The following is a 56,711-nucleotide window of genomic DNA, read 5'->3' as shown; positions in this document are numbered from 1 at the left end:
TGCAGCGCTAGCGCTGCACAAACATCCGGGTTGTCTGAAGAACCTGCAATCGGGGAATGAAAATTATGTTCGTTGCTTTGTGCAGGAAGTGCGGCGCTTTTATCCGTTCTTCCCAGCGGTCAGCGCTCGCGTGAGAGAAGATTTTCTATGGGAAGGATATGCCTTCGGAAAGGACACTCTGGTTCTATTGGATTTATACGGAACCAATCATGATTCCCGCCTCTGGGAGGACGCAGATGACTTCAAGCCTGAGCGTTTTCGGTCCGACTTTCCGTCGCTATACTGCTTCATCCCGCAAGGACCAGGCGACCCGCATGTTAACCATCGCTGTCCAGGAGAAGGCGTTGCCGTCGCATTGATGAGCGTTGCGGCCCGCTTTCTGGCTCGCTCGCTCCAATACGAGATTCCCGAACAAGATTTATCGATTACCTGGGACAGAATGCCGGCACTTCCCCGAAGCCACTTCGTCATGCGGAATGTGCAAATTACAACATAAGTTTGCCGTTTAACGAAGCGAGTCTCGCCCATCCCCAGATATGAATGGTGGGGCATGGCGTTAAGCTGCACAGAGCAACCTCGGCAATCGGGATACTCAGAATAAACTGTTCACAGTCACTCCCCCAGTTGCGTCACTTCCGAAGGGCGTTATGACTTATTGTCGGCTGGTATCGTCCAGATTCAGCGCAACAGGCAGGTCAGTCGGCGCCAGGCAAACGCCCTCGTCACTGCAGGCTTGCACCCGTACAATCATTTCGAGCCTGCCTACCTTTTCCAGCACGGCGGTCTGTTTTTCGTCGGGCCGCAGCCGAATACTTGCACCGTCGTCATACACCTCAAGGGCGGTGTCACCCAGCACAATGTCGCTGAGCCGGCCGCGCGGGTACTGCGTCGGGATTTCAAGCGCCTGGCCGTTGACTGAAGAACTGACGACGGTGGGAATCAGGAACTCTATGGAGGCCGGGTTTGCATTCACGTGCCAGCCCGGTTCAATGTTCAGTGTTAAAACGAAATCACCCGTCTTTCCCGCCATTGCTGCGTCGCCGTTCGAAAGAGTGAGGCGGACCTTATCAGCTGAATTTGCCAACCCTGTTCGGGCCGGAACCGGGGCTTCAAGACCGGCACGTTCAGTCTGGGCAGCGTCGAGGTTGTTTCCGTTGGTGTCGATAAACATGAACGCAGCGATCGCGATCAGAAAAACCACTACTCCAGCCAGCAATCCTTTGTGTCGAATCACCATAATTGGTCTCCAGTATCTAAGGTTGTGGGTTTCCGGTGCGATTGATAGCTTCGACCAAGCTGTCGGTGTCAAAAAGCCCCGTGAAACGGGCGATAACGGTGCCGTCACGGTCAACGACCACTGCGAAGGGTAAGGCCTGCCCGCCGATCGCAGTTAATAGCGCATCTTTTTCAGGATTGCTCGCTGTCACGTCAACTTGTATAGGCACCATCTGGGTGCGCCGCACGGCTTTGGCCACGGTGGGCTCCTGGTAGACCGTGCGCTCAAGTATCTTGCAGTTGATGCACCAGTCGGCGGTGAACTCCAGCAAATAGGGTGTGCCCCGGGCTTTTGTCTCCGTCAGTAGTTTTGCGGAGTAGGGTTGCCAGACGAATTTATCTTCGCTGCTGCCCAGCGGGGATGCGAATTCCACAGTCATCGCAAGGGCAAGGCCTGCCGCCGTTGTGGTAATCACACGCACGGTACCATTACCCTGGACGAAACGGCGGGCTCCCCACGCCAGCACCAGTGCCAGCCAAGACCACCATAGCCAGGGATAAACCGCTTTGGGCACCAGGCTCGCGCTGAAGAAGACGGCTGCGGCCAGCAAGACCAACGCGAGCACTTCTCGAATGGCCAGGGTCCAGGGCCCCGCCTTGGGCAACCGGCTCAGCCACTCGGGTTTGAGCATCAATGCTGCGTAGGGCAGCGACAACCCCAGCCCGATACTGCCGAATATCCCCATAATTACCGGCGCCGGCTGGGTGACGGCAAAGGCTAGGACTCCGCCTAGGAAAGGACCCGCGCAGGGAGCGGCCAAAATTGCACTCAATAACCCCGACACGAATGCCTCAAAGTAACGCCGGCCATGGGCCGAGGCGGCGAACGCTGGGATCGGGATGGGCAGATCCAGCCAGGTGACCACCGCAAACCCGACCAACAAGGCAACAAGGACACCAACGAACACTGCGGACTGAAACAAAGTGCCCCAGCTCCACTGCAGAAGTGCGGTTAGTCCGCCCAGCGTCAAGAAAAATGCGAGTGTTCCTGCAGTGAACGCCAATGCGGCCAGCACGCGGTGCGATCGTTGGCTGCCCGCCTCTCGTAAGATTGTCCGGACCTTAATAGGAATCGCGGGCAAAACGCAGGGCGTCAGGTTGAGCAGCAAACCTGCCACGGTCGCCATTAATAGCTGGCCGGCGATGAGTAGAGAGGACATTTGATCCATCACTCAGCTATTCCCAGCCCCTTCCCACGCCTCCTGACTGGAAACTCCGGTCTGCCCCCGCCATTGGCCGCTTGCATCCTTAAACAGCAGATTTTTTGAGTGCTCATATCTCATCTCCATATAGACGCCGCCCTCTGAGTTGCTGGCAAACGTCAGCTATCGGAACCATTATCGCATCGGCTTCAGGCTTCAGGCATCACGCAGAGCTAAAATGACATTAAAGAATTTACACAGGCGAGGCAGAAGCTTGGTTAGCCACTCTGGGTACGCTAAAAATCTAACGGTTTCCCGTTTTCATACGACGAGGCAATAATTAAATGTAAGTCCGTTCACGTTGAGGCCCACAGTCGCTCAACGAGCAGCTGCACGCACCGAGATAGAGTGGCGAGCTTCATGTACCCAACCGATGATATTGGCGAATTCGACGAAGCAGGAGCAAGCCGAGTCCGAGAGAGATCACGCCAAGGACAGGCCAATCCCGCCAGCGCACATAAGGGGTCGCGCCAGTTCTGGGGGTCACTTCGGCACTGAGGGTGGCTACGCGGAATTGAGGAGCACGCGTAAGGACCTTTCCTTCGTAGCTGACAGCTGCTGTGATGCCGGTGTTCGTGGCTCGCAGTAGGTCACGTCCGGTTTCGATGGCACGCATGCGAACCATCTGGAAGTGCTGGAAAGGGCCCATCGAGCTGCCGAACCAGGCATCATTGCTGACATTCACCAGCAATTGCGCTTCGGGCAGAAGTTCCGTGACTTCAGCACCAAAGACCGCCTCGTAGCAGATGAGTGCCCCGACGGGCACACCCGCTGCGTTAAGGACGTGCGCTTCCCGTCCTGGTGTGAAATCGGACATGGGCGCCCCAAGCACATCGAGGGCCGAACCCAAGAAGTCCCGGAGCGGAACATATTCACCGAATGGCACCAGGTGGCGTTTGTAGTAGGGCCTTGCGGGATCTGAGAGGCTTATCACCGCATTGTAGGTGCGACCGTCCGCCTCGCGTATCGGGACGCCAATCATTAACGAGGTGCCGGCCTGATCGGCTAACGCCTCGAGCTCAGCAAGATATTCTCTAGCCTGGTCATGCCACATAGGGATTGCCGCTTCTGGCCAAATCACAATGTCGGCCCCGAGATGCTGCTTCGTAAGCGCCTGATAACGGTCAAGCGTGATTCCGCGGGAATCCGGGTCCCATTTTCTGTCTTGCGCGATGTTTCCTTGCAAGAGGGCAATATTGATAGGGTCAGCGACTGGCTGCGTCCACTCACGATCCAGGAACTGCAAGCTGGCGAGAGTAGCGGTTAACACGGCACCGGCTACCGCTGCACGGCGCAGGCTTGGACCTAAAATAACCCACGCCAGCCCGCCAGCGAGCAAGGCCACCAGAAAACTCACGCCAAGCACACCAAAGACAGGCGCGATAGTTGCGAGTGTGGTGTCTGTCTGGCTGTAGCCGATAAAGAGCCAGGGAAAGCCGGTTAAGAACCAAGTGCGCATCCATTCACTCAAAACCCATGCCGCTGGTAGCCCTAGCCAGAGCGCCGTCGCACCCATCTCAGGGTGCAGGCGGCGTACGAGATACGCGACGCCCCATGGAAAGAGGGCGAGCAGCGAGACAAAGGCTGCTGTAGCTAACATCCCCACCACGGGGCCATTGCCGTACTGGCTAATGCTGACGAAGACCCAGGAGACACCTACGCCGAAGTAACCAATGCCAAAGAGGTAGGCCGACCATAGCGCCTGACGCCTTGAAGGTTGCGCGGTCAGGGCAAACAATGCGGCCAGAGCGACCACCGCAAGCCATGCCCAGCCCACAGGGGCAAAGGCAAGCGGCATGGTGCCTCCGGCAAGCAAAGCCATCACCCTCGTTAGAAGAGTCTTGTAGCGCATTCCCGTGGATAGGTCGAAGGGTAGCGCGCACTTATCACCCAATGCTCTCGCCTCCGAAATCAAGATCAACCCTGTGGCTCATGCTTTCTTGCTCCGCTCAATTCAATTCCATCACTCCATTCCGCGGGCTGACCAGGGTGGCAAACTGAATGCTTCTGGACTCGACTCGGTGCGCCGTAAGCTGGGAGCTGCTGCTTCGTATTCAGCAGCAAGACAATGATTATGAGAAACAGCCTTGCAATACCGCCCTCCAAGCTCGCTGATACCAAATGAACAGGACGAAGCTGCCATGAAAACCAAAGGCGCGACGTGCCAGCGCCGCACCGATAGCGGTTAGCGTGTTAGCGGTAGGGCATGATGCCACGCTCTAAAACCGAGCGGCTACAGGCGATGGCAGGATTAGTTGACCACTACACCCCCAGCGAAAACATGAAGGCGCGCTGGAACCAGCACAACACCACTAGATGCCTCGCTATTACCTCGCCGATGAACAGCACCGAGAGGGCCGAAACCAGTGGCACAAGCCAGGCACCCATCATTTTCGCTCGCCTATCCGCCTCAGCTCCCTGAGACAGTTTTCAACAGCGCATTGGTGGGTCGCGGGGATAGGCGCAATACTCACGCTGGCACGTTTCAGCGAGGCATTTCTTGTATTGCGCGCGCAACAATTAGGATTCTCCGCCACCTGGGTGCCCTTGGTTATGGTCGTAATGGCGGGGTTCTACATGCTGTCTGTCTATCCAGTAGGAAAATGGTCCGATCGCGTCAGTCGCACCGCATTGCTGAGTGTCGGTCTGCTGCTGTTGATTCTGGCCGATTTGGTGTTGGCTTGAAATCGAAGATGGGATCATTAAAAGCCTTATAGACACTATAAGGTCAATAACGCAGAGCCGATGAGGATTCACACGATGCGCATTGGTCAGTTAGCAAGGCTAATAGAGATTGATACACAGACGATCCGCTTCTATGAGCAGCAGGGCTTGCTGCCACCGCCTGATCGCCAGGCGAACGGCTATCGTGTCTACACCGAGAAGCATGGCGAGCGGCTAGCCTTCATCCGGCGCTGCCGCATCCTGAATCTGTAACTCCCAGAGATTCACGCACTCCAAAGCTACCAGGATGACCCTCGCCAGCCTTGTACGGCCGTTAAGGATGGTCTGAAGTAGCCATGCATTTCTGGCTGAATTCAGCGCCTACCGATTTTGAAAGTGGCCACTCGATCCAAAACACTCAAGTCAGTCGCACTTTTCTATCTTTTTCGCTACCGCGAGCGCTTCGCAGCAGTCATTTTCCGCATTACAGGCGTACCTCTCCTGCGCTGGCCAGCAAATGTCGGCGGGCCATCCACAGATTCGACAGGGCAAACAGCGTCACCATCTGCGCAGTATTCTTGGCCAATCCGCGGAAGCGCACCTTGGTGTAGCCGAACTGCCGCTTGATCACGCGGAATGGATGCTCAACCTTCGCCCGCACCTGAGCCTTGGCTTTCTCAATCTTGCGGATCGCTTTGTACAAGGCACTGCGCTTGCCATGCTTCTTACTAGGTGCTGCGTCGGGCCGCGACCTGCCAGATGACTCGGCGGCCTTCATGTTCAGGGCGTTTTTCGACTCCGGTATAACCAGCGTCGGCACACACTACGTTTTCCTCGCCGTGCAGCAGTTTGTCGACCTGGGTGATGTCCGCGACATTGGCGGCGGTCACCACCACGCTGTGCACCAAGCCCGATTCTTCGTCGGCACCGATGTGCGCTTTAGCGCCGAAGTAATACTGGTTGCCCTTCTTCGTTTGATGCATCTCCGGGTCACGCTTACCGTCCTTGTTCTTGGTCGAACTGGGTGCGTGGATCAGCGTGGCATCGACGATGGTGCCCTGGCGCAGCGACAGACCCCGGTCACCCAGGTAGCCATTGATCACCGCCAGAATCCCAGCCGCCAACTCGTGTTTCTCCAGCAGGCGGCGGAAGTTGAGGGTGGTGGTTTCGTCGGGAATGCGCTCCAGGCTCAGGCCGGCGAACTGGCGCAGGATGGTGGTCTCGTACAACGCTTCCTCCATCGCTGGATCGCTGTAGCCGAACCAGTTCTGCATCAGGTGCACACGCAGCATCGCCAGCAGCGGGTAGGCCGGACGACCACCTTCGCCCTTCGGGTAGTGCGGCTCGATCAAGGCAATCAAGCCCTTCCACGGCACCACCTGGTCCATCTCGATCAGGAACAATTCCTTGCGGGTCTGCTTGCGCTTGCCGGCGTACTCGGCGTCGGCGAAGGTCATCTGCTTCATCGGGAAACTCGGGCAACGGGATCGGCGTATTTCACCAGATTCAGGAAGTCTTCTTCAGGGTTTCCTTAATGCCTTGCTCGATGAACACATTTCTCAAGTCAGGTCGCAGATAACCGCCCGGCAGTCACTCGAACGACACTCGTTTCACTGCGGGCTAATTGCAACGATGGGCGGGAAGTTGAGGCTTGCGGCATTCTCGCCGGCATTAGCGAGAACGCATGCACTAAATGAATGGTGTTGGGAACTTACTGGCCCGTTAGCCGTTGTTTACACCAACCGGGGCGCTCAAAAACTCGACCGTATGGATATTCCCATCAGGAGACTTAATCTTCATCTCGTACGTTTGAACTTTTCCGTTAGCTCCATAGTTCTGAATCATTCCGGTCGTACCGGTCATTCCTGCGGGTGCTATACTCAGCACTTTACCTTCTTTTAAAAGCATTTTTAGAGTGGGCTTTGTTACTGACGCACTGTCAACGCGCTGCATTGTTAGTTCCCCCCCGCCTTCTGCCACTGCGAGCGAAGAAGCAAAAGCGAAAAAGAACGGTAGAATTACTTTAGCAGGGCGGCTCATTATTACACCTCTTGGTTAGTTGATAATTTATATTATAGGTTTGACCCTTACCAGAAGATGATCTTTGCATTACAAAGGCGTAATTAACCCTCGCTTTTTGCTGATCCGACCCTATTTGAAAACTCATCATTATTGTAGACCACCCTACGCTTCGATTAGGCCTGACCGTGAGCAGGTGACGGTCGCGCTTATAATCATACTTGACCATGCTGGTGGCATTAACGGTCTGGCCCGCCAACTTCTGGTCCATGGCCATGTTCACCTTTTGCGACCCAGTCGGGATGCCGTTCATAGTCTGTGCATCGACGACATGTCGGTCAGCGCAACTCCCCCGTCGGCAACTTGCACGATAGGCGGAAGTTGAGGCTGTGAATTCTCGCCAGACGCATGCATTACATGTATGGCGTTGGGCTCGTGGGAGTGGATACCAAGCCGAGATCCACTTTAGATAGTCGCTCGTCGCGTAGTTTGACAGTACCTTTCGCAGTGACGTTTGTCTCCATGCCGTATCACTTTGAATCAGGCATGCCGAGGAAAGGTGAGTTCGAACGTGGTCCGACCGTCTTTGCTGGCGACGGCCACGTGGCCTTTGTGGAGGTTCATCACTGAACGGACAATCGCTAGCCCCAAGCCTGCTCCACGAGGTTGTATGCCGTTCACGCGGTAAAAGCGGTCGAACAGGTGTGGGAGATGATCCGATTCGATAGTCGCGCCATGATTGGTGACAGCCAGCGAGACGATGTCTACGTTCTCCTCAAGGATCTTAAATTCGACCGTGCTGCCATTATTCGAATGCCGCAACGCGTTGGATAACAGGTTGGAAATGGCCCGTTGGACCATAAGCCGATTTCCTAAAACCACGGCATCGCCCGTTACTGTCGTTGCGACTCCCGCTTCTTCGGCGAGGACTTCGAAGTATTCACATACGCGCCTCGCCTCACTTCCTAAGGATAATTGTTCGAGCTTCAGTGCCGGGCTGGAGTGGCTGGCCTGGGCGAGAAACAGCATGTCTGACACGATTCGATCCATGCGTTCGAGCTCTTCGACCGACGATTCGAGCACTTCGCGATACTGCTCTTTGCTTCGCTCTCGTACCAAAGTCACCTGCGCCTTGCCTATTAGGTTGTTCAACGGAGTTTTCAACTCATGGGCCACATCGTCCGAGAACTGTGTCAGTTGCTGAACGCCGTCATCGAGTCGATGAAGCATTACGTTGAGGCTGTGCGCCAATGTCTGGAGCTCTTGTGGGAGCCGATCGCTACAGATTCGGGGTGATAGGTCCTGTGTCGATACCTTAGTCGCCAACGCCCGGAACTTGCGCAGCGGTCGCAAACCATTTTGAGCGATTAGCCACCCAGCCAATCCGATTAATATCAGTAGCATCGGCACGGTCACTAAGGCCGAGCGCAGGAAAGCAGCCACCAGCCGTTGATCGGCACTGCGGTCTTGCGAAAGTAAAAGCGTCATTGGAGCCAGTCCCGGGACTTGGATTTGCTTGCGCCCGCTTAGCATCTGCACCCCATCTTTCGTTGTCCAGCCAAGATAGTCGCCGTCCCTGCTCACAAGATCCAGCTGCTGCAGCTCTTTGGCGAAGCGGCCGATACTGAAAATGTGTGATTTCGCTGTATCGCCGATGACTGTAATCGAAAGGTTGTCATGGCCGAGTACCGTATCGCTCAGTACGTGTTGCCAGGAACGGCCCATACGGGGTTTGGTGTCTTCGAGGAGTCCATGATCGATCTGCGAGAGCTTGGCCGTCACTTCCTCCTGGGCGCGCAGTTCCAGTTGGCGCACCAGTACCCAGTAGCTCAGTGCAATCAGCAGCGCGACCAAAGCGGCGCCGGTAAGTGTGATTTGAAGCGCGAGACGCGATGCGAGGCTGAGTGGCTTCAAGGCCGCGCCTCCAGCACGTAGCCCACACCCCGGATGGTGTGTATCAGGCGATCGCCGAAGGGTTCGTCCACTTTCATCCGCAGGCGACGAATCGCAACATCCACCACATTGGTGTCGCAGTCGAAGTTGATGTCCCACACCAGGGCAGTTATTTCGGTACGCGTGAGGACTTCGCCAGTCCGGCGCATGAGCAGATGCAGTAACGCAAATTCTTTGCTGGTGAGATCAATACGCTGACCATTCCGGTAGGCCCGATGCCGGCTTGGGTCCAGTTCGAGGTCGGCTACACGCAGGTTGCTTGGAAGTGCGACTGCCTCGCCTCGCCGCAACAGTGACCGGATACGAGCGAGCAGCTCAGGGAACTGAAACGGCTTGACCAGATAGTCATCAGCACCCAGCTCCAAACCGCGGACTTTTTGCTCTAAGCGACCATTGGCGGTCAGCATGATGACGCGTGTCTGCTTACGCCGCCTGATGAGTTCGAGCACCTCCCACCCATCCATGGTTGGCAGATTCACATCCAGTAGCACGATGTCATAGTCGTTCTGCAGTGCCAGGTGAAATCCATCGAGCCCATCACTTACGCAATCGACGATGTACCCACATTCGATAAGACCCTGCTGCAGATATTCCGCAGCTTTGATCTCGTCTTCTACAACCAGAATGCGCATGTTTTCAGGTAACTCGGCAAGGGGGTGCGTGGTAAGCGGAACCAAAAATAATCCATGTAGTAACTATAAGGTCAAGACGAAAGAGGTTTGGCTCTAGCGTGAAAGGCAGAGGCGAAATGATCTGCACAGGGAAGCGGGAAGCACTTTAACGCGGTAAAAGTCCTGCGGGGCTGTCTTGCAAATTTGTAATCTACCGGTCATTTGGTTGACCCGCAGCCCAAGGAGGTGCACTTAAGCAAAAAAAGGCGCCCTACGGGCGCCTGAAACACATCTTCAAACCAAGGGAGCACAAAAAGAAGATGTGGTGTTGCTCGTAGTGCTTCACAGGATCGAGAGCGGGTACTCGGCGATGAATCGAACCTCATTGAGGTCGGACTCGAAAGCAGTCGCCCGTGTTGTAGCCTGGCGCACCCGCAGAGAGAGGTCCTTGAACGAGCCTGTCTGTACAACGTAGCGTGCTTCGACGTCGCGTTCCCAGCGCTTCTGTCCGGTCAGAGGCGCGCCGTTATCGTCTTGGCGCATGTATACCTCATTTGCGTTGCTGTAATCGGCGCCCCAGCCGCGGGCGTAGCGAGTCATGAACGTAAGCCCAGGTATGCCGTAACCCGCCATGTTTAGGTCATAACGCAGCATCCAGGACTGCTCTTTAGGTGAGTTGAAATCACTGTACTGGATGGAGTTGTTCAGGTAGATCGAGTCAGCCTGGCGCAAGTAGTCAAAGTCGTTGTTACCGTTGTTTCGCTGATACGACGCCGTGACGGTGTGCGCGCCGAAGGCGACACCCAGGCTGGAACTCCAGATGCTGTTATTAAACTCGCCCAGCAGTTTCCGACCTTCGTCGGTTGCCTTGTAGTAGTTGAAGCTGCCCAGCAGCACGACGGCATCGGAAAGCGGATAGGTGGCCGATAGACCGAAGTAATGTTGGTTCCAGGCTTCCTTGAGGCGGCTGGTATACAAGCTGAAACTGAGATTTTCGTTCACGCTATAGTCACCGCCCGCGTAGCCGAGCCAAGGGGCGTCGACGCCGCCGCCATAAAACGTGACGAAGTCATCGTTCGTGTTGCTGGTATTGGGCTGGCTCATCGCGTGCAGGCGGCCGCCCTGGAGGGTGAGGTCGTCCAGCGAGTTGTTCACAACGGTGACACCCTTGAAAGACTCCGGCAGCAGCCGTGCGTCACCAAAGTGCACGACGGGAGTAGCGGGAAATACATCGCCTGCCTTGATCTCGGTGTCCAAGAACCGTGCTTTCACGGCCCCCCCCACTCGAGAAAAGTCATCCTCGGCATCGCCGGCGCTATTGTAGGGGAGAAGATCGACGGTTCCGCCAGCACCGGAACGTCCTGATCCAGAATCGAGCTTGAGGCCGAGCATGGCGAAGGCGTCGACGCCGATCCCCACCGAGCCTTGGGTATATCCGGACTCGAAGAAGGCCATCAGCCCGTGAGCCCATTCCTCAGAGTAGCCATTGCCGGTTGCGCTCTCACCGTCGCGGAAATCTCGATTGAAATAGAAGTTGCGATTGATCAGCGATAGCGTGCTGCCTTCGATGAAGCCCTCCGCTGCTGTTTCCGATTGGGCAAAAACCGGGGCGCTGCCCAGTGCCAGTGAAAGGGCTGTCAGTGAAAGGGCGGCCTTTTTGCTCATGATGATGCTCCTGATATACCGCATGTCAGCGTTCGAACGACGCCTCTTGCCTTTTTGTTTTTAGCGCTTGGCCATGATCTCCCCCTACAAATGACCGCAGGATTAGCGGCAAATGACGATCTCGTAATCTGCAGCGGCGCAACCGCAAGCATTTCGTGGATTACAAATTTGTAATGTTGCGGTCACCCGGTCGATATCCGCCCTTATATAAAGTCACCGCCGTTTAGCCATCAGCTATCTGGCCGGTTTAGCGCGGCTGGAGAAACGCGATCGACAATAAGGGGGCACTGCCCGGCAGTGTTGCGTATGTACCAAAAGAAACGCTTGTATCTGCTTGCCAGCGGCCTGCTTGGGCTGGCACTGATGTCGCTTGAGGTGGGCGCGCAAGACGGCCTGACACTGGAGCGAGCCGTGTCCCTTGCGTATGAACGCAACCCAGAATTCTCCGCCGCGCGGGCGGAGATCGGTATCGCGAGCGGCCTCCGCCGCCAGGCTGCGGCCATTCCAAATCCGGAATTAGGATTCGAGGTGGAAGACACTCAGTCCGATCGCCAGACTCGCTCAATCACGATCACACAGCCAATCGAGTTAGGTGGCAAGCGCGGCGCTCGAATCGGTGTGGCGGACGCAAATCGATCGATGGTGGATGCCGACCTCGACGTTCGGCGTCAGGGGTTGCGTGCAGATGTGATCCAGGCATTCTTCGCGGCCTTGCGTGCGCAAGAAGGCATGCGACTGGCCGAGGCCTCTCTGTCATTGGCCGAACGGGCTGCTAAGGTCGCCGACGCACAGGTCGATGCCGGAAAAGTTTCGCCAGTGGAGGCGACGCGCGCCGACATGCAGCTGGCGACCGTACAACTGGACCTGCGGCGAGCACGACAAGAATGGGACAACGCTCGCCAGATGTTAGCGCGCATGCTCGGGACCGACGCACCGGATTTTGGCGATTTGATGGGCAGTTTCGAACACCTGCCAGAGGTGCCTAGCGAATCTGCACTCCTGGCGCGCGTGCGTGAGAGTGCCGATATGCGTAGAGCTCTGCGCCAAGTGGCCTTGAGTGAAGCCGAGCTGGGGCTTGAACGCAGCCAGCGCTACCCGAACATAAGCGTCAGTATCGGTAGCCAGTACGACGAAATCGAGCGTGAACGCATCAACCTCGTCGGCCTCTCTGTTCCGCTGCCTTTGTTTGATCGTAACCAAGGCAATGTTCTGGCGGCCGCACGGCGGGCGGAACAGGCGCGTGATCTTCGCAATGCGGCCGAGCTGCGTGTGCGTGCGGAGATCCAACAGGCCCTGCGCGACTGGCGCACCGCACTTGGGGACGTCGAGGAGATACGCAACCGGATTCTGCCGGCAGGACAGCGAACCGTGGAAGCGGCTACACGTGGCTTCAGCCTGGGCCGCTTCGCGTTCCTCGACGTGCTCGATGCACAGCGTGCGCTGATCGATGCACGCACGCGCTATCTGCAGTCATTGCAAGCCGTGGTCGACGCCTGGGCGCGTATCGAGCGGCTGTACGGACCTACTACTACCTTCGAATGACCGAAACGCCGCCATTACGTATTGGCGGTGGGGGAGCTTGCATGAAAAAACAGACGGGAATCGCTCTGGCGGTCACTTTGATACTGCTGACAGGCATTGGCGTAAGACAAGGCTTCGTTCTTGACGCACAGGCCAGCGATAACAAGGCTGAGCACGCCGAGGATGGCCATGCGCATGAGGATGGAGAAAGCGGTCAAGAGAAATCCAAGGACGACCATGGGGACGAAGATGGTCATGGCGCTGAAGGCGATGACCACGGCCATGGTGACGAAAGCGGTCATGGCGGTGAGGAGGACAAGCACGGCAACGAAGAGCACGCCGAAGGTGAGATTGAGCTATCTGAGGAGCAAATACGTGCCGCAGGCATTCAGCTAAGCAAGGTCGGACCAGCCGAGATCGGCTCGTCCGTTTCCCTGCCGGGCGAGCTGCGTTTCGACGAAGACCGCACGGCGCATGTCGTGCCCCGTGTGGCAGGCGTTGTCGAATCTGTTTCGGTCAACCTGGGTGACCAGGTGAAGAAGGGCCAGTTGCTGGCGGTTATCGCCAGCCAGCAGCTGTCCGAACAGCGTAGTGAGCTGGCTGCCGCCGAGCAGCGCCTCCGACTGGCTCGCATCTTGTTCGAGCGTGAGCGCACTCTGTGGCAGGAGCGTATCTCTGCAGAACAGGACTATTTGCAGGCCCAGCAGAGCCTGCGCGTAGCAGAAATCGACTTGCGTAATGCCCAGGAAAAAACACGGGCGCTGGGCGGCGGAAGTGACTCCGGTGTGGGCAATCGCTACGAGCTCCGTGCACCTTTCGATGCAGTCGTCGTCGAGAAGCATATTGTGCTGGGCGAACGTGCAGATGAAACGACCAGCGTCTTCACGCTGACTGATTTGTCGCGGGTTTGGGCTACGTTCAGCGTACCTGCCCGTGATTTGATGCGCGTAACCGTCGGCCGAGAAGTCGAAGTTGTTGCCGGCGAGCTAGGGGTGCGAACAATGGGTAAGGTCGCCCATGTGGGCAGCCTGCTGGGCGAGCAGACGCGTGCCGCAACAGCCCGCGTGACCCTGGCCAACCCCGATGGGGCTTGGCGTCCCGGTCTTTTCGTGACGGTCCGAGTTAGCGCCGACGGACGTAGTGTTCCGGTCACGGTTCCAGTCGAGGCGGTCCAGACCGTCGAAAACGCGCCGACGGTTTTCGTTCGCACGCCGCACGGCTTCCAGGCGCACTCGGTCTCGCTGGGCCAGCGCGACGAAAATCGCGTGGAAATTCGTGACGGATTGCAGGCCGGCCAACAGATCGCGACCGCTGGCAGCTTCATCCTGAAATCCGAACTCGGCAAAGGCTCCGCCGAGCACGTTCACTGATCCTCCGGATACCTAACTCATGTTCGAACGTATTCTTCGCTTCGCCATCGAGCAGCGCTGGCTAGTGCTGCTCGCGGTCTTGGGCATGGCCGGCGTCGGGGTTTATAGCTACCAGCACTTGCCCATCGACGCTGTGCCCGACATCACCAATGTACAGGTTCAAATTAACGTCGCAGTCCCAGGCGCGTCGCCGCTTGAAACCGAGCAACGCGTTACCTTCCCCATCGAGACGGCGATGGCCGGCTTGCCCCACCTGCGCCAGACACGTTCATTGTCGCGCTCCGGGTTCGCTCAGATCACCGTGATCTTTGACGATGGCACCGATCTCTATTTCGCTCGGCAACTTGTGAGTGAACGGCTGCAGGCCGCGAGTAATGAGCTTCCGCAGGGCGTGGAGGTCACCCTCGGTCCCATCTCCACGGGCCTGGGGGAAATTTTCCTCTGGACGGTCGAGGCAGAGCCCGAGGCGCGCCGTGCTGATGGTCAGCCCTACACGCCGACGGACCTGCGCGAAATCCAGGACTGGATCATCAAGCCGCAGCTGCGAAACGTTCGAGGGGTTGCCGAGATCAACACAATCGGTGGCTTCGCCAAAGAGTATCAGGTCGCGCCCGACCCGAAGCTCATGGCCGCTTACCGAATCACTCTGGAACAGCTCGTCGTTGCGCTTGAGCGCAACAATGCCAACGTCGGCGCCGGCTTCATTGAGCGTAACGGCGAACAGTTGTCGATCCGCACACCTGGCCAGCTCGACTCCCCCGCGGACATTGGCAATATCGTCCTGAGCAACGCAGGCGGCGCGCCCGTGCGGGTTCGCGATATTGCCGAAGTGGGGATCGGCCGTGAGCTGCGTTCAGGGGCGGCCACCGACAATGGACGCGAGGTGGTCCTTGGGACCGCCTTCATGCTGGTAGGAGAAAATAGCCGTAGCGTGTCGCAGGCCGTCGCGCAGCGCTTGGAGAGTATCAACCAGAACCTGCCAAAAGGCGTAAGCGCGATAACGGTCTATGACCGGACCGACCTCGTGGACAAGGCCATCGCCACGGTTCGCAAGAACCTGATCGAAGGCGCGATCCTGGTTATCGCCGTGCTGTTTCTCTTCCTCGGCAACCTGCGTGCAGCCCTGATCACAGCAATGGTCATCCCGTTGTCCATGCTGTTCACCTTCACCGGCATGGCCACCAACAAAGTCAGTGCCAACCTCATGAGCCTAGGGGCTCTCGACTTCGGCATCATCGTCGACGGTGCGGTGGTCATCGTCGAAAACGCCATCCGCCGGCTTGCCCACGCCCAGGAAAAACATGGCAGGATTCTGACCCGTAGCGAGCGTTTCCACGAAGTATTCGCGGCGGCCAAGGAGGCACGGCGTCCGCTCATCTACGGCCAGCTGATCATCATGGTGGTCTACCTGCCCATCTTTGCGCTCACCGGTGTCGAGGGGAAGATGTTCCACCCCATGGCATTCACCGTGGTAATCGCACTGTTGGGTGCCATGATTCTATCGGTCACCTTCGTGCCCGCTGCTGTTGCGCTTTTTGTCACTGGTAAGGTGCAAGAGAAGGACAACCGCCTGATGCGCGCAGCGCGCAATGGCTATGCGCCCGTGCTCGACTGGGTCATGCGTCACCGCACATTGGTATTCAGTGGCGCCGTCGCTAGCGTGCTGCTGTCTGCCCTGCTGGTGATGCGAATGGGTAGCGAGTTCATTCCGAGCCTTAGCGAGGGTGATTTTGCGCTTCAAGCTCTGCGCGTTCCAGGGACCAGCCTCTCCCAATCCGTGGATATGCAGCAGCGGCTGGAAAAGGCAATTGCCGAGCAGGTCCCGGAGGTCAAGCGTACATTTGCCCGAACCGGCACCGCCGAGATCGCGGCTGACCCGATGCCGCCGAATATTTCGGACAGCTATGTGATGCTCAAGCCCAAGGAAGAATGGCCAGATCCGGACAAATCCCGCGAGCAGCTCATTGAGGACATCCAAAAGGCGGCCGCATCTGTGCCGGGCAGCAACTATGAGATGTCTCAGCCGATCCAGTTACGCTTTAACGAGCTAATTTCCGGAGTTCGCAGCGATGTGGCCGTTAAGGTGTTCGGGGACGATATGGATGTTCTCAACAAAACAGCTGATGACATCGCGGCGATATTGCAAGACGTACCAGGCGCTTCCGAAGTTAAAGTGGAGCAGACGACGGGCCTCCCATTGCTGAGCGTCAATGTGGATCGTGACAAGGCGGCACGCTTCGGGCTCAACATCGGCGATGTGCAGGATACCGTCGCCGCCGCGATTGGCGGACGGGAAGCCGGAACCTTTTTTGAGGGTGACCGTCGTTTCGACATCGTTGTTCGTCTTTCCGATACGCTGCGTGCCGATCCGGATGTGCTGGCTCGCCTGCCGATTCCGGTGCCAGCGGTAGCGGGTGCTGCCAACGACCGAATCGACTTTATCCCGCTGGCTGAGGTTGCCACGCTGGAATTCGTGCTGGGCCCGAATCAGATCAGCCGTGAGGATGGCAAGCGTCTGGTGGTGGTAAGCGCCAACGTTCGAGGGCGTGACATTGGCAGTTTCGTCCAAGATGCGTCTGCAGCAATCGCTGAACGAAACCCGGTACCGCCCGGTTACTGGACGACGTGGGGTGGGCAGTTCGAGCAGCTGCAGGCTGCCGCCAAGCGCCTGCAGCTGGTCGTCCCAGTCGCCTTACTGCTGGTCTTCGTGCTGCTGTTCATGATGTTCAACACACTGCGCGATGGGCTGGTCGTCTTCACTGGCATTCCGTTCGCGCTTACTGGGGGAATTCTTGCACTCTGGCTCCGGGACATTCCCCTCTCAATTTCCGCTGGCGTCGGGTTCATCGCGTTGTCGGGTGTGGCAGTACTCAACGGACTGGTGATGATTGCTTTCATTAAAGGATTGCTAGAGGAAGGCCGGCCTTTATCCGAGGCTGTGCGTGAGGGCGCACTGGTGCGATTGCGCCCAGTCCTGATGACAGCGCTGGTGGCGTCGCTCGGCTTCGTCCCAATGGCGTTGGCCACCGGGACCGGTGCGGAAGTCCAGCGGCCCCTGGCAACCGTAGTCATTGGCGGCATCCTCTCCTCGACGGCACTGACGCTGCTGGTATTGCCAGCGCTCTATTACACGGTCCTGCAGGGCCGCAGGAGACGCAACGAAGAGAATGAGGACGCGACCTGATATTGGTTTTCGCACAAAAAGGCCAGGCTCGATGCCTGGCCTTTTTTATGAACATCAAAATCGAAGCTTTAAAGGGTTCACTGAGCGATTTGTGGGCCCCCAATGCGCTGGTAACGATGACGGGCACGTTATTGGAAGAAAAAAAAGCGCCTCGAAAGGCGCTTAATACAGCTTTACCAACGGGACTCGGAAGCTATCGGAGGCGGAGATTGTTCGGGATGAAGCGGTTAGTCAGTTTTGGTTTCTTTCTTGATTAGCATATTGCTCTGATCTGGTCGCGTATTCTTAGCTTCTAGGACGTCTAATTTTTTTCCAGCTGACTCGGATCCGTGAATTCGTTTTTGATCTGCACGGAATTTTTCATTAAATTTCATTGAACGGTCATAGCCATCTCCTGCATAAGACAATGCGGAGCCGAAGATGACCGATCCAACAACAATAGCTTTCAACAGGTTCATAATGCAGTCCTCGCGAAATTCAAGTGGCTTATTGAGCTTTCCCGGTGAGCTCTACAGGTGCGAATGAATTTTGCGCGACCGAAGATAACGGCAGTGTGAGCCAAGCATTACATTATTGAAATGTAATATTTCGCAGTGCAGCTTGAGCCCCCGGAAAATTATCGAAAGATTACAGGTCTGTCATGTTCAGACCATGACAAGGGTCGGCCAGTTATCGGCATATTGTAGGCAATGACGCACGAACGCGGGCGGTGGTGGTCAGATTTCTGTCAATGGTTTGGAAGCTGTTTCCGTGCAAGACGATATAAATGGCTATTATTGTCTATTTGCCGTTATGGGCGGCTGTTTGGCTTCTTGGCCTTAGTCTAATGGTGGTTTTTTAATAGGCGGTTATAAACCAATGGTCCACGAACATAACCATAACACCGAAGCCATAGGCGATAAGCGTCTAATGGTTGCTATTGGCGTTAATACAGCATTAACACTGGGGCAAATAGTCGGCGGAATACTTTCTGGTAGCTTATCGCTCATAGCTGACGCGCTACATAATTTGAGCGATGCCGCATCACTGGTTATTGCGCTGATCGCACGTAAGATCGGTCGCAGGCCGCCAGATGCTTTTAAAACCTTTGGCTACCGGCGCAGTGAAACCATAGCGGCTTTGATCAACTTGGTCACGCTGATTATCGTCGGCCTCTATCTTATCTATGAGGCTGTAGGCCGGTTGTTTTCCCCGCAGCCCATTGAAGGTTGGACGGTGGTCGTGGTCGCGGGAGTAGCCTTGATTGTAGATATCGTCACTGCCTTGCTCACATACACGATGTCTAAGGACAGCATGAACATAAAGGCGGCATTCTTGCACAATGTGTCGGATGCACTGGCGTCCGTCGGCGTGATTATCGCCGGGACATTGATACTTCTATATGGCTGGTACTGGACGGATACTGTACTGACACTGATGATTGCTGGTTACGTGCTCTGGCAAGGCTTTAGCATGCTACCTAAAACCATTCACTTGTTGATGGAGGGCGCGCCAGAAGGAGTTTCCATCGCCGACATAATCAATATCATGGAACATGTAAACGACGTTGTGAGTGTTCACCACGTACACGTATGGGAAATCGCTGAGCATACAATCGCACTGGAAGCACATGTTGTCATCAAGAAGGCTAGCCTGCCCGATATTGAACGAGTAAAGACTGATTTAAAACGAGTACTTCATGAGCAATTCAAAGTCAGCCACTCGACACTTGAAATGGAGCTAGACGGCAGTGTTTGTATCGACACCAGGCAGGCCGACAGTCATCGCAGCGAAGCATAAGCCTGCTTTGCGCTCAACGCTGTTGCTAGACAGTTAGCTCGATATCAACGGAGTGAACTTGTGACATCACTCGTTGCCGCTATGTCATCGACCAGAGACATGCTAGCGGCATGTGGCCAAAGCAGTTCTTCACAAGGAGATCAGGCTAGGTCGTGGGCATCTTCGGCATGCTGATGTGACGAGTAAGCCCCGGCAGACGCTAACGCCGCCGAGGCTCAGAGCCAGCGGCGGACTTGTGCGCGGTAGCGGACGAATGATTCGCCGAACAGTGCTTCCAGCGCCCACTCTTCGGGTGCTACTTGGAAACGGTTCATGTACAGCACGAAAGCAACCACGCCCAGCAGGGTCAGAGGCGAGGCCAAGGCCAGCGCCCAAGCCGCAAGGATAATGGCGAAGCCTAAGTACATGGGATTGCGGCTGTATTGCTAGATGCCAGCCTCCACTAATGCCGAAGCCTGCTGCGGCATTAGTGGATTGACCGTAGTGCGAGCGCGGCGAAACGACAGTACGCCGGCGAGGCACACGCCGAGCCCCAGGAGCAGTACCGGCAAAGCGAAGGTCAGGCGCGCGGTCCATGCCAGTTCGAAGCCCGGCAATTTGGTTCCCGACAAACCCATCAGCACAGCCATCAGGCCCGCCACGAGCAGCGGTGGCACGCGGTTTTCCAGCGCGCTCATAGTGTTATTCCCGTGCCTTGGCCACTTCGCTGTTCACCAACTGGCGCAGCGGCTCCGGGCCAAACTCGCTGAGCGCACGACCATTGACAAAAAAGGTCGGCGTGCCACGAACCCCAACGGCCTTAACGTCCTGCATGTCCGTTTCCAGCACGGCGTTGACGCCAGGCGTATGCATCTCCTGGCGGGCCTGCTCCAAGTTCAAACCGACGCGCTCTGCGGCAGCCCATGCCTGCGTTACCTTGGGATCATCGTGCCAACCGGGTTGGGCCTCCAGCACAGCCTCCAACACTTGTTCATGGAGATTTTGCTTACGCGCCGCCTCCAGCATTCGCGCCACCTCTTCGGAGCCTTGATGGAACAGTACATAGCGCAGCACCAAACGCACGTCTTCCGGGTTCTCGGCGAGGATCTGCTTCACATAGGGGTGAAAGGCGCGACATGCCTCGCAGGAAGGATCAAAGAATTCGACGATGGTTACTGGAGCCTGCGCCGGGCCGAGCACCGGTGAGTGGAAGCGAACCAACTGGCCGCCGCCTTGTTTGGTTTGTGTCGCGGCCTCTTGGGCGGTCGAACCGGGAGCCTGGGCCTGTTGAGGCGACTGGGAGGGGGAATAGAAGAATGCAGCGGCAGCAAAGACGGCCAGGATCACGACACTGACGATCAGGACCACGGAACGGCGATTCATGGAGTTGTTCTCCGACGGATGAGAATGAGCAGGATGGCGATCAGGATAAAGCTGAACAAGGCGAGTGCCGGCAGGGGCACCACGCCGAAGAGGGTCATTCCGGCGCCTGAGCAGGATGGACCAGTGGCCGTGCAGGGCTGGATCGGCTGCGGAATCAGCCCTGCATAGAGCAGCGTGTGAACAAATGCCAGCGCCGCACCGATAACGGTCAGCGGTAGGGCATAACGCCAGACTGTAAAATCCGAGCGGTAGCAGGCTATGGCCAGGATCACCGCCAGCGGAAACATGAAGGCACGCTGGAACCAGCACAACACGCAGGGTGCCTGGCCCATCACCTCACCAATGAACAGCGCGGACAGCGTCGATACCAGTGCGACCAGCCAGGTTAGCAGCAGCAGATTCCAGGTCATGCTTGGAGGTTGAGGATTCATTTCGGTTAACTCGTGGGGATGTAAGCACTTGCGGTAGAACGGCCATCCAGTTGATTCGGAACATCATACTTCCTTTTATCGGCAAGGCTTGGTTCTGTACGAAAAGTACTGTCATAGGCATCGCAGCGTGCGAGCCAACGTGACCATGGCGGCAAAACTGCCAGCTTGTCATAGCGAGTCCCGATCCTGCGGCTTTCCTTCAGCCAGCTGAACATCCGCTCGATGATGTTACGTTGCCGGTATGTCGGGCGATCAAACAGCCGGGGTAAGCCCGGCTTGGTCTTGTGCTTCATGCTCCGCAGCGGAATCACAGGTTGCATCCGTAACGGTCACAGTAGTGGCGCAGGTGTTCAGCATCGTAGCCCTTGTCCGCCAGCAATCAGCGACAGCGCTTTCGAGGCCGGCCTTGCTTGCCGGGAATCCGGACCTGATCCAGGAGTAGTGCCTGAGCATGTGAGATGTCGCTGGCTTGACACGGCGACAGCAAAAAGCGCAGAGGCACACCGTTGGCATCGCAGAGCATGTGGATCTTGGTGGTCAGGCCGCCTCGGCTACGCCCCAATGTATGGTCTACCGGTTCTTCTGGCCCCCCTTTTTCCCGGCGCCAGAAGAAGCTCGGGTTGCTCGCACTGCTGTTGAGTCAATCATCCAGGTATAGGTAGATCAGGCCTTCTTGACTCAGGCGAATGTGCAAGCGTTCAAGCACCCGGTCGAACGTGCCGTCGTCACTCCTGTCGCGAAAGCGCTGATATAACGTCGACCATGGGCCGAGCCGCTCTGGCAAGTCGCGCCATCAGCCGGTCGTCACTGCGAGGCCGCCCCATCTTCTGTTTGGGGGAAACCAGATCTGCGATCAGCTCCCAGGCGGCATCCGGGAGTTCGTAGCGCTTTGCCATGCGGGCCTGCAGCCTGTCATGGCGCCGATTCTACCCGTTCAGACTTTTCGTACAGAACCTAGGAGCGCTGCAGGCTTTGGCGCCTTGTTAGCCTTCCCGTACGAGGATACGCCTTACTTAACCCCCTCCGACGATTACAAGAAGCCAAGCACTGCCTGGCTTCTTTATATCTTCCGTGATCCGCTGTCTTAAGCTTGACGATGCCGGTCGCACTGGCAGAGAACGGCCCAGGCTGTGTAAAAACGCACACCCCGTTTTGAAGTCTGGGTCCCTACGTAAAATCTGACGGAGCTTGGCTGTTCAGCAGACCTGGATTTTTCGTAGCGACGCGATTTTGGGGTCAGTTCAGCTGGCCGCTTCTAGGCAAAAACGTTTTTACACAACCTGGGCCAATTGCTGCCTGTCGCGAAGGGCAACAGTCGACCCAAGGCTGACACTCATAGTGTCTATATTAGTGACCAGACAGAGCATCGATTATTCGGCATTGCTCGATCACTCCGCCTTGGCAGCAGGCGATCAGTTTTTCCAGCTCGATCTCCAGAGCCATGAGGTCACGGATGCGGGCGCGTACTTGATGCAATTGCTCGCCTACTTTGGCATCTACCGCAGCGCAGGAAGCATCGCGCTGATCGGCAAATCCCAGCAGTTCGCGCACATCATCCAGGGTGAATCCCAGTGAACGAGCTCGACGGATAAACAGCAGGCGGTCGCGCTCGCTATGCGTATAAACGCGATAGCCCGAAGGCGTGCGCCCTGCCGAGGGCGGTAGGCCCAGTTGCTCGTAGTAGCGAACCGTCACCGCTTTGGTGTCTGTCGCCTTGGCCAGCTGACCAATGGTGTAATTCGCCGTGCTCATCGTTGCTTGACCTTATAGCCGCTATAACCTTCATCCTAACCGTATTCAGCCCAACTGAGGATCGGTCATGGACAGCTGCTGCGAAGACAAGGCAAGCGAACTAGCACAGCTGCGTGACCAGCAAAGCCGTGTGCTTTATATCGTTCTGGCGATCAACGGCCTGATGTTTTTGGTCGAGTTTGTCGCCGGCTGGATCATCGGTTCGACAGCGGTGCTGGCGGACTCACTGGATATGTTCGGCGATGCATCGGTGTATGCGCTGACCCTGTATGTGCTGCACCGCAGCGCGCGTACTCGCGCTGGCGCGGCGCTATTCAAGGGCAGCCTGATGTTACTGTTTGGCCTGCTGGTAATCGTCGACGCCATACGCAAGCTGGTGACGGGTGGCGTTCCCGAGGCACAGTGGATGGGGCTGGTGGGTAGTGCGGCGCTGATCGCCAACACGCTCTGTTTCACGCTGCTGTACCGTCATCGCAGCGACGACCTGAACATGAAATCCACCTGGCTGTGCTCACGCAACGACTTGATTGCCAATGTCAGCGTGATCATCGCCGCCATTCTGGTTGCGATTACCGGAACCCTCTGGCCAGACGTGATCGTTGGGCTGGCCATCGCGGCGCTGTTTCTGCATTCCGCGCGGCAGGTGCTTGCCGAGTCCTGGGCGGAGTGGCGTCGGCATGCAGTGGTTTTGCCAAGTGCAGCGCCAGCAGTGAACATACTCAGCACCTGTTGCAACCCACCGCTCAACGCTCAGGCAGAGCGCTGTTGCGCGACTGAGAGTCCGGCGCAAACCGAGACGAACGGCAGTGCTTGTTGCCAGCCAGCAGCGGTAGAGGCTTCATGCTACGACACAGCAGCAATCGACAGCTGTTGCGGGCCATCCCCAACCAAGGAAAAGGACGAGTAGATGAGCCTGAAAGTACCGGTGCATTCCACCATAAGCACCTGGGTGCTATTAGCCACCGCATGGCTGCTGGCGGTGGCCGCAACCCTGGCCGCCTTGTTTATCGGCGAAGTCATGGGCAGAACCCCGTGTGTGCTGTGCTGGTTCCAGCGAATTTTCATGTTTCCGCTGGCGGTGATATTAACTATCGCCTTCTACCGCGCCGACTTCACCGTTTGGCGGTACGCCTTACCTCTGGCCGTTATCGGCTGGGTGATGGCCCTGTATCACTGCCTGCTGTTCGTCGGCGTGATCCCCGAGGATCAAAAACCCTGTAGCGCCGGAACCTCCTGTTCCGGGGCCGACATGCTGATTTTCGGCAGCGTACCGTTGCCGCTTTTGTCCCTGGCGGTTTTCACTGCCATTGTCCTGCTTCTTGTCCTGATTCGTCGGCGAACCCTTGTATGAATAGACGTGCCGTCGTGCTGACCATCAGCGCGGTAACCATTGCCGGATTCGTCGTGGCGGCAATGCTCTACCAGCGGTTTTCCACCCCCCAGGAGGCTCAGGTCGTCACCCAGGCGAGCAGCTCGCTGGTGCGTTTCCACTCACCAATCATTGGGCCGATCAACGCTCCGGTCACCATCGTCGAGTTCTTCGACCCTTCGTGCGAAAGCTGCCGAGCGTTTTTCCCCTACGTGAAGCAAATCATGGCGCAGTACCCGCAGGACGTACGCCTGGTCGTGCGCTATGTGCTGTTCCACCGGGGCTCGGAAGAGGCCGTGCGCTTACTGGAGACGGCGCGCATGCAGGGGCTTTACGAGCCGGTGCTGGCCGCCGTGCTGGAAGCACAGCCGCTGTGGCATGACGACGCGCAAGCACAGAAAGCCTGGGAAGCGGCCGCCGCAGTGGGTCTGGATGTCGAGAAGGCCCGCGCCACAATGAACTCGCCGGCCATCGACGAGATACTGGCCAAAGATGCTGCGGACGTGAAGAAAGTCGGCATTCAAGGTACGCCCACCTTTTTCGTCAACGGAAAGCTTCTGACTAAGTTCGGCCCAGAGCCTCTGTTGGAGTTGGTGCAAAGCGAATTGCAGAAAGTGCGCTAAAACACCAAGACTGGCGCAAACGCCGTGACTGCTTTAATCGGGAGTTTTTATGCGAGCACTGGAAAACAAGATACCTCCGCCGATTGTGACTGCTCTGTTCGGGCTGCTGATGTGGCTGGTCGCCCGATATGTGCCGAGCCTCGACCTGGCGCTCTCTGTGCGTGTGCTGTTGGCGCTGCTCGTGTCGGCCATTGGCGTTTGCTTCAGTGTGGCCGGAGTGCTGTCGTTTCGGCAGGCGCAGACCACCGTCAATCCGCTTAAACCTGAAACTGCATCAGCGCTGGTGCGCTCGGGTATCTATCGGTACTCACGCAACCCGATGTACGTCGGCTTTGCTCTGTTATTACTGGCCTGGGCCTGCTACCTGGCCTCACCGTTGGCATTGCTCGGGGTGCTGGGGTTCGTCCTGTATATGAATCGCTTCCAGATCAACCCTGAGGAGCGCGCCCTGACAACCCTGTTCGGCAGCGAATTCCAGGTCTATCAGGCGCAGGTGCGTCGCTGGCTCTAAGTTGGCTAGTCCACCGTGTTAGAACGGCCATCTGGAAGCCAGCGGTCTTCCAAAGCAATAATTTGTGGCAACGACCTAGAGGTTGAATGCCCGCTTTTGCCGATTTCTGCCAGTTGATGCCCCAGGTAGTACCGTCCTAGCTCGTCTGCCTGTTTGATGATCCAAGCTGTATCGAACCTCTGTGGTCGAGACAGGCATCAGAGATGCCAGCCTTTTTTTATCCACAAAACCTGTGGATAACCCTTTCGATAACTCCTGAAATGCTCACAACCGAGGGCCTCTCATTCACCTGACGTTTTTTGACCACTCCTGAGATTGGCTCAGCGTAGGAGCTCATGAAAACCGGCAGACAGCAGTTCCCTTTGTTTGCTGATGCGGCTTCGCAGAATGGCGATGGTCTCGGCTCGACCTTGCCGAGAGCCGCACCATGCACGCCGCCATTTCCTACCGCAGTTGCCTGCTGCTGGCCGTCCTGACGGCTGGCTGTGCAACGCCGCCCTCTCCCACTCCCGTTCAGGAAGAAGTGGCGGTTCCAGCACCGGAATACGTCCCGGCAGTCCGCTATGGCCGTTACACCCTTGTCGAGCTGACCCCGACGACCGCCCAGCAGGATCTGCTGTTGCAGGTCGTCGACGTCTCCATTCCCGACACTCTCAACGCCAACGTCGCTGACGCGCTACGCCATGTGTTGCAACGCTCCGGCTACCAGCTCTGCAGCGGACGTGAAACTGATGCGCTGGGCAGCCTCCCGCTGCCGGCGGCGCACTACCACCTTGGCCCGCTGCAGCTACGCGATGCCCTGCTGATCCTGGCCGGGACAGCGCGGACGCTGCACGTCGATCACACCGCACGCCGCGTCTGCTTCACTCAGCCCCTCAACACGCCAGCCGAAGCCCCACCCGCCACTGCGGATACCGCTCCCGGTGCCGCTAGGGAGCCACAGCCATGACGACGATACCGAGCAGTGGGCACCACCGGCACGGCACGCTGCTACGCGCCGCCGCCATCATCTGGCTGCTGCTCATCAGCTCTGCCGTTGTGATCGATCATGTCGCTCTTTCAGGGCTGGCAACACAGGTCGAAACCAGCGCCCCCGGCCTGCAGGTCGCCGTGCTGAAAAAGCGCTTGGCCGACCTGGTCCAGCAGGTCGAGCAAGCCCAACAGCAACCGGACGCCCTTCCACAGGCGCGCTATGAAGCCGAGCGCCAGGCGCTGGAGCAGCGACTAAATACCATCGACCAGGCTCTGGTTAGCCTCCCAACAGCGGACAATCTGGTGCCGTTGCAAGCCCGCATCGAGCAGTTAGAAATACGGCACAGCGCACCTCGCCCAGCATCATCGACTGCGCCCCACCCGCGAGCTGCCGCCCCCGCCAAACCAAAGACCATCGAGCCGCCATTCCGTGTGATCGGTGCCGAGCGGCGCGCCGGCGAGCGCTTCCTTTCGATTCTGTCAGCCGCCTCGAACACGCTCTCGCAGGTTCGCCTGCTGCGTCCCGGCGAGGCGGAAGCCGGTTGGCATCTCGAAACCATCGAAGGGAGCGCTGCCGTGTTCCGACACGGCGACGACACTCGTCGCCTGCCCATTCCCGCGCAGTAGTACAAGCAGATGAAGCAGCGCCATATCGTCCCCGTACTGATCGTCCTGCTGACCGGCAACCTTGTCCACGGAGCAGAAACCCTCACAGCCGACAACCTGCACACCCGCGAGCGACCGATGACCACCGAGCGCACCGACGAGCAGCACGCCCGAGGCTGGGGGCTGAGCGCCGAGGAATGGGCGCGCTACCGGACGCTGATGCGAGGGCCGCTGGGTATCTATTCTCCCAACCTCGACCCACTTACCGCGCTAGGAATCGAGGCGCGCTCCGACCAAGAACGGCGACGCTATGCAGAGTTGCAGGTCGAAGCAGAAGCCCACCGCGTCGAAAAGCTGCTGGCGTACCAACGGGCTTACGACGACTCCTGGCAGCGGCTCAACACAGATATGCCGCGCGTCATCCTGCCCGATGCCGGCCTGGCATTCTCGCCGGTTGTGCCAACGGCGAACGGACGGCTCGCCGTATTCGTCCAGGACGCTTGCCCCGCATGCGATCGGGCAGCGCAGCGGCTGCAAGCTGCTGGTATGGAATTCGACATTTACGTCGTCGACAGCCACGCCGACGACGCACGTATTCGCGCCTGGGCACAACGTATTGGCATCGACCCGGCCAAGGCGCGCAGCGGCCAGATCACGCTCAACCACGATTCGGGACGCTGGCAATCGCTGAATCTGCAGGGTGACCTGCCGGCAGTCGTACACAAGGTCGGCAACCAGTGGCAGCGGCAGCGGTAATGTCGCGCCGCCACGCGCTCGTGCTGCTGGCCTGCGCACTGGCAAGCCCCATCCAGGCGCGGGAAATCCCGCCGCCGGCCTATCAAGTCGCTGCGAAGCGCGCCGGTATTCCCTCGACCGTGTTGTACGCCATCGCGTTGCAAGAGAGCGGTATCCGCTTGCGTGGCCGCCTGGTGCCGTGGCCATGGACGCTCAACGTCGCTGGCAAGGCGCAGCGCTACGCCACCCGTGCCGAGGCTTGCAGCGAGCTGCGCCAGGCTCTCAAGCGCACACCCGCCACGCGCATCGACGCGGGTCTCGGCCAGATCAATCTCGGCTACCACCCGCAGCGTTACGCACAGCCCTGCGACCTGCTCGACCCTTACCGCAACCTGGCCATCGCCGCCGAGATCCTGCGCGAGCAGCACCTCGAAGGAGAGGACTGGCTGCTCGCCATCGGTCGTTACCACCGCCCGGCTGGTGGTGCGCCGGCTGCGCGCTACCGCCACAGCGTCGGCCAGCACCTGGCCCGCGTACTGGGTACCTCCCAGCTGGAAATCACTTCGCGAGGGAATCTGCCATGAAATCCCTGACCATCCTCGTCGCGTATCTTTCGCTGCCGTGGCTGTCGCTGGCCACCCAGGCTGACGCGCTGATCATCGTCGCAGACCATGGCGGTACGTCGGCCTTGCCGTACTACGAAGCCTTGAACTTGCAACCGCGCGCCGAGGTGAGCGCATCACCCATCGAGATTCCGCGTCCGCCAGCCAAACCGTTCAACGAAGCCGACATGCTGCCGGTGCGCTCGATGCAGCTGTCACCGGGCGATGTAGCGCGTAGGTTGATCGAAGCGCCGGGAATGCCGCCGTTCTTTCTCGTCGGCGACGACAATCGCTCGCGCGCCTGGCTGCGTCAGCGCGCACTGCGCATACACGAGCTCAATGCCGTGGGCCTAGTGGTCAACGTCAAGTCGGCCGAGGCCCTGGCTGCGCTGCGTGCGCTGGTGCCGGGGCTGTTACTGTCACCGGTTGCGGGGGATGATCTCGCCGAGCGCCTTGGCTTGCGCCACTACCCGGTGCTGATCACGGCAACCGGCGTCGAGCAGTGAAGCGCCGGCCATGGCCCAGAGCCACGCGATAGAAGTGCTGTTGCGGCCAGCCGTGGAGCTGTACAGCGTGGCGGTCTGCGCCGCCGCCGCGTTTCTGTCCCTGATGGCACCGTGGTCACTGGCGCTGAGCCCATCGATTGGCCTGGGCAGCGCCCTTGCCTTTCTCACCTTCGGCACGATTCGCCTGCGTGATGCGCTGGTCATCCTGCGCTACCGGCGCAATATCCGCCGCCTGCCGCGCTATGTGATGACCAGCCGTAATGTGCCTGTCGGCCAGCAACGGCTGTTCATAGGCAGAGGCTTTCGCTGGGAACAACGGCACACGCACCGCCTGACGCAGACTTTCAGGCCCGAGTTCCGCCGCTATGTGGAACCTACGCCCGCTTACCAGTTGGCACGCCGCTTGGAAGAGCGGCTGGAGTTCGCACCGTTTCCACTATCGAAGCTGGCCAAGCTCACCACTTGGGACGTTCCCATCAATCCGGTGCGCCCGTTGCCACCGGTCGGCGGCCTGCCGCGGCTGCACGGCATCGAGCCAAACGAAGTCGATGTCAGCCTGCCACTCGGAGAACGAGCCGGACACTCACTTGTGCTGGGCGCGACACGGGTCGGCAAGACCCGATTGGCCGAGCTGTTCGTGACTCAGGACATTCGACGGCGCAACGCCGCCGGAGAGCACGAGGTGGTGATCGTATTCGACCCCAAAGGGGATGCAGACCTACTCAAGCGGATGTACGTGGAGGCCAAACGCGCCGGGCGCGAACGTGAGTTCTATGTTTTCCACTTGGGCTGGCATGATTTCAGCGCACGCTACAACGCAGTGGGCCGGTTCGGGCGGATCAGCGAAGTGGCCACGCGTATCGCCGGACAGCTCTCAGGTGAAGGCAATAGCGCCGCTTTCAGGGAGTTCGCCTGGCGGTTCGTCAACATCATCGCCCGTGCCCTCGTCGAGCTGGGCCAGCGCCCCGACTACCTGCTGATTCAGCGGCATGTCGTCAACATCGACGCGCTCTTTATCGAGTACGCGCAGCACTACTTCGCCAAGCACGAACCGAAGGCCTGGGAAATCATCGTCCAGCTCGAAAGCCGGCTGAACGACAAAAATATCCCGCGCAATATGATCGGGCGAGAGAAGCGGGTCGTAGCCTTGGAGCAATACCTCTCACAGGTACGCACCTACGACCCGGTACTCGACGGTCTGCGCAGTGCCGTGCGCTATGACCGGACGTATTTCGACAAGATCGTCGCCAGCCTTTTACCGTTGCTGGAGAAACTCACCACCGGCAAAACCGCGCAGCTACTCGCACCGAACTATTCCGACCTCAACGATCCCAGGCCAATCTTCGACTGGATGCAGGTCGTCCGCAAACGCGCGGTGGTCTATGTCGGCCTTGATGCCCTGTCGGATGCGGAAGTTGCCGCTGCAGTCGGCAACTCGATGTTCGCTGACCTGGTATCGGTCGCCGGCCATATCTACAAATTTGGCATCGACGACGGGCTGCCCGGCGCAACAGCGGGAGCACGAGTCCCTATCAACGTCCATGCGGACGAGTTCAATGAGCTGATGGGTGATGAATTCGTGCCTCTGGTCAACAAGGGCGGCGGCGCAGGGTTACAGATCACCGCCTATACGCAGACGCTCTCTGACATCGAAGCCCGTCTTGGCAACCGCGCAAAAGCGGGCCAAGTTATCGGCAACTTCAACAATCTGTTCATGCTGAGAGTGCGCGAAACCGCGACCGCCGAGCTACTCACCCGGCAGCTTCCAAAAGTGGACGTCTACACCACGACGCTGGTCAGCGGGGCTACTGACAGCTCCGACGTTCGAGGGCCAACAGATTTCACCTCCAATGCTCAGGATCGCATCAGCACCGCCAGCGTGCCGATGATTGAACCCGCACACGTGGTTGGCTTGCCAAAAGGCCAGGCCTTTGCCCTGTTGCAAGGTGGCCAGCTCTGGAAAATCCGCATGCCGTTGCCGGTACCCGACCCTGACGAAATGATGCCCGAGGACTTACAGCAGCTTGCGAGCCACATGCGCCAGCACTATGTCGAAGCCAGCGACTGGTGGGAAAACCGTGGCACTCCCGGCCTACAGGATCAATCACTGCCCGACGACCTGCTCGATGGCTTCCGCCACCTCACCACCACTGAGACAAGCAACGCCGAGGCACGGCCATGAAGGACCCGGCCAGCACCACGCAACGCGAACAAACCCACCAGCGAGGCTTGCTCGCCAGCATCATCACCCTGCCGCTGCGTATGCTCGGCGTGCTGATCGGCTCGCTGCTGCTGTCGATCATCATCGAATGCGCCGGCATGCACCTGTTCTGGCCCGAGCAGGGCTGGCGTCACGCCCAGGGCATGCTCGACTACGAACTGAACCACCTATCCACGCACTTCACCCGCAGCGCGGTGGTGCAGGAGCCAGGCCGCACCGCGCACCAGCTGGTCGAGGGCGCCCACCAATGGATCTTCGTGAAGACCGGCCTGCTCGACTGGGTGAGCCAGGCCTCGGCGCGCTCCCACGCACCCAGCCATGGCGATGGCCGAGACATCCGTTTCTACATCAGTCAAGTCTACGTCTGGAGCGAGAGATACCTGATCGCCGCCGCATTCACAGCATTGACGTTCATGGTTCGAGTGCTGGTCCTGGTACTGACGCTGCCACTATTTCTGCTGGCTGCCTTCGTCGGCATGATTGATGGTCTGGTGCGGCGTGACATCCGCAAGTTCGGCGCGGGCAGAGAGTCAGGCTTCGTCTACCACCGCGCCAAGGCGAGCCTGATGCCATTGGCGGTCCTGCCATGGATCATCTACCTCACCCTACCCGTCAGCGTACATCCGTTGCTGGTGCTGCTGCCGAGCGCGGCGCTGCTCGGCCTGGCGGTGAACATCACCGCAGCCAGCTTCAAGAAATACTTGTGATTCGCTAGCCAGTGGGTAGTGACGCTTGAGTCTGCCTGTAATAGGGACACACCCAGGTTCCCATTGTTTAAGGCAGCTCCTCAGGCATACCGAGAGCATTTAGCCACTTCTCGCAAATTGCGGATTGGCCAATGTCGAAGCGACTTCCCTCACCAGCCGACAGGCATCACGCGCCCGGTCTGACCTTGGCGCTGCTGCTCGGCCTATGCGTTTCCGGCCACGCCAGCGCGGACGATGCCACGCCCGAACACGCCAGGCTCGCCGCCGCGCTGCGCCAGCTCGACAGCATCGAACGGCTCGTCGCACAACAAGCCGCGCAGCAACAGGACGAACGCGCCCGCTACCACTTCGACTACGCCCGTCTCACCGCTGACCTTGAGCGCGTGCGCGCCGGCATCCACGACTACCTCACCCCAACGCGTGCGCAACCGCGCGACCCCGCCCTGCTGCTTGGCGACTACCGTCAGCCTACCGCCGCCCTCGAGCCGCAGGTCGCGCCATGAACGCCGCGCAGACCGCCGCGTTCCAGGCCAACAGCGGCATCACCCCTTCCGACATGGCGACCGTGCTGCTCGGTGCGGTGTTCGCCGTCCTGCTCGTGTGGGGTGCCTGGGCGATGCGCAGCGCCTACGTCGGTTGGGCAGAAGAACAGCTTTCCCAACGTCAGTTCCTGGTCGTCGTGGTGCGCTTTGCCGTGCTGTACCTGGTGCTGACCTTTTTCCTGCTCTCGTAAGAGGTAGCCATGATGAAGCCGCTCACCCGCATTTCCCGCCCCCTCCACTTCGCCAGCCTGGCTGCACTGCCGATGTTCAGCGTGCTGCCCCCTCTCGCCCACGCCGATCTGCCCACCCTGGAAAACCCTTCGCGCGGCACGGGCGGCGGCATCATGGAAACGCTGCAGAATTACGGTTACGACATCGTGATGCTTATTGCACTGCTCGTGGTCGCTTCAATGTTCGTCGGCGTCTGCTATCACGCATACACCCGCTATGCGGAAATCCACATTGGCCGCTCAACCTGGGGCCAGTTCGGTCTGACCGTGGCGGTCGGTGCGATCCTGCTCGTGGTTGGCATCTGGCTGCTGACCGAAGCCATCGGCGTTCTCTGACCAAGGAATGCCGACATGGCTGAAGACATTCATCCGGACGGGACGGTGGCGTTCCTACCCCACCGTCTCAATCGTCACCCCGTGGTGGTGCGAGGGCTGACGGCGAATGAACTGTGGGTCTGCGCTGGGTCATCAGGCGTGATCGGTCTTGCGAGTGGCATCCCACTGGCCTTCATGTTCGCGACGATTGCCATCGTCCCCACAGCCATGCTGCTGGCGGTCACCGCTGGTATTTTCATCGGTGGCGGTATGCTGCGCCGGCTCAAACGCGGCCGCCCCGAAACCTGGTTGTACCGGCAGTTGCAGTGGTGGATCGCTGTCAATCTGCCGCAGCTCACGCCCTTCACCGACGGTCACGCTCTGGTAATACGCTCCGGTTACTGGACGACACGCCGGAGCAAGGCGCTGTGAGCCGGTTCAAGAACGAAGTGCTGCGGCTCGAAGCCCACATCAAGACCCTGCGTATCGGGGCCAGCGCACTGGTCGTGCTCGCGCTGGTCATGGGCGTTGGCTGGTGGAACGCGCCACGCGACCTGACCATCCATGTGCCACCAGACCTGCGTTCAGGCAGTACGCGCCAATGGTGGGACGTGCCGCCTGAGAGCGTTTACGCCTTCACCTTCTACGTCTGGCAGCAACTCCAGCGCTGGCCCACCAATGGCGACGAAGACTACCCGCGCAACCTGCACGCGCTTTCGCCCTACCTAACGCCCGCCTGCCAAGCGTTTCTGCAACAGGATTACGAGTACCGCCGCAATGCTGGAGAGCTGCGGCGGCGCGTACGCGGCATCTACGAGATTCCGGGCCGCGGCTACGGCGACAACCCAACGCTGCGCGTGCGCACAATCTCCACCCGCGAGTGGGTCGTAAACCTCGACGTCACGGCAGATGAATACTACGCCTCGGAGCAAGTAAAACGCGCCCTGGTGCGGTACCCGCTCAAGGTCCTGCGGATCGACGTTGACCCTCAGCGCAACCCTTTCGGGCTTGCCATCGACTGCTACGAGGGTGCGCCGCAGCGCATTGCCGCTCCTGTCGATCCGGCGGCAGCGCCCGCCCCTTCACAGGAAAAAATGCCATGAACCGCTTATTGCCACTGCCTCTTGCGGCGCTCGCACTGCTCCTGTGCAGCGCCGCCCATGCCACCGAGCTCATGCGTTGGGAGCGGCTGCCGCTGGCCGTACCGCTCGTGGTCGGCCAGGAGCGCATCGTCTTTGTCGAGCGCAATGTCCGCGTCGGGGTGCCCGCATCGATCGGCAGCCGCCTGCGGGTGCAGAGCGCCGCCGGGGCCATCTACCTGCTGGCGAGCGAGCCCATCGAACCGACCCGGCTGCAACTGCAGGACGCCGATACCGGTACCGTCATTCTGCTCGACATCGCCGCCGAACCCGAGCGGGAGGGCCAGCCACCCTTGGAGCCGGTGCGCATCATCGAGACTGCACCATCCGCTGCTCAGACGGATGCAGATGACAGTGCTACAGCTGCCCCACCCGTGCGAGCGACACCGCAGCCCGTCATCCTTACCCGTTACGCGGCACAAAACCTCTACGCACCGCTGCGAACCATCGAACCCGTGCCGGGCGTTACACGCGCAGCCTTACGCCGCGACCTGGCGCTGGACAGCCTGCTACCGACGTTGCCCATACATGCCCAGGCGCTCGCGGCGTGGCGTTTGGAAAACCTGTGGGTGAGTGCTGTGCGCCTGCGCAACAGCGCCTCGCACTGGCTTGATCTGGACCCGCGCGCGCTGCAGGGCCACTTCCTCACCGCGACCTTCCAGCATTCGACGCTGGGGCCTAGCGGCACGCCGGACGACACCACTGTCGTTTACCTGATCACCCGTGGACACGGGCTGGCGCAGGCCCTGCTGCCAACCATCGCGCCTGTCGATGCCTCCCTCAACCTGACTGTTCCGCAAGATGAAGGAGGCCGCTGATGCACAGCAATGGCCTGCTCAAATGGCTGATGATTCCCCTGGCGCTGCTGCTAGTGTTCGTCGGCATCAAGCTGTTCTCCAGCGGCAACGACATTCCCGGAACACTGGAAGAAGCTACCCGGCTCACGCCCGATGAAGCCAAAGCGCTCGGTATTGAGGGCGACACCCCACGTGACACCGTTGCAACGTTAGTCGCCCAGGTTCGTCAACTACGCACCGAGCTGCAGACCGCACTGGGCGACAACAAGGTTCAGCGCGAAGAGAACCTACGGCTGCGGCAACGCGAAAGCACCATCGACCGTCGCATCCAAAGCGCGCTCGACAGCGAACGCAATCAGCTGCATCAGGACCGGCAGCAGGTCAGCAGCGAACGGCAGAAAACCCAGGGCCTGCTGCAACAGCTGCAGCAGCGGCTAGATGGCATTGGCAAGGATAACCGCGCCGACCTACCGGTCGGCCTAGGCCTTGAGCCAGACGACAGCCTAGCTGGCGATACCCTGCTCTGGATCGAACCGGAGGACCGGCGCGACGATGGCAAGCAGCGCAACACCGACAATGCCAGTGACCATGGTTTCCCGACCCGCTTCGGGCCGGCGCAAAAGACGCTGGAAACTGCTGCCAGCTCCGCCGTTGACGCTGGACGCCGCGCGGTGGGAGTGCCCGAGACGACAGCCGTCTACACCGTGCCGACTAACTCGACCCTGATGGGATCGATCTCCATGACGGCACTGATCGGCCGCGTACCGATCGACGGCACCGTCAGCGACCCGTATCCATTCAAAGTCCTGATCGGACGGGACAACCTCACCGCGAACGGTATTGATATTCCGGACGTTGCCGGTGCCGTGGTCAGCGGCACCGCCTCGGGCGACTGGACCCTCTCCTGCGTGCGCGGGCAGGTCCGCTCGGTCACGTTTGTCTTCGAGGACGGCACAATCCGCACCCTCCCAAAAGACGACGAGCGCGGCAGCAACCGCCAACAAAGCAACAACGGCAACGACACACAGGATGGCATGGGCTGGATCAGCGACCCGCACGGCATTCCCTGCGTCAGTGGCCAACGCCGCAGCAACGCGCAGCAGTACTTGGGCACGCAAGCCCTGATCACCGCGGCCGGTGCGGGCGTCGCCTCGCTGATCGACTCTGACAGCGGTCAGGCCTCCTACATGAGCAGCGACGGTTCCATCGGTACCGTAGGCATCGGCGCGAACGAGGCTATGGGCCGCATCCTCGCCGGCGGCGTGCAAGACATGTCTGCCTGGGTCAACAAGCTCTACGGCCAGGCGTTCGCAGCGGTCTACGTCAAGCCCGGCGCACGCGTCGCAGTGCATCTCGAAGAACCCCTGACCATCGACTACGACCCTAAAGGTCGCCGCGTCGATCACCGTCTTGGAGGAAGCTCACATGCGCAAGATCTGGACTAACAGCCTGACGCTGTTGGCCGTCGTGCTCACACTCGGCGGCTGCGCGACAAGCAAGGACGAACTACTGCCGCACGACGACAGCACCATGCTCGATATCTGGAACGTCGAGACTGGCGGCGGAACCGCCCGGCAGTTGTTCGATGCACGCCAGGCCCTGCGCCGGCCTTTGACCGAGGCCGATGTACACGCTGTACCCATCGTGCAGGCCCGCTATACACGCACGGCCGCCAACGAAATTTACCGTCAGTTCCATCGGCTGCCGAACCCCGATCTGCTGATGTACGTGTTCCCGCACCTGGCTGGCAGCGACCCGGTACCGGTGCCCGGCTACACCACGCTGTTCCCTCTGTACCAGCGCGTGCAGTACGCACTGCCTGGCGAACGGGTCGAGGACTACTGATGGTCTGGTCCCTACTCAAGCACCGGCGCCAGGCCGAGGAACCCGCGCCACCTGCGAACGCCTGGGCTCGCCATGTCGCCGAGTTACGCACCCACGGCATTGCTGAACCTGGCACCGCACACGTCTCGCGTCAGCCGGCCACTCAGGCCGACGAGAAAGCACTCTACGATGTTGCGCCCTCGTTCACCGACCTGCTGCCGTGGGCCGAGTATCTGCACCAGTCACAGTGCATGCTGCTTGATGACGGCACCTCCGTGGCGGCCTTCTACGAGCTGCTCCCGGTCGGCACGGAGGGACGCGAACCCGCCTGGCTGCTGCAGGTCCGCGACACGCTGGAAAACGTACTGCAGGATGCTTTCGACGAATTAGAGGACAACCCCTGGGTCGTGCAGCTCTACGCCCAAGACGACCCCAACTGGGACCGTTATCTCGACGAGCTGCGCGCCTACATCCAGCCCCGCGCCCAAGGCACCGCCTTTACCGAGTTCTACCTGCGGTTCTTTGGCCACCATCTGCAGTCCATCGCCAAGCCCGGCGGTCTGTTCGAGGACAACACCGTCACGCGCCTGCCCTGGCGCGGGCAGACCCGGCGCACGCGCATGATCGTCTATCGCCGTGTCGGCAACGCGCCGCAGCGCCGTGGGCAAGCGCCCGAGCAGGCCCTCAACCGAGTCTGCGACCGCCTTGTCGGCGGCTTGGCCCATGCTGGTGTACGCGCCAGACGTCTAGGCGCGGCGGACATCCACGCCTGGTTGTTACGCTGGTTCAATCCCCATCCAACCCAGGTAGGTAACACCGCAGAGGACCGGGAGCAGTTCTATGCCCTGACCGGCTACCCGGACGAACAGGAGCCCGGCGAGATCGAGCTGGCCAGCGGCACGGATTTCAGCCAGCGGCTTTTCTTCAGTCAGCCACGCTCGGATGTCGCTCAGGGCCAATGGCACTTCGATGGAATGCCACACCGCGCTATCGCCGTCGACCGCCTGCGCACACCGCCATCGACCGGGCACGTCACCGGCGAAACCCGCAAGGGAGACGCGGTCAATGCGCTGTTCGACCAACTGCCGGAAGACACGATCCAGTGCCTGACGCTCGTCATCACGCCGCAGGATGTGCTGGAAGCGCACCTCAACCACCTTGGCCGCAAATCCGTGGGCGACACCCTAGCCTCGGAACAGGCCCGTGCGGATGTGCAACAGGCCCGCAGCCTGATCGGCAGCGCTCACAAGTTGTACCGGAGCGCACTCACCTTTTATCTGCGGGGTCGCGACCAGTCCGAGCTGGACGCACGCGGCCTGCAACTTGGCAACGTGCTGCTCGGTGCCGGGCTGCAACCGGTACGCGAAGAAGATGAGGTCGCACCGCTCAACACCTATCTGCGCTGGCTGCCCTGCGTCTACGACCCTGCGCTGGACAAGCGCCAGTGGTACACCCAGCTGATGTTCGCTCAACACGCCGCCAACCTGGCACCGCTGTGGGGGCGCAGCCAGGGCACCGGCCACCCCGGTCTCACATTGTTCAACCGCGGCGGCGGCACCATCACCTTCGATCCGCTCAATCGCCTCGATCGGCAAATGAATGCGCACCTGTTCCTCGCCGGCCCGACCGGCTCCGGCAAGTCGGCCACGCTCAACAATCTGCTCAACCAAGTCACCGCGATCTACCGACCAAGACTGTTCATCGTCGAAGCCGGCAACTCCTTTGGCCTGTACGGCGATTTCGCCGCGCGGCTGGGTCTCACCGTGCATCGTGTGAAACTCGCGCCCGGCTCGGGCGTCAGCCTCGCCCCGTTCGCCGATGCGCACCGGCTGGTGGAAACGCCCTGCCAGGTGCAAACGCTCGACGCCGATGCCTTGGATGAAGACGACGCAGCTAACGATGGCGATGAGCAGCGCGACGTCCTGGGTGAGCTGGAGATCACCGCCCGCCTAATGATCACAGGAGGAGAAGAACGCGAGGAAGCGCGCATGACGCGTGCTGATCGCAGCCTGGTTCGCCAATGCATCCTCGACGCGGCAGAGCGCTGTGTCGCCGAGCAACGCGCGGTGCTCACGCGGGACGTTCGCGATGCCCTGCGCGAGCGCAGCCGCGACACGACTTTACCCGAGGTTCGCCGTGCACGGCTGATGGAAATGGCCGATGCCATGGACATGTTCACCCAGGGCAGCGATGGCGATATGTTCGACCGCCCCGGCACGCCCTGGCCGGAAGCCGACATCACCATCGTCGACCTGGCTACCTATGCCAGGGAGGGCTACAACGCTCAGCTTTCCATCGCCTATATCTCGCTGATCAACACCGTCAACAACATCGCCGAGCGCGACCAGTTCCTGGGCCGTCCGATCATCAACGTCACCGACGAGGGGCATATCATCACCAAGAACCCATTACTCGCGCCCTATATCGTCAAAATCACCAAGATGTGGCGCAAACTTGGGGCCTGGTTCTGGCTGGCAACGCAGAACCTGGACGACCTGCCCAAAGCCGCCGAGCCAATGTTGAACATGATGGAATGGTGGTTGTGTATGGGCATGCCACCAGACGAGGTAGAGAAAATCGCCAAGTTCCGCGAACTCACTCCGGCGCAGAAAGCCCTGATGCTCTCTGCCAGAAAGGAGACCGGCAAGTTCTCGGAAGGCGTAATCCTGTCGCGCAGTATGGAGCTGTTGTTCCGCGCGGTGCCCCCTAGCCTCTATCTCGCGCTCGCCCAAACCGAGCCGGAGGAAAAAGCCGAGCGCTACCAACTCATGCAACAGCATGGCATCAGCGAACTCGACGCCGCGCTCAAGATTGCCGAGAACATTGACCGGGCGCGCGGTATCGCCCCGCTGTCGATGGACTGGAGCATCCTGAGCAAGGTCCGTTGAAGAACTCTTAAATTAGACTAAATGTACAGGTGTAATCGGTGTTTCGCCGACTATTGAGCGATGGGAACCAAATCCTCCTGCACACCCGAACTCACGGCCAGGCGCTATCCTGGGAGCGGAACCGCCTTGGCCCAAACGCCGAATCCCGCCATTCCTACGTGCTCTGCGACGCATCAGTTAAAGCGACACTTAAACCGGACGAATCAGTTTCCGATTCTTTGTCGTGCTCAGAGCCATGCTGCGCTCAACTGACGTTGCAAGTCGGTAGCCACGGTCCTCAAGGCTACGGCGCCGCATTGCCGCGCTGACCACTCCCGTTCGCCTTGCATCCCTGTGCGAACAGCCACCGCCAAGGCGTTGGCGGATGCCATGCTCATCCAGACACCACAACCATCGTCCCCGGAGGGAAAACCCTCCATGGGCGCACCTCCGAACTCTCCCGCGGAGGTCATCCCATGCTCACATCCTTAGTCCGCCTCGACTCTATGGCAAAATCCTGTCCGCCAACGGCTCTCGACTACGAAAACCGCATCATCGCGCAGGCTATTGAGCTACTGGAGCGCCGCTTATTCAACGATGGCCCCCTACTGCTCAACCCGGAGGCTGTCAGCGACTATCTGCGTTTGAAGCTGATGCCAGAACCCAGCGAAGTGTTCGTCGCAGTATTCCTGTCCTCAAAACATCAGGTCATCGCCTGTGAAACGCTGTTTAGGGGCACAATAGACGCAGCTCAAATTCATCCCCGCGTGCTTGTTCAGCGAGCGCTTGCCCACAATGCCGCCGCCCTGATCGTCGCGCACCAGCACCCGTCCGGCTGCTCAGACCCCTCATCCTCGGACGAACGACTGACCCAGCGCGTGAAAAATGCGCTGGACTGCGTGGAAGTACGGTTGCTGGATCATTTCATCGTCGGCAAGGGCGAACCGTTCTCGTTCGCCTCGAATGGCCTGCTGTAGTCCTCGTCGCTACGCGGCGCAATCTTTTCCCTACCTGCACGGAGTCGGCCGCCCACTCGGGCGCGCCGCCCCGCGCCTGCTTATCTCCGCACAGAAACCTTTTGGCTCCGCGTTGTTCTCCGGCTCGCGATTAAATCGGAAGGCCGTGATTCCCGTTTGTTTGTCGCCGTGTCCCTTTCCGTCGAGTCAACTGCCGGCACAATCCACTTTCACGGTAGCTTGACATGCCAGCCCCGCTTCCTTGCCCACCCAAACTGCGCATGTACGTACTTGCCACAGCGCTTTGCACAGCGCTGCTCGGCCCGCTGGCGCAGGCCAAGAACATTCTCGTTGTTACCGATAGCCAGCACCCGGTACCGGCTACCCGCGGCGTTCGGGTTATCGAGCTGGATCAGCCAGCCCGAATCAAGGCCGAGTTGGGTGCCCATCTGCCTGCCGACCCCACGCGCAGTACCGCCCTCGTGCAACGGCGACTAAAAGACGGCGGCAACTTTCTACAGACGCGCCTTGGTACGGCTTACCAAGGCGTGGTGGATGCCTGGAGCCTGGGCATTACCACGATCCCCGCTGTAGTGGTTGATCAACGCTATGTGGTTTATGGCGAGCCGGACGTCGCCAAGGCGGTTGCGCTCATCAAAGCGCATCAGAGAACGCAGCCATGATGTGTTCTCACCGCCTGCGCGCCGGCATCGCCGCCATTCTACTGACGACGGGGACCCCGTCGTTCGCGCTCGACACCTCGACCATCGCATCCTCGACGCTCTCACCGGATTGTCTGGAATATCGCGTTGCCGGGATCTGTTTCTGGCTGCTCTGTACGTATTTCAGTTGCTCCGTGGAGACCTCGGTCAAGGTCAGGCATTACGTGCCCGACGCGGTTGTGTCCAGCTACTCGAACACTGGCGCGAATCCATGGGTGGATGTGCAGTCGATGAGCCAACCCAACGCCACGGCACAAGCCGGCGGCGATGGTACGACCAACGAGAACCACGAAAACAACCTGGCGAAGTTCAAGAACGCCGACGTGATCGGCCACCCCGGCGGCTATGTATTCAGCCAGTTCGCCTCCGGCTTCGGCTATATCTGCGAAGGTGCTGGCACCGCCTTCATGCCTTACCTGTTAAGCACCCTCGACACCATCGCGTGGCGCTACAACATCCCCGAGATGGTGTACCCGGAAGCGCTGACTCCAGGCGAACGCGAGATCGGCACCCGCACTGACCGCAACCTCTGGGGCAACGTCTATCCACGCGGCGGCTTCCTGCACCAAAGCGACGACTACATGGCCGGCGCGGTGGTGGCCCAACGTGCCGGGGATGTCGTCACCCGCCGCGGCCAAATCCACCTCTACCAGCCTCTGCTCGCCGATGCCGCGGACGGCTACTGGCCAGCCGGAGATCTGATCGAGAGCGACGCCACGACAGGCAAGTGGCAGGAATTGACACCGACGCTCTCTCGCACGTGCGCGGTCTTCCCTCACTCCGAAAACCGCGTGCAGGCGCAGCAGGGTGATTACGCCTGGGCGCTGTGGCGACCCTATAGCTGCTGCGAACGCGAAGGTCAGGTGTTTCTGGGCAGCGTCGATTTCAACTGAGGCAGGCCATGATGACCCGTTGCATATCCTCTCCTGCTGCAATGCCGCGCCCTCTCCTTCTAACCGCTGTTTTGATGATGGCATGCACCAATGCATCTGCTCAGACCAGCGTCAACCAACATGGTGTGCAACATCAGGGCTCCGTGATCGGTGACGATGTGCTGTATTCGATCGGCGGCGGCCAGGCCGTGTCGATGACACCCGCGTCCAATATGCGCTCCATTGGCGTTGGCGTCGGCTGGGACAGCAATCTGATCTGCGGCGATATGTCTATCTCGACCACGATCCAGAACCAGTTGAACGGCGTGACCAACGGGTTCCAGACCATCATGTCCTCAGTCATTCAGAACGCTACGGCCGCCGTGGCGTCGTTGCCTGCACTGATCATTCAGAGGGCGGACCCCGGGCTATACAACCTGCTGACCAACGGCGTGCTGCAGGCTCGGCTGGACTTCGACCGCTCCAAACTGACCTGTCGCGCAATGGCGGAGAAAATGGGCGACATGGCCGGCGGCCAGATCGGATGGAGCCAGCTCGCCGATGGCATGGTACTTAGGCAAGCCGTTTCAAGTACCGACGCCGTATCAGCCATTGAGCAGACCGAATCTAGCCGCGGCAACGAAGGGGTGACCTGGGTCGGTGGTGAAAATGCGGGAGGCATGGGGCAGCGCCCGATTCGCGTCGTCAGTGATGTCACCCGCGCCGGTTACAACCTGGTTAACGGGCGCGATGTCGACGACACCAGCACAATCGATCCGAGCAGTTGCGGTGGCAACCTGACCTGCCAGACCTGGAACTCGCCCACCGCAGCCTCAGCCTGGGCCGTACGGGTGCTGGGCGAGCAAGAGCAGCGCACGTGCGAAGCATGCACCAAGACTATGACGATGCCCGGAGTCGGCCTGACGCCGCTGATCCAGGAGGAATACGAGGAGAGGCTCGAAGTACTCCAGGGGCTGATCGCCGGCAGCCAGCCCCTAAGCTTCGACAATTTACAGACGGTCGGCAGCGCCTCGCTGCCAATCACGCGCGGCGTGATTGAAGCACTGCGCGACGAACCCGATCAAGACATCCTGGCGCGGCGCCTCGCTTCGGAAATCGCCTTGTCCAGCGTGCTCGAAAAAGCATTGCTGCTGCAACGTACCCTGCTGACTGGACGCAAAGAACCGAACGTTGCAGCCAACGAATTAGCGCAAAAAGCAGTTTCACGCGAAAGCGATCTACTCGACCGCGAAATCCATAACCTGAAAACCGAGCTGGAGCTGCGCCGCGAGCTGGCGAGCAATTCGCCCACTGCCATCATCCAGCGTCACAGCGCACGCTCTGCGGGCTCGCGAGGCATCTATCAAGGTGATCCGACCCGCGACCGGCTCGATCAGTTGCAGCGCCCACCAAGCAGCGGGAGCACTCCATGAGCATGGCGTGGCGGCGCCACTGGCTACGTCGCGCAAGTTTGACGCTGCTGTGGGTCCTTCTGCTACTGGTCGCGACAATCACTGCCAATGTCGTCGGCATCCACTTGGCCGGCGGCATCGAGGGTTGGCAGCAATGGCTGGATGATCATAGCGGCCATTTCCTGGCCTGGCGGCTACTGCTCTATGCCAGCACCACTTGGGGCTGGTGCTGGATGCGGCGCCGTGTACTGGCTCGCGAGGCGGAAACCGGCACTCACCGGCGCCTGCGGACGGCCGAAATCGCTGCTGTCATCGCAATAGCGGCACTGGAAATCAGCCAGTTCGTACAAGGCGGATAACCGGAGGCTGCAATGACCCTCTACACCACCGATTACCTTGAGTATTACCTGACGCTTGTCTCCTGGATCGTCCACAACGGCATTTGGGCAGTTCTCGTCGCCAGTGGCGTATTCGCCATACCCTTTTTAGCGATCATCATTCAGGAATGGCTCAAGGCTCGCGCCGAAGGTGCCGACGAAGGCAACAAGGGCGCGTTGTCGGCCGTGCGCATCGAGAGCCGCGTCTATGTATCCATCGTGGTTATCCTGTTCGCGGGCATGCCGTTCATCGACGTGGATTTCAACACGCTCCAGTTCGATCGCACCCGCTCAGCTCAATGCCAAGTGAGTGTCCCGGTGCCTGCTGAGACAGGCTGGTCCCAGTCCTTCAGCACCCTCAACAACCAGTCGGCCAAAGTGCCGGTGTGGTGGGCCTTCATGCACACCGTCTCGCGGGCGCTCACCGGCGCTGCGGTGGCGGCGATCCCCTGCGGCACCGATCTGCGGCAGATGCGCATGGAGGTCGACGCCACCCGCATCGATGATCCAGTCCTCGCCCAAGAGGTGAGCGATTTCACTCACGACTGCTATGGACCTGCACGCGCCAAGCTCTTCATGAATCGCCCGACCCTGGACGAGGAGCAGATGTACGACGTGACCTGGATCGGTTCGCGCTTCTTCCTCAACACTGCGGGTTACTACGACATCTACCGGGCAATGACGCCACGCGAGGGCTGGGCCTACGACAGTGCCCGCGATGCTGGGTTGACTGAGGTGCCCAGCGGCGCGGGTTATCCAACCTGCAGTCAATGGTGGTCCGGCAGCAGGAACGGACTACGTGCGCGCCTGCTCGGCCAGGTCGACCCCAGCTTGCTGACGCGGATCGGCGGCTGGGCCGGTTTCCTGTCACAGGATCAAGTCAACGATTCGGTGATTCGCGCCATCGCGTCGCCCCGGCAGCAGAAGCTCAACCAGGGGGCGGTCTACAGCGACTACGGCGGCCAGATCGAAATGACCATCCCCAATGTCGCCACCCGTGCCGTCGGTGACGCCGGGCTGACTATCGGCTCCATTGGATTCTTCCCCGCGATGGATGCGATGCGGCAGGCGCTGCCGATGGTTCTGGCACTGCTAAAGATGGCACTGGTGATCTGCATCCCGTTGGTGCTGGTTATCGGCACCTACGATCTCAAAACCGTAGTCACGATCAGCATCGTGCAGTTCGCGTTGTTTTTCGTCGATTTCTGGTTCCAGCTCGCGCGCTGGGTCGACTCGACGATCCTCGACGCGCTCTATGGCTGGGGCTGGGGCTGGAACCGACCGCACGCAAACTTCGATCCGCTGATCGGCTTGAATAATACCTTCGGCGATATGGTCGTCAACTTCGTGATGGCCACGATGTTTATCACGCTGCCCGCGTTTTGGGTTGCTGCCTTATCTTGGGTCGGTGTACGCACCGGCGGACTGCTACAAGGGCTCTCGGATGGCACACGACCGGTAAGTCAAGCAGGAGGAAAAGCGCCGGGAATGCTCTCAGGCAAACTCAGGTAGGCAGCGAACCCGACACCTAATGATGGCGTCAGTCATCATGCTGCGGGTCTGCGAAACGCGAATCGGGAGCATCATTGTAAAGAGCCGGATGGTAGCCAGGATTGATCTTGTGTTCAGCTTGCTCACCGACCGCCCACTCTTCTGACGCACCTTCATCGGAGTCGCGGGCCATCCATGCCGCAATCACTGCCACAAGAAGCACAAGCACCAACCAGAAGGCGGCGTATAGCAGCACACCAACCACCATCAGCTTGGCAATCCAGAGCAAGGCAGTAGCTCCACCAGCAGGTAAACCGTGCTCTACGAGCCAACCACTCATCTTCCGCTCTAGACGCAGGCATCCACACCACATCCGGCCGAATACTTGGCCAAGGTGCTCTGCGAATGAAGTCTGCGCAAAAGTTTTCATGGTGGTTACCTCATGGTCGTCCCGCTATGTCCTCTCAACATCGGGTCTGCCGTGCCTTTGATCGAAGCTCACGTGGTTATTCAAGCGTAACGGGCATTTCTGCACGTCATCCATCAGACACCGTGGCGCGACCAAAACTCCGCAGGCGTTACGATGGGATACCGATTTGCCAGCGCAAGCAAGTCCTTGTCGCCGGTAATCAGATAATCGGCCTGCGCCGCCATCAGCGTGAGCAATACGAGCTGGTCAGCCGGGTCACGCAGGTCTGCCGCATGTTCGCCCTCCGGCTCGACGATATCGACCAGGAACATGAGGCTGTCGACCAGATCGCGGATCTCCACGGGGGTCATGCCGATTCGGGGCAAGCGCGGCAACACACGGGCCAGCTCGTCCAGGATGTAGTGCGAAAGCGCGACATCCAGACCGCCTTGGCGCCAGGCCGCCACAATGCGCCCCGGCACGCTGCCCGGATACGCCAAGCCCGACACCAGCACGTTGGTATCGAGCACGACGCGCAGCCCTGCCATCAGCCCCGCTTCCGCTCAGCCGCAACCGCAGCCTCGATCTCGGCCAGACCGTCCTCGACCGATACGCTGGCGTAGGCCTCGCCGATCCGGCCGCTCAACGCATCGAAGCGCTCCTGCATGCGTCGAATGCGGGCGAACAGCTCGGCGTCTACAAGGGCCGCAACCGGTTTGCCGTCCTTCTTGATGACGATGCTGTCGTTGCGGTATTGCACCTGGTTGAGCATCTCGCCCAGGTTCTGCCGGAAGCTCACGGCGCTGACTTCGGTAATCATCATCCACCTCGGACCATATCGGTCAATATGATTGATATGATCATTATGGTATAGGTTCGGCATGGTGTCCATCCGGCTGGCCTGTGTGGGTCACCACGGTAGAGGGGGAACAGCCTGCCTTCTCTAAACAATCCGGTTTGGATCATCACCGCATTGTCTGGTGCCAGCAAAGGAGCAACTGCCCGCACCAAAAGTCTGGAAAAGGGCAAGAGACTAGAAGTCACGAGGAAAGGCCCTGCCTGAACTGAGCAAAGCGCACGGCCAAACGTGCTCCTTCTAGGGGCGCCCTCAAAGAGCAATCACCCACACCGCATAGACGCTCGCGGATGGCCGTTCGCGCCTGCTATATCAAAGGATTCCAGCAAGGGCGCAAGGGAATGGGACTCAAGGGAAACGGGCTTACCCGGAAAGGGAAAAGGCCCTCGCCTGCCTCAACTCCAGGTGCCATCGATGCTCTCGCTATTCCAACGAAAACGCCCAACAGCAGCCTCTCTCCCCTCCACCGGAGGCAAGGAAAAAGGACTGATGCGGCCCGAGTCGGTCGCCTCCCTGCTGTCCACAACGCGCCGGCAGAAACTGCTGGAACACATCTGGCAACGCACCTCGCTCTCGCGCAAGCATTTCGCCTCACTCTACTTGGCTCCGCTGCAACGCTATGCCGAGCTGGTCCAGCAGTTTCCTGCGTCGGAAGCGCATCATCATGCGTATCCAGGGGGGATGCTGGACCACGGCCTGGAAATCGTCGCGTATGCGCTCAAACTGCGGCAGTCGTACCTGCTACCCAGTGGCACCACACCCGAGGACCAGGTCGTGCAGGCAGAAGCCTGGACCGCCGCCATAGCCTACGCCGCGCTGCTGCATGACATCGGCAAGATCGCTGTCGATCTGCACGTCGAACATGCCGACGGCAGCATTTGGCACCCCTGGCACGGCCCGCTGGCACGCCCCTACCGATTCCGCTACCGGCAGGATCGCGAATACCGCTTACACAACGCTGCCACGGGCTTGCTGTATCGCCAGGTGCTCGATGGCGAGAGTCTCGACTGGCTCAGCACCTTCCCTCCACTCTGGTCCGCACTGCTGTACGTCCTGGCCGGCCAGTACGAACACGCCGGCGTCCTCGGTGAGCTGGTCATTCAGGCCGACCGTGCTTCGGTTGCCCAGGCCCTGGGCGGCGATCCTGCACGGGCTATGGCGGCCCCGAAGCAAGCGCTGCAGCGCAAGCTGCTCAATGGCCTGCGCTACCTGCTGAAGGAGGAGCTGAAACTCAACCAACCCCAGGCGTCGGACGGCTGGCTGACGCAGGATTCTCTGTGGTTGGTCAGCAAGACTGTTTCGGACAAGTTGCGCGCGCACTTGCTGGCACAGGGCATCGAAGGTATCCCTGCGAACAACACTGCCGTGTTCAACGTGCTGCAGGATCACGGCATGCTCCAGCCCACCACTGACGGCAAGGCAATCTGGCGAGCAACGGTCACGAGCGACGCAGGCTGGTCGCACACGTTCACACTGCTGCGATTGGCGCCGGCTCTGATCTGGGAGGGAGATGGTCGGCCGGAGCCGTTCACTGGCACTGTCGTGATTGAGGTAGAGCGCAACGATGCGACCACAGAATCATTCATCGATAGCGGTGAAACCTCACCCGTGGCGACCGCCGCACGTGCGGCCTCTGCTGCACCCGCTGCCGATAGCGTCGACGCCCTGCTGGCATTGCTCGGCACCTCAGATACCGAACCGCACCCACAGAGGCCGGAGGTTGAACCACCCCCAGCAACGGGCATCAATGACCCGGCCGCACCTTCCCAGGCGAACGATTCAATGCTGCCCCCTGCCGCTGTACTTCCGCCCATCGAAAACGGTGGAAACTCACCGGAGTCACCTTCCGGCGAACATTTCCTGGCTTGGCTGCGGCAGCGTGTACAGAGCCGCAAACTCATCATCAATGACGCCAGGGCCCTGGTGCACACCGTGGCCGACACGGCATTTCTGGTTAGCCCCGGTGTGTTTCAGCGCTACGCACAAGAGCACCCGAACACGGCCACGCTCGCCAAGCAGGATCAGGTTGCAGATTGGCAGTGGGTGCAAAAGCGCTTCGAAAAGCTGCAACTGCACCGCAAGCAGGTCAATGGTCTGAACATCTGGACCTGCGAGGTGACAGGACCACGCAAGTCACGACGACTGCATGGTTACCTGCTGGCAGATCCGAGGCATCTGTTCGAGGAAGTGCCGCTCAACAACCCGTTCTTACAACTTGGCGTTGATCGCAGCTGACCCGACTTGAGCAAGAGAATGTCGCTAGTGTGGACTACGAAAGTGCCGAAGCCTCGCTCGTTGCAACATACAACCATCTCTGGACTCAGCAGCTACTCGGGCTTTTGTTGTCTGCTTATTTGCTCCCGGAGGCCTGGGTGGCGCCTCCAAACCTCCGGGTAAGCTGCGAATGAACACGCTACCGAGCGATCACCGCAGACTGCGCTGCTTGACCAGCATGTAGATCGCCGGAATGACCACAAGCGTCAGTACGGTGGAAGAAATCATCCCACCCACCATCGGCGCGGCAATGCGTCGCATCACCTCCGAGCCGGTACCGGTGCCCCACATGATCGGCAGCAGGCCGGCCATGATGGCCACTACCGTCATCATCTTCGGCCGTACTCGCTCGACTGCACCAGTTATGACTGCCTGGTAGAGATCAGCCACCGTTAACTGCTCGCCGGCTGCTTCCCGTTCGGCTCGGCGCTCGGCGAGCGCATGGTCAAGGTAGATGAGCATGATCACACCGGTCTCGGCAGCCACGCCAGCCAGGGCGATGAAGCCCACCACCACGGCCACCGAGAAGTTGTAGCCCAGCGCCCACATGAGCCAGATACCACCCACCAGCGAGAACGGCACCGAGAGCATGACGATCAGCGTCTCGGTAAGCCGGCGGAAATTCAGGTACAGCAGCAGGAAGATCAACACCAGGGTCAGCGGCACGACGATTTTTAGCCTCTCCGCCGCCCGCTCCATGTATTCGAACTGGCCGCTCCAGGTCACGTAGTAACCGGGTGGAAAGGTCACCTGATCATTGACCGCCTGCTGTGCCTCTCGCACATAGCTGCCGATGTCGCGGCCGCGAATATCGACATAGATATATGCTGAGAGCAGCGCGTTTTCGGTACGAATGCTGGGCGCGCCCTTGGAAACGCTGATATCGGTGAGCTGCCCGAGCGGAATTTGTGCGCCGCCCGGCGTGGGCACCAGCACCTCGGTGGCAATACGCTGCGGGTCGGAGCGCAGCTCCCGTGGGTAGCGAACGCTGACGCCGAATCGCTCGCGCCCTTCCACGGTCGTGGTCACAAGCTCGCCGCCCAACGCAGTGGCTATGACCATCTGCACCTCCCCCACCGTCAGGCCGTAGCGGGCCAGGGCATCGTAGTCGGGGGCAATATCAAGATAGAAGCCACCCGTGATGCGCTCGGCAAACGCGCTGGTTGTCCCGGGCACCGCCTGCACAACCGTCTCGATCTGGGTGGCCAGCCGCTCGATCCCGGCGAGGTCCATGCCAAACACCTTGATGCCAATGGGCGTTCGTATGCCGGTAGATAGCATGTCCAGGCGCCCCTGAATGGGCATGGTCCAGCTGTTGGCCACACCCGGAAACCGGAGCGCTTCATCCATCTCGGCGATGAGCTTATCCATCGTCATTCCCGGCCGCCAGTGCTCTTCCGGCTTGAGGTTGACCACCGTCTCGAACATTTCGATCGGGGCCGGGTCGGTGGCCGTGGCCGCGCGGCCCGCCTTGCCGAATACCGAGGCTACCTCGGGAAAGCTCTTGATGATCCGGTCCTGCACCTGCATGAGTTCCGCAGCCTTGGTGATGGACATGCCCGGGAGCGAGGCCGGCATGTACAGCAGCGTGCCTTCGTTGAGGCGCGGCATGAATTCGCTGCCAAGCTGGCGCGCCGGCAGGATGCTCACGCCCAAAACCACGAGCGCCACCACGATGGTTGTCACCTTCCATCGCAGCACGATATGGATGATCGGGCGATAAATCCAGATCAGGAAACGGTTCACCGGGTTCTTGTGCTCGGGGATGATCCGCCCGCGCACGAACAACAGCATCAGCACCGGCACCAGCGTCACCGAGAGTAACGCCGCACCCGCCATGGCGAAGGTCTTGGTGAAGGCGAGCGGCGAGAACATCCGTCCTTCCTGGGACTCCAGCGTGAACACCGGTAGGAAGGAAACGGTAATGATCAGCAGCGAGAAGAACAGCGCCGGCCCCACCTCGCGGCAGGCTTCAATGATGACCTCTGCCCTCGGCTTGTCCGGCGACGCTCGCTCCAGGTGCTTGTGCGCGTTCTCAATCATCACGATGGCCGCGTCCACCATTGCGCCGATAGCGATGGCGATGCCGCCCAGGCTCATGATGTTGGAATTGAGCCCCAGCCAGCGCATGACGATGAAGGCGATCAGGATGCCCACCGGCAGCATGAGGATGGCCACCAGCGCACTGCGTACATGCAGAAGAAACACAATGCACACCAGCGCGACGATGATCGACTCTTCCAGCAGCGTGACCTTGAGATTGTCCACGGCGCGCTGGATAAGATCCGAACGGTCGTATACCGGCTCGATCTCGACACCTTCCGGCAGGCCGGGACGAATCTCCTCTATCTTGGCCTTCAGGTTGTCGATCACGTTCATGGCATTTTCGCCGTAGCGGGCGACGGCGATGCCGCCGACCACCTCGCCCTCCCCGTTGAGCTCGACCACGCCGCGACGCTCATCAGGGCCGAGCTCGACGCGCGCCACATCGCGCAGCAGAACCGGCACCCCGCCCGCGGCCTTGAGCACCAGTTTCTCGATGTCCGCTGCACCACGCAAATAGCCGCGACCGCGCACCATGTACTCGGTCTCGCTCATTTCCACGATGCGACCGCCCACGTCGGCATTGCTGGTCCGAATGACGTCGGAAATGCGGCTCAACGGGATGTCGTAGGCCTGCAGCTTCTGCGGATCGACGGTGACTTGGTACTGCTGGACGAATCCGCCGATGCTGGCGATTTCGGACACACCCTCGGCCTTGGTGAGTTGATAGCGCACAAACCAGTCCTGCAGCGTGCGCAGCTCCGCAAGGGTATGCCGCGCACTGGTCAGCGCGTATTGGTAGACCCAGCCAACGCCGGTGGCGTCCGGCCCCAGCGCCGGTGTCACTCCAGCTGGAAGGCTCTTGGAGGCGAAGTTCAAGTACTCAAGCACCCGCGAGCGTGCCCAGTAGATATCGGTGCCGTCCTCAAAAATCACATAAACGAAGGAGGCGCCAAAGAACGAGAAGCCCCGTACCACCTTGGAATTGGGTACCGAAAGCAGTGCCGTGGTGAGCGGGTAGGTAACCTGGTCCTCTACCACCTGCGGCGCTTGCCCCGGAAACTCGGTGTAGACGATCACCTGCACGTCGGACAGGTCCGGCAGCGCGTCCAACGGGGTTTTCACCACGGCGTAGACGCCGGCGCCGATAATGATCAGCGTGGCGAGCAACACCAGGAAGACGTTGCGAACCGACCATTCAATGATTCTGGAGAGCATATTCAATGCCCCCCATGGGAGTTGTCGTGGTCATCCGGCATGACATGACCGGAATGTGCTCCTGGCTTAGTGTGGCTTTCGTGGTCATGCACATCATCCGGCGAAGCATGAGTCTCGCTGCTCCCGTGACTGCCCCCATGATTGTCGTCGCTGCTTTCAGTGTGGCCAGCATGGCCGCTGTGTGCGTCGTCATCGGTCGGGGTGGCGGCATGGCCAGGACTTTCGTGGCTCCCATGATCATGGGCATCGGCTGCCGCCGACTTCGGGCTCATGCCGCTCAGCGCTGCCTTGAGGTTGCTCTCGGCATCGATCAGGAAGTTGGCCCGCGTGACCACGGACTCTCCCTCGCCCAGCCCTTCAAGCACTTCAAGAAAGCCGTCTGCCAGTCTGCCGGTGAGCAGTTCGCGCGGCTCAAAGCGACCCTCACCCAGGGCGACCAGTGCGACCTGCCGAGTGCCGCTGTCGATCACCGCCGAGTCGGGAACCGCGAGCACGGGTGTGCGCTCCCCAGCAGCCAGCTGGGCAGTGCCAAACATGGCCGGCTTGAGCAGGCCGTCGGGATTGGACAGCTCGATACGAACCTTTACAGTGCGGGTCTGCGGCGAGAGATCGGGGTAGATGAAGGTCACCTCGCCAGTGAAATGGCGGCCTGGATAGGCGCTGACCGTGAGCTGTACCGCTTGCCCCGGTTTTACCAACGCCAGGTCCTGCTCGAATACCTCAGCGATAAGCCAGACGGTATCGAGGTCCGCAATTCGGTAGAGAGCGTCCCCGGCCTGGAAGCGCATGCCTTCCAACGCCGGTTTGTCCAGTACGACCCCATCCACCGGAGCGGTGATCGTCAAGGTACGGCTGGTTTTGCCGGTACGGCGCAAGCGCTCAAGCTGTGCTTCGCCAATATCCCAGTTGCGTAGCCGCTGCATGGCAGATTCTGAGAGTGAGGCGACCCCCTGCCTGGCATTCGCACTGCCAGCCGCTAGGCGCTGTCGTCCAGCATTGGCGATCAAGAACTCCTGCTGCGCCGAGACCAACTCGGGGCTATAGACGTCTATCAACGGCTGGCCCTTACGGACCGGCTCACCGGTGGTGTTCACATGGAGCTTCTCAATCCATCCGTCGAACTTCGGCGCCAGGGTGTACTGGCCACGCTCGTCCACCTGCACCGTACCGACGGCACGCACCGTGCGCGTGAGCACGCGGCGCTCGACCGGCGAGGTCAACACACCCAGTAGCTGGATCTTCTCGGGACTGATGGTTACGGTACTTCCGGATTCCTCACCCTCGTAGACGGCGATGTAGTCCATGCCCATGGAGTCCTTCTTCGGCACTGGCGAGGTGTCCGGCAGGCCCATGGGATTACGGTAGTAGAGAACCTTGCGCTCGCCCCGCGCGCCAGCGGGCGCCTCGTTGGCATACACCGGGATGTAGTCCATCCCCATCGGGTCCTTCTTCGGCACCGGCGAGGTATCGGCCAGGCCCATGGGATTGCGGTAGTAGAGAGCCTTGCGCTCCTGTGGCGCGCTGCTACCGACGGCCGCTGAAGGTGCGGGCTTTTGCGCCATCATGTAACCGCCTGCAAACCCGGCGATTGCGGTGGCGAGGGCAAATGCGCCGGCGCCCAGAATCATGCTGCGTTTCATAGCTCTGCTCCGACAAGACGCTCCAGTTCCACCACCCGTACGCGCTGCTCCAGTTCATACGAAAGGAGCGACAGCCGCAGTTGACGGATCTGTCGCTGGGCATCGAGCAAGGTGGCGAAATCGACGTTGCCGGTCTGATAGCTGGCGAGCGCCGATTGATAGGTGAGTTCCGCCTGCGGCAAGAGCGTTCTTTCGGTTAGCGCGTGCTGCCGAAAGGCTGTCTCCAACGCCGACCATGCTTCACCGACGCTACCGGCGAGGCGACTGTTGACCGCTTCGCGCCGCGCCTCTGCGGCATAGCGCATTGAGACGGCCTCGCGCTGCTCGGCGCTGCGGCGCCTGCCCCACAGTGGAACGTTCATCTCCAGCATCAATTCGAATTCTTCTGCGCGGTTGCCCATCTGCACAACGGCGGTGCCGACGGTGATATCCGGAATCCAGTTTCGATTCGCGAGCTCCTCGGCGCGCCGGGCTTCCTGAATCCGTGCATTGAGCTCGGCCACTTGAGGATTGCCGCCAAGGATTCTCGCCTGCAGCTCCGCCAGGGTAGGCACCGCTGCAGGCAGCGCGGACCAGCCGGCAGGCGTCGCCAGTGGCGCGTTCGCCGGGCGCGCCAGAATACCGTTGAGCCGCGCCGCAGTACCGCGCCGGTCACGCTCCAGCGTTAGCAGCTCGCTCTGCAGGCTGCTGTGCTCGGTCTGCGCCTTGATCACGTCTTGTTGCGGTGCAAGCCCGACCCGGTAGCGCGCCTCGGCGATGCTCTCAAGCTCATCCACCAGGCTCCGCAACTCCTCGGTCACCTGGGTGGCGGCATGGGCGTACTGGTATTCGTTGAAGGCGAGTTTGACCAGGCTTCTGAGCTCGACCCGGCTCAGGCGCTCGCGCGCCACCGCCTGCTCTGCGCCCGCCTCGGCGATCTCGCGTGCAAGCCCTCGCTTGCCGCCCAGCGGAAAGGTCTGACGGAACGCGTAGCGTGTGCTGCCGACGCCGCTCGGCGAGAGGCTCGGGTCGTCACGGGCGATACCCATTTCTTCGAACGTGAGCATCGGATCAGGAAGCGAGCCGGCCACGTCGGGCCGCTCCCAGGCGGCCTGTCTCTCATACCCTGCAGCCCGCAGCTCAGGGCTCTGGCGTTCGAGCAGGTCGAGCAGCGGAGGCAAGGTGGCGCCAAATTCGGCTGACTCTGGTGCGGCTTGAACACTGCCGCTCAGAACAAGGCCCAGGGTGACAGCAGCCAGCAGCACTCGTTGGCTGCCAGGCAACGGTTGAACGATCCGTTTCATGATTTCCCCTTCCCGCCAAAACGGCTCCTTTGATTGCCACAACAACTTGAGTCTTCATGGGTTTTGGTTGTGCTCATCACATCGCCCCCATCACGGAGAGCGGAAACGGGCACGCCAACCAGGCACGACACTTGCCCAAGACATTCATCAGATCTAGCTCCGTAGCACGCGGAGTCGGCACAAGAAAAAGCATGGGCTCGTTAATAATCCGAGCCTCAAATTAAGAAGCGATCTTTATTGCCTGGCTTTATTGCAGATCAGACCTTTCGGACAAATGACCTGAACATTACATTAATGTCAGCCTATAGCCTTAGGGTTCCCATAGACATCACAGTCCGCATAGCGTTTTTACGCTACCGACTAACCGCTTCTCGGTTTATAAAGGCGCTCGATGTGGTAAATCGACACACATGCCTTGGCTGATGCGTTCGCTCGAACTTCGTCAATAAAACTTCGCTCATCGCCGCGCTGTCCTGGCAGTCAACAATACAGCTCATGCTGCAGCCGATCCCATGAGCAGCAAGCAGTAAAAAATAACCAAAATGTAATTTTCAGGAAAGGCTCCAGTAAGGACATCAGCGCTAGCCTCAAACCAAACAAACAAGAGGTAATACTGATGAAAAGCATAAGCGGGCTTTTTTTAGCACTGGCACTCACCGCCACCTCGCCCCTAATAATGGCTGCGGGTGATGATGCGCAGACCATGAAGCACGACCATACAGTTGGTGACGGTCATGAGGTAATGCTAAACCTACTAAAAACCGGGAAAGTCTTGAGGGTCACCCCCGCAACGGAGACTAAACTCAACACAGGTGACGTGAGAACTTACGAAATCATTATTAAAACCCCAGATGGAGTCACTCATTCCGTTGAGTTTCGCGGAATGCCAGTCGGCATTAGAAATGGTTAACTTTTTGTAAGTGTTAATTCACGCCCTTCCAGATAGACAATGATCTCCGTGCCAGACTGCAGAACTGGCGCGGAGACTTAAAGCTCTCGCAAACTCAAGAGGCAATAAAAAAGGGTATGAATCGCCCCGGGTTTCGTGGAGGCCTCAACTCTTGAGAAGATGAGGCCATGAGAAAGACTACGACCTATTCCCCTGAAGTCCGTGAACGTGCTGTGCGCATGGTTCTGGAACACCTGAAGGACTATCCATCCGAGTGGGCGGCCATTGAGGCCATTGCTCCGAAGATTGGCTGTGTCCCGCAAACGCTGCATGGCTGGATTCGTCGCCAGCAGACCGATGCTGGACAGCGCCCCGGCCAAACGAGCGAAGAGCGCGACCGCATCAAGGCCCTGGAGCGGGAAAACCGCGAGCTGCGCAAAGCCAACGAAATCCTGCGCCTGGCCAGTGCGTATTTTGCCCAGGCGGAGCTCGACCGCCGCACCAAGTCCTGAGGGCATTTGTCGATCAGCATCGTGACCGTCTCGGGGTCGAGTCGATCTGCCGTGTCTTGCAGATCGCCCCGTCCGGTTACCGCAGGCACGCGGCGCAGCAGCGCAACCCAGAACTGCGCTGTCGCCGTGCTCAGTGTGATGACGCGTTGATCCTGGAAATCCAGCGCGTATGGGACGCCAACATGCAGTGTTATGGCGCAGTGAAGGTCTGGAAGCAGCTCCGACGAGAAGGCATCGAGGCAGCCAGATGCACGGTGGAGCGGTTGATGCGTCTAGCCCGGATTTCTCATGAGGCCGGCAGGCGTGGCCGGTGAAGCCTCGGTGTATCAACAACCTGCCTTCCACCGCTAAAAATTGATCGTTTTTTATTCAATTCCCGCGTATGGGGCGCACTGCCCCCTTT

Annotated in this window: 50 protein-coding genes, 8 pseudogenes and 1 other annotated feature (1 of these 59 running past the window's edge); of the genes and pseudogenes, 37 read left to right on the top strand and 21 right to left on the bottom strand. The window is 59.7% G+C overall.

Features of this window, described 5'->3' with window-relative positions; translation table 11 throughout:
- Positions 1-496: the 3' end of a cytochrome P450 gene (locus tag G7020_RS17135; protein ID WP_100209453.1), read on the top strand. 752 nt of this gene lie to the left of the window's left edge; only the last 496 of its 1,248 coding nucleotides appear in the window; its start codon lies beyond the left edge, outside the window; its stop codon occupies positions 494-496.
- A 156-nt stretch (positions 497-652) separates the two neighbouring features.
- On the opposite strand, the gene G7020_RS17130 is transcribed toward G7020_RS17135, so the two are convergent.
- From G7020_RS17130 to G7020_RS24305, 4 genes and pseudogenes are all read right to left on the bottom strand, one after another.
- On the bottom strand, positions 653-1,237 hold the full coding sequence (locus tag G7020_RS17130; protein WP_003291224.1) for a protein-disulfide reductase DsbD domain-containing protein: 585 nt from the start codon (positions 1,235-1,237) through the stop codon (positions 653-655).
- A gap of 16 nt (positions 1,238-1,253) precedes the next feature.
- Positions 1,254-2,444: a protein-disulfide reductase DsbD family protein gene (locus tag G7020_RS17125; RefSeq protein ID WP_036998033.1), complete on the bottom strand. Its 1,191-nt coding sequence runs from the start codon at positions 2,442-2,444 to the stop codon at positions 1,254-1,256.
- A gap of 391 nt (positions 2,445-2,835) precedes the next feature.
- Positions 2,836-4,299, bottom strand: a complete 1,464-nt coding sequence (lnt, locus tag G7020_RS17120) for an apolipoprotein N-acyltransferase (RefSeq protein WP_080573168.1) — start codon at positions 4,297-4,299, stop codon at positions 2,836-2,838.
- A gap of 369 nt (positions 4,300-4,668) precedes the next feature.
- Positions 4,669-4,868, bottom strand: a pseudogene (locus tag G7020_RS24305) (disulfide bond formation protein B); the annotation flags it as partial.
- Here G7020_RS24305 and G7020_RS17115 point away from each other — a divergent pair.
- A pseudogene (locus G7020_RS17115) lies at positions 4,836-5,159 on the top strand (MFS transporter); the annotation flags it as partial. The pseudogenes G7020_RS24305 and G7020_RS17115 sit on opposite strands and share 33 nt — an antisense overlap.
- 78 nt (positions 5,160-5,237) lie before the next feature.
- A pseudogene (locus G7020_RS17110) lies at positions 5,238-5,477 on the top strand (MerR family transcriptional regulator); the annotation flags it as partial.
- 148 nt (positions 5,478-5,625) lie between these two features.
- On the opposite strand, the pseudogene G7020_RS17105 reads toward G7020_RS17110, so the two are convergent.
- A pseudogene (locus G7020_RS17105) lies at positions 5,626-6,529 on the bottom strand (IS5 family transposase).
- Between the two features lie 142 nt (positions 6,530-6,671).
- On the opposite strand from G7020_RS17105, the pseudogene G7020_RS17100 reads away from it, so the two are divergent.
- Positions 6,672-6,838: pseudogene (locus G7020_RS17100) on the top strand (Cd(II)/Pb(II)-responsive transcriptional regulator); the annotation flags it as partial.
- A 25-nt stretch (positions 6,839-6,863) separates the two neighbouring features.
- On the opposite strand, the gene G7020_RS17095 reads toward G7020_RS17100, so the two are convergent.
- The 4 genes from G7020_RS17095 to G7020_RS17080 all read right to left on the bottom strand — a co-directional run bounded on the left by G7020_RS17095 (position 6,864) and on the right by G7020_RS17080 (position 11,389).
- Positions 6,864-7,181 (bottom strand): co-regulatory protein PtrA N-terminal domain-containing protein, encoded by a 318-nt coding sequence (locus G7020_RS17095; protein WP_003291217.1) that lies wholly within the window; start codon positions 7,179-7,181, stop codon positions 6,864-6,866.
- Positions 7,182-7,700: 519 nt separating this feature from the next.
- The gene (locus tag G7020_RS17090; RefSeq protein WP_181086363.1) at positions 7,701-9,074 is read right to left on the bottom strand and encodes a heavy metal sensor histidine kinase; all 1,374 of its coding nucleotides are present in this window, start codon (positions 9,072-9,074) and stop codon (positions 7,701-7,703) included.
- Positions 9,071-9,745 carry a heavy metal response regulator transcription factor gene (locus G7020_RS17085; RefSeq protein ID WP_003279674.1) on the bottom strand — a complete coding sequence of 225 codons (675 nt, stop codon included), beginning with the start codon at positions 9,743-9,745 and terminating at the stop codon, positions 9,071-9,073. Before G7020_RS17085 ends, G7020_RS17090 begins: the two co-directional genes overlap by 4 nt.
- 321 nt (positions 9,746-10,066) lie before the next feature.
- Complete coding sequence (locus G7020_RS17080) at positions 10,067-11,389, bottom strand: OprD family porin (RefSeq protein ID WP_003291213.1); 1,323 nt, start codon at positions 11,387-11,389, stop codon at positions 10,067-10,069.
- Positions 11,390-11,695: 306 nt separating this feature from the next.
- Between G7020_RS17080 and G7020_RS17075 the strand changes: the two genes are divergently transcribed.
- The 3 genes from G7020_RS17075 to G7020_RS17065 are packed head-to-tail and all read left to right on the top strand — an operon-like array spanning position 11,696 to position 17,464.
- Entirely contained in the window at positions 11,696-12,931 is a 1,236-nt protein-coding gene (locus tag G7020_RS17075) for a TolC family protein (protein ID WP_003291211.1), read from the top strand.
- 41 nt (positions 12,932-12,972) lie between these two features.
- Entirely contained in the window at positions 12,973-14,280 is a 1,308-nt protein-coding gene (locus G7020_RS17070; protein ID WP_003291209.1) for an efflux RND transporter periplasmic adaptor subunit, read from the top strand.
- A gap of 19 nt (positions 14,281-14,299) precedes the next feature.
- Complete coding sequence (locus tag G7020_RS17065; protein WP_181086362.1) at positions 14,300-17,464, top strand: CusA/CzcA family heavy metal efflux RND transporter; 3,165 nt, start codon at positions 14,300-14,302, stop codon at positions 17,462-17,464.
- Between the two features lie 227 nt (positions 17,465-17,691).
- On the opposite strand, the gene G7020_RS17060 is transcribed toward G7020_RS17065, so the two are convergent.
- A complete protein-coding gene (locus G7020_RS17060; protein WP_080573167.1) occupies positions 17,692-17,922 on the bottom strand; it encodes a hypothetical protein in 231 nt (76 codons plus the stop codon).
- 400 nt (positions 17,923-18,322) lie between these two features.
- On the opposite strand from G7020_RS17060, the gene G7020_RS17055 reads away from it, so the two are divergent.
- On the top strand, positions 18,323-19,243 hold the full coding sequence (locus tag G7020_RS17055; protein ID WP_102857155.1) for a cation diffusion facilitator family transporter: 921 nt from the start codon (positions 18,323-18,325) through the stop codon (positions 19,241-19,243).
- 215 nt (positions 19,244-19,458) lie between these two features.
- Here the strand turns inward: G7020_RS17055 and G7020_RS17050 are convergent.
- The 5 genes and pseudogenes from G7020_RS17050 to G7020_RS17030 form a co-directional block, all read right to left on the bottom strand.
- Positions 19,459-19,920, bottom strand: a pseudogene (locus G7020_RS17050) (methyltransferase family protein).
- A gap of 4 nt (positions 19,921-19,924) precedes the next feature.
- The gene (locus G7020_RS17045) at positions 19,925-20,605 is read right to left on the bottom strand and encodes a DsbA family protein (protein WP_181086361.1); all 681 of its coding nucleotides are present in this window, start codon (positions 20,603-20,605) and stop codon (positions 19,925-19,927) included.
- A complete protein-coding gene (locus G7020_RS17040) occupies positions 20,602-21,036 on the bottom strand; it encodes a disulfide bond formation protein B (protein ID WP_180983606.1) in 435 nt (144 codons plus the stop codon). The genes G7020_RS17045 and G7020_RS17040 overlap by 4 nt, the downstream gene beginning before the upstream one ends.
- Before the next feature lie 111 nt (positions 21,037-21,147).
- Positions 21,148-21,932: pseudogene (locus G7020_RS17035) on the bottom strand (IS5 family transposase).
- Positions 21,933-22,383: 451 nt separating this feature from the next.
- Positions 22,384-22,788, bottom strand: coding sequence for a MerR family transcriptional regulator (locus tag G7020_RS17030; RefSeq protein ID WP_181086360.1), 405 nt, complete (start codon positions 22,786-22,788; stop codon positions 22,384-22,386).
- Between the two features lie 67 nt (positions 22,789-22,855).
- Between G7020_RS17030 and G7020_RS17025 the strand changes: the two genes are divergently transcribed.
- The 26 genes from G7020_RS17025 to G7020_RS16900 all read left to right on the top strand — a co-directional run bounded on the left by G7020_RS17025 (position 22,856) and on the right by G7020_RS16900 (position 45,205).
- Positions 22,856-23,695, top strand: a complete 840-nt coding sequence (locus G7020_RS17025) for a cation diffusion facilitator family transporter (RefSeq protein WP_181086359.1) — start codon at positions 22,856-22,858, stop codon at positions 23,693-23,695.
- Positions 23,696-24,139 (top strand): disulfide bond formation protein B, encoded by a 444-nt coding sequence (locus G7020_RS17020; RefSeq protein ID WP_181086358.1) that lies wholly within the window; start codon positions 23,696-23,698, stop codon positions 24,137-24,139.
- The gene (locus G7020_RS17015; RefSeq protein ID WP_028238046.1) at positions 24,136-24,780 is read left to right on the top strand and encodes a DsbA family protein; all 645 of its coding nucleotides are present in this window, start codon (positions 24,136-24,138) and stop codon (positions 24,778-24,780) included. Before G7020_RS17020 ends, G7020_RS17015 begins: the two co-directional genes overlap by 4 nt.
- A gap of 49 nt (positions 24,781-24,829) precedes the next feature.
- Complete coding sequence (locus tag G7020_RS17010; protein ID WP_003291010.1) at positions 24,830-25,291, top strand: methyltransferase family protein; 462 nt, start codon at positions 24,830-24,832, stop codon at positions 25,289-25,291.
- Positions 25,292-25,718: 427 nt separating this feature from the next.
- Complete coding sequence (locus G7020_RS17005) at positions 25,719-26,240, top strand: hypothetical protein (RefSeq protein WP_181086357.1); 522 nt, start codon at positions 25,719-25,721, stop codon at positions 26,238-26,240.
- On the top strand, positions 26,237-26,890 hold the full coding sequence (locus G7020_RS17000; RefSeq protein ID WP_181086356.1) for a hypothetical protein: 654 nt from the start codon (positions 26,237-26,239) through the stop codon (positions 26,888-26,890). The genes G7020_RS17005 and G7020_RS17000 overlap by 4 nt, the downstream gene beginning before the upstream one ends.
- 9 nt (positions 26,891-26,899) lie before the next feature.
- On the top strand, positions 26,900-27,625 hold the full coding sequence (locus tag G7020_RS16995; protein ID WP_181086355.1) for a TIGR03759 family integrating conjugative element protein: 726 nt from the start codon (positions 26,900-26,902) through the stop codon (positions 27,623-27,625).
- Complete coding sequence (locus tag G7020_RS16990; RefSeq protein WP_181086354.1) at positions 27,625-28,188, top strand: transglycosylase SLT domain-containing protein; 564 nt, start codon at positions 27,625-27,627, stop codon at positions 28,186-28,188. The genes G7020_RS16995 and G7020_RS16990 overlap by 1 nt, the downstream gene beginning before the upstream one ends.
- Entirely contained in the window at positions 28,185-28,712 is a 528-nt protein-coding gene (locus tag G7020_RS16985; RefSeq protein WP_181086353.1) for an integrating conjugative element protein, read from the top strand. Before G7020_RS16990 ends, G7020_RS16985 begins: the two co-directional genes overlap by 4 nt.
- A gap of 10 nt (positions 28,713-28,722) precedes the next feature.
- A complete protein-coding gene (traD, locus tag G7020_RS16980) occupies positions 28,723-30,894 on the top strand; it encodes a type IV conjugative transfer system coupling protein TraD (RefSeq protein WP_181086352.1) in 2,172 nt (723 codons plus the stop codon).
- Positions 30,891-31,640 (top strand): TIGR03747 family integrating conjugative element membrane protein, encoded by a 750-nt coding sequence (locus G7020_RS16975; protein ID WP_181086351.1) that lies wholly within the window; start codon positions 30,891-30,893, stop codon positions 31,638-31,640. The genes traD and G7020_RS16975 overlap by 4 nt, the downstream gene beginning before the upstream one ends.
- Before the next feature lie 131 nt (positions 31,641-31,771).
- Positions 31,772-32,143, top strand: a complete 372-nt coding sequence (locus G7020_RS16970; protein WP_181086350.1) for an RAQPRD family integrative conjugative element protein — start codon at positions 31,772-31,774, stop codon at positions 32,141-32,143.
- Entirely contained in the window at positions 32,140-32,373 is a 234-nt protein-coding gene (locus tag G7020_RS16965; protein ID WP_003291024.1) for a TIGR03758 family integrating conjugative element protein, read from the top strand. The genes G7020_RS16970 and G7020_RS16965 overlap by 4 nt, the downstream gene beginning before the upstream one ends.
- A gap of 72 nt (positions 32,374-32,445) precedes the next feature.
- Positions 32,446-32,748 carry a TIGR03745 family integrating conjugative element membrane protein gene (locus G7020_RS16960; RefSeq protein WP_312910650.1) on the top strand — a complete coding sequence of 101 codons (303 nt, stop codon included), beginning with the start codon at positions 32,446-32,448 and terminating at the stop codon, positions 32,746-32,748.
- Positions 32,749-32,763: 15 nt separating this feature from the next.
- Positions 32,764-33,159, top strand: coding sequence for a TIGR03750 family conjugal transfer protein (locus tag G7020_RS16955; protein WP_181070865.1), 396 nt, complete (start codon positions 32,764-32,766; stop codon positions 33,157-33,159).
- Positions 33,156-33,830, top strand: a complete 675-nt coding sequence (locus tag G7020_RS16950; protein WP_181086349.1) for a PFL_4703 family integrating conjugative element protein — start codon at positions 33,156-33,158, stop codon at positions 33,828-33,830. Before G7020_RS16955 ends, G7020_RS16950 begins: the two co-directional genes overlap by 4 nt.
- Complete coding sequence (locus G7020_RS16945; protein ID WP_181086348.1) at positions 33,827-34,684, top strand: TIGR03749 family integrating conjugative element protein; 858 nt, start codon at positions 33,827-33,829, stop codon at positions 34,682-34,684. Before G7020_RS16950 ends, G7020_RS16945 begins: the two co-directional genes overlap by 4 nt.
- Positions 34,684-36,108 (top strand): TIGR03752 family integrating conjugative element protein, encoded by a 1,425-nt coding sequence (locus G7020_RS16940; RefSeq protein ID WP_181086347.1) that lies wholly within the window; start codon positions 34,684-34,686, stop codon positions 36,106-36,108. Before G7020_RS16945 ends, G7020_RS16940 begins: the two co-directional genes overlap by 1 nt.
- Positions 36,089-36,508 (top strand): TIGR03751 family conjugal transfer lipoprotein, encoded by a 420-nt coding sequence (locus G7020_RS16935; protein ID WP_181070861.1) that lies wholly within the window; start codon positions 36,089-36,091, stop codon positions 36,506-36,508. The genes G7020_RS16940 and G7020_RS16935 overlap by 20 nt, the downstream gene beginning before the upstream one ends.
- Positions 36,508-39,375: a conjugative transfer ATPase gene (locus G7020_RS16930; RefSeq protein ID WP_181086346.1), complete on the top strand. Its 2,868-nt coding sequence runs from the start codon at positions 36,508-36,510 to the stop codon at positions 39,373-39,375. Before G7020_RS16935 ends, G7020_RS16930 begins: the two co-directional genes overlap by 1 nt.
- A 455-nt stretch (positions 39,376-39,830) precedes the next feature.
- Positions 39,831-40,331 carry a RadC family protein gene (gene radC, locus G7020_RS16925; protein ID WP_041771763.1) on the top strand — a complete coding sequence of 167 codons (501 nt, stop codon included), beginning with the start codon at positions 39,831-39,833 and terminating at the stop codon, positions 40,329-40,331.
- A 224-nt stretch (positions 40,332-40,555) separates the two neighbouring features.
- Entirely contained in the window at positions 40,556-40,993 is a 438-nt protein-coding gene (locus G7020_RS16920; protein WP_181086345.1) for a TIGR03757 family integrating conjugative element protein, read from the top strand.
- Complete coding sequence (locus tag G7020_RS16915) at positions 40,990-41,925, top strand: TIGR03756 family integrating conjugative element protein (RefSeq protein ID WP_180983605.1); 936 nt, start codon at positions 40,990-40,992, stop codon at positions 41,923-41,925. The genes G7020_RS16920 and G7020_RS16915 overlap by 4 nt, the downstream gene beginning before the upstream one ends.
- A gap of 11 nt (positions 41,926-41,936) precedes the next feature.
- A complete protein-coding gene (locus G7020_RS16910) occupies positions 41,937-43,337 on the top strand; it encodes an integrating conjugative element protein (protein ID WP_376747448.1) in 1,401 nt (466 codons plus the stop codon).
- On the top strand, positions 43,334-43,675 hold the full coding sequence (locus G7020_RS16905) for a hypothetical protein (protein WP_181067681.1): 342 nt from the start codon (positions 43,334-43,336) through the stop codon (positions 43,673-43,675). Before G7020_RS16910 ends, G7020_RS16905 begins: the two co-directional genes overlap by 4 nt.
- 12 nt (positions 43,676-43,687) lie before the next feature.
- Complete coding sequence (locus tag G7020_RS16900) at positions 43,688-45,205, top strand: conjugal transfer protein TraG N-terminal domain-containing protein (protein WP_181086344.1); 1,518 nt, start codon at positions 43,688-43,690, stop codon at positions 45,203-45,205.
- A gap of 28 nt (positions 45,206-45,233) precedes the next feature.
- On the opposite strand, the gene G7020_RS16895 is transcribed toward G7020_RS16900, so the two are convergent.
- From G7020_RS16895 to G7020_RS16885, 3 genes are all read right to left on the bottom strand, one after another.
- On the bottom strand, positions 45,234-45,614 hold the full coding sequence (locus tag G7020_RS16895) for a DUF3742 family protein (protein WP_181086343.1): 381 nt from the start codon (positions 45,612-45,614) through the stop codon (positions 45,234-45,236).
- A 113-nt stretch (positions 45,615-45,727) separates the two neighbouring features.
- A complete protein-coding gene (locus G7020_RS16890; RefSeq protein ID WP_013983181.1) occupies positions 45,728-46,141 on the bottom strand; it encodes a putative toxin-antitoxin system toxin component, PIN family in 414 nt (137 codons plus the stop codon).
- Positions 46,141-46,416 (bottom strand): type II toxin-antitoxin system Phd/YefM family antitoxin, encoded by a 276-nt coding sequence (locus G7020_RS16885; RefSeq protein WP_232244006.1) that lies wholly within the window; start codon positions 46,414-46,416, stop codon positions 46,141-46,143. The genes G7020_RS16890 and G7020_RS16885 overlap by 1 nt, the downstream gene beginning before the upstream one ends.
- Before the next feature lie 447 nt (positions 46,417-46,863).
- Here G7020_RS16885 and mobH point away from each other — a divergent pair, with 447 nt between their 5' ends.
- Positions 46,864-48,684: a MobH family relaxase gene (gene mobH, locus G7020_RS16880; RefSeq protein WP_181086367.1), complete on the top strand. Its 1,821-nt coding sequence runs from the start codon at positions 46,864-46,866 to the stop codon at positions 48,682-48,684.
- Positions 48,685-48,873: 189 nt separating this feature from the next.
- Here the strand turns inward: mobH and G7020_RS16875 are convergent, their stop codons facing one another.
- The 3 genes from G7020_RS16875 to G7020_RS16865 are packed head-to-tail and all read right to left on the bottom strand — an operon-like array spanning position 48,874 to position 54,907.
- Positions 48,874-51,984 carry an efflux RND transporter permease subunit gene (locus tag G7020_RS16875; protein ID WP_003280474.1) on the bottom strand — a complete coding sequence of 1,037 codons (3,111 nt, stop codon included), beginning with the start codon at positions 51,982-51,984 and terminating at the stop codon, positions 48,874-48,876.
- A gap of 2 nt (positions 51,985-51,986) precedes the next feature.
- A complete protein-coding gene (locus tag G7020_RS16870; protein WP_003280473.1) occupies positions 51,987-53,624 on the bottom strand; it encodes an efflux RND transporter periplasmic adaptor subunit in 1,638 nt (545 codons plus the stop codon).
- The gene (locus tag G7020_RS16865) at positions 53,621-54,907 is read right to left on the bottom strand and encodes a TolC family protein (protein ID WP_181086342.1); all 1,287 of its coding nucleotides are present in this window, start codon (positions 54,905-54,907) and stop codon (positions 53,621-53,623) included. The genes G7020_RS16870 and G7020_RS16865 overlap by 4 nt, the downstream gene beginning before the upstream one ends.
- A gap of 616 nt (positions 54,908-55,523) precedes the next feature.
- On the opposite strand from G7020_RS16865, the gene G7020_RS16860 reads away from it, so the two are divergent.
- Positions 55,524-55,817 carry a hypothetical protein gene (locus G7020_RS16860; protein WP_181086341.1) on the top strand — a complete coding sequence of 98 codons (294 nt, stop codon included), beginning with the start codon at positions 55,524-55,526 and terminating at the stop codon, positions 55,815-55,817.
- Between the two features lie 167 nt (positions 55,818-55,984).
- Positions 55,985-56,619, top strand: a pseudogene (locus G7020_RS16855) (IS3 family transposase); the annotation flags it as partial.
- Positions 56,263-56,379: a sequence feature (AL1L pseudoknot), on the top strand. Its footprint overlaps the pseudogene before it by 117 nt.
- Positions 56,620-56,711 lie beyond the last annotated feature (92 nt).

Origin of the sequence: Stutzerimonas stutzeri (assembly GCF_013522825.1) — a bacterium.
Lineage (GTDB): Bacteria > Pseudomonadota > Gammaproteobacteria > Pseudomonadales > Pseudomonadaceae > Stutzerimonas > Stutzerimonas stutzeri_AK.
The sequence above is the reverse complement of the archived record's forward strand: the minus strand, read 5'-3'. Positions and strand labels throughout refer to the sequence as shown.

Coding starts and splice junctions, on each gene's coding strand:
- G7020_RS17130 (WP_003291224.1), bottom strand. CDS start 1,237: ATGGTGATTCGACACAAAGGATTGCTGGCTGGAGTAGTGGTTTTTCTG.
- G7020_RS17125 (WP_036998033.1), bottom strand. CDS start 2,444: ATGGATCAAATGTCCTCTCTACTCATCGCCGGCCAGCTATTAATGGCG.
- lnt (WP_080573168.1), bottom strand. CDS start 4,299: ATGGCTTTGCTTGCCGGAGGCACCATGCCGCTTGCCTTTGCCCCTGTG.
- G7020_RS17095 (WP_003291217.1), bottom strand. CDS start 7,181: ATGAGCCGCCCTGCTAAAGTAATTCTACCGTTCTTTTTCGCTTTTGCT.
- G7020_RS17085 (WP_003279674.1), bottom strand. CDS start 9,745: ATGCGCATTCTGGTTGTAGAAGACGAGATCAAAGCTGCGGAATATCTG.
- G7020_RS17080 (WP_003291213.1), bottom strand. CDS start 11,389: ATGAGCAAAAAGGCCGCCCTTTCACTGACAGCCCTTTCACTGGCACTG.
- G7020_RS17075 (WP_003291211.1), top strand. CDS start 11,696: ATGTACCAAAAGAAACGCTTGTATCTGCTTGCCAGCGGCCTGCTTGGG.
- G7020_RS17070 (WP_003291209.1), top strand. CDS start 12,973: ATGAAAAAACAGACGGGAATCGCTCTGGCGGTCACTTTGATACTGCTG.
- G7020_RS17065 (WP_181086362.1), top strand. CDS start 14,300: ATGTTCGAACGTATTCTTCGCTTCGCCATCGAGCAGCGCTGGCTAGTG.
- G7020_RS17060 (WP_080573167.1), bottom strand. CDS start 17,922: ATGAACCTGTTGAAAGCTATTGTTGTTGGATCGGTCATCTTCGGCTCC.
- G7020_RS17055 (WP_102857155.1), top strand. CDS start 18,323: ATGGTCCACGAACATAACCATAACACCGAAGCCATAGGCGATAAGCGT.
- G7020_RS17045 (WP_181086361.1), bottom strand. CDS start 20,605: ATGAATCGCCGTTCCGTGGTCCTGATCGTCAGTGTCGTGATCCTGGCC.
- G7020_RS17040 (WP_180983606.1), bottom strand. CDS start 21,036: ATGAATCCTCAACCTCCAAGCATGACCTGGAATCTGCTGCTGCTAACC.
- G7020_RS17030 (WP_181086360.1), bottom strand. CDS start 22,788: ATGAGCACGGCGAATTACACCATTGGTCAGCTGGCCAAGGCGACAGAC.
- G7020_RS17025 (WP_181086359.1), top strand. CDS start 22,856: ATGGACAGCTGCTGCGAAGACAAGGCAAGCGAACTAGCACAGCTGCGT.
- G7020_RS17020 (WP_181086358.1), top strand. CDS start 23,696: ATGAGCCTGAAAGTACCGGTGCATTCCACCATAAGCACCTGGGTGCTA.
- G7020_RS17015 (WP_028238046.1), top strand. CDS start 24,136: ATGAATAGACGTGCCGTCGTGCTGACCATCAGCGCGGTAACCATTGCC.
- G7020_RS17010 (WP_003291010.1), top strand. CDS start 24,830: ATGCGAGCACTGGAAAACAAGATACCTCCGCCGATTGTGACTGCTCTG.
- G7020_RS17005 (WP_181086357.1), top strand. CDS start 25,719: ATGCACGCCGCCATTTCCTACCGCAGTTGCCTGCTGCTGGCCGTCCTG.
- G7020_RS17000 (WP_181086356.1), top strand. CDS start 26,237: ATGACGACGATACCGAGCAGTGGGCACCACCGGCACGGCACGCTGCTA.
- G7020_RS16995 (WP_181086355.1), top strand. CDS start 26,900: ATGAAGCAGCGCCATATCGTCCCCGTACTGATCGTCCTGCTGACCGGC.
- G7020_RS16990 (WP_181086354.1), top strand. CDS start 27,625: ATGTCGCGCCGCCACGCGCTCGTGCTGCTGGCCTGCGCACTGGCAAGC.
- G7020_RS16985 (WP_181086353.1), top strand. CDS start 28,185: ATGAAATCCCTGACCATCCTCGTCGCGTATCTTTCGCTGCCGTGGCTG.
- traD (WP_181086352.1), top strand. CDS start 28,723: ATGGCCCAGAGCCACGCGATAGAAGTGCTGTTGCGGCCAGCCGTGGAG.
- G7020_RS16975 (WP_181086351.1), top strand. CDS start 30,891: ATGAAGGACCCGGCCAGCACCACGCAACGCGAACAAACCCACCAGCGA.
- G7020_RS16970 (WP_181086350.1), top strand. CDS start 31,772: ATGTCGAAGCGACTTCCCTCACCAGCCGACAGGCATCACGCGCCCGGT.
- G7020_RS16965 (WP_003291024.1), top strand. CDS start 32,140: ATGAACGCCGCGCAGACCGCCGCGTTCCAGGCCAACAGCGGCATCACC.
- G7020_RS16960 (WP_312910650.1), top strand. CDS start 32,446: ATGTTCAGCGTGCTGCCCCCTCTCGCCCACGCCGATCTGCCCACCCTG.
- G7020_RS16955 (WP_181070865.1), top strand. CDS start 32,764: ATGGCTGAAGACATTCATCCGGACGGGACGGTGGCGTTCCTACCCCAC.
- G7020_RS16945 (WP_181086348.1), top strand. CDS start 33,827: ATGAACCGCTTATTGCCACTGCCTCTTGCGGCGCTCGCACTGCTCCTG.
- G7020_RS16940 (WP_181086347.1), top strand. CDS start 34,684: ATGCACAGCAATGGCCTGCTCAAATGGCTGATGATTCCCCTGGCGCTG.
- G7020_RS16935 (WP_181070861.1), top strand. CDS start 36,089: ATGCGCAAGATCTGGACTAACAGCCTGACGCTGTTGGCCGTCGTGCTC.
- G7020_RS16930 (WP_181086346.1), top strand. CDS start 36,508: ATGGTCTGGTCCCTACTCAAGCACCGGCGCCAGGCCGAGGAACCCGCG.
- radC (WP_041771763.1), top strand. CDS start 39,831: ATGCTCACATCCTTAGTCCGCCTCGACTCTATGGCAAAATCCTGTCCG.
- G7020_RS16920 (WP_181086345.1), top strand. CDS start 40,556: ATGCCAGCCCCGCTTCCTTGCCCACCCAAACTGCGCATGTACGTACTT.
- G7020_RS16915 (WP_180983605.1), top strand. CDS start 40,990: ATGATGTGTTCTCACCGCCTGCGCGCCGGCATCGCCGCCATTCTACTG.
- G7020_RS16910 (WP_376747448.1), top strand. CDS start 41,937: ATGACCCGTTGCATATCCTCTCCTGCTGCAATGCCGCGCCCTCTCCTT.
- G7020_RS16905 (WP_181067681.1), top strand. CDS start 43,334: ATGAGCATGGCGTGGCGGCGCCACTGGCTACGTCGCGCAAGTTTGACG.
- G7020_RS16900 (WP_181086344.1), top strand. CDS start 43,688: ATGACCCTCTACACCACCGATTACCTTGAGTATTACCTGACGCTTGTC.
- G7020_RS16895 (WP_181086343.1), bottom strand. CDS start 45,614: ATGAAAACTTTTGCGCAGACTTCATTCGCAGAGCACCTTGGCCAAGTA.
- G7020_RS16890 (WP_013983181.1), bottom strand. CDS start 46,141: ATGGCAGGGCTGCGCGTCGTGCTCGATACCAACGTGCTGGTGTCGGGC.
- G7020_RS16885 (WP_232244006.1), bottom strand. CDS start 46,416: ATGATGATTACCGAAGTCAGCGCCGTGAGCTTCCGGCAGAACCTGGGC.
- mobH (WP_181086367.1), top strand. CDS start 46,864: ATGCTCTCGCTATTCCAACGAAAACGCCCAACAGCAGCCTCTCTCCCC.
- G7020_RS16875 (WP_003280474.1), bottom strand. CDS start 51,984: ATGCTCTCCAGAATCATTGAATGGTCGGTTCGCAACGTCTTCCTGGTG.
- G7020_RS16870 (WP_003280473.1), bottom strand. CDS start 53,624: ATGAAACGCAGCATGATTCTGGGCGCCGGCGCATTTGCCCTCGCCACC.
- G7020_RS16865 (WP_181086342.1), bottom strand. CDS start 54,907: ATGAAACGGATCGTTCAACCGTTGCCTGGCAGCCAACGAGTGCTGCTG.
- G7020_RS16860 (WP_181086341.1), top strand. CDS start 55,524: ATGAAAAGCATAAGCGGGCTTTTTTTAGCACTGGCACTCACCGCCACC.